General features: G+C 60.8%; 47 protein-coding genes, 1 tRNA gene and 1 pseudogene (1 of these 49 only partly in view). 22 read left to right on the forward strand and 27 right to left on the reverse strand.

Features of this window, described 5'->3' with window-relative positions:
• The 5 genes from BMX96_RS04040 to BMX96_RS04060 form a co-directional block, all read right to left on the reverse strand.
• A protein-coding gene (locus tag BMX96_RS04040) for a GNAT family N-acetyltransferase (protein ID WP_175481646.1) crosses the window boundary here: on the reverse strand, positions 1-886 show its 5' portion. 161 nt of this gene lie to the left of the window's left edge; 886 of the gene's 1,047 nt are visible here — the first part of the coding sequence; the start codon lies at positions 884-886; its stop codon lies beyond the left edge, outside the window.
• Between the two features lie 4 nt (positions 887-890).
• Complete coding sequence (locus BMX96_RS04045; RefSeq protein WP_330220628.1) at positions 891-1,499, reverse strand: GNAT family N-acetyltransferase; 609 nt, start codon at positions 1,497-1,499, stop codon at positions 891-893.
• 91 nt (positions 1,500-1,590) lie between these two features.
• Positions 1,591-1,860, reverse strand: a complete 270-nt coding sequence (gene rpmA / locus BMX96_RS04050) for a 50S ribosomal protein L27 (protein WP_073126142.1) — start codon at positions 1,858-1,860, stop codon at positions 1,591-1,593.
• 13 nt (positions 1,861-1,873) lie between these two features.
• Positions 1,874-2,590 (reverse strand): 50S ribosomal protein L21, encoded by a 717-nt coding sequence (locus BMX96_RS04055; protein ID WP_073126144.1) that lies wholly within the window; start codon positions 2,588-2,590, stop codon positions 1,874-1,876.
• 187 nt (positions 2,591-2,777) lie between these two features.
• Positions 2,778-3,605, reverse strand: a complete 828-nt coding sequence (locus tag BMX96_RS04060) for a DUF2059 domain-containing protein (RefSeq protein WP_236736946.1) — start codon at positions 3,603-3,605, stop codon at positions 2,778-2,780.
• A gap of 151 nt (positions 3,606-3,756) precedes the next feature.
• Between BMX96_RS04060 and BMX96_RS04065 the strand changes: the two genes are divergently transcribed.
• A tRNA-Ser gene (locus BMX96_RS04065) sits at positions 3,757-3,846 on the forward strand.
• Positions 3,847-4,342: 496 nt separating this feature from the next.
• Here the strand turns inward: BMX96_RS04065 and BMX96_RS04070 are convergent.
• The 4 genes and pseudogenes from BMX96_RS04070 to BMX96_RS19575 form a co-directional block, all read right to left on the reverse strand.
• Positions 4,343-5,389, reverse strand: a pseudogene (locus BMX96_RS04070) (recombinase family protein); the annotation flags it as partial.
• On the reverse strand, positions 5,386-5,694 hold the full coding sequence (locus tag BMX96_RS04075; RefSeq protein ID WP_091844331.1) for a hypothetical protein: 309 nt from the start codon (positions 5,692-5,694) through the stop codon (positions 5,386-5,388). The pseudogene BMX96_RS04070 and the gene BMX96_RS04075, both read right to left, overlap by 4 nt.
• 358 nt (positions 5,695-6,052) lie before the next feature.
• Complete coding sequence (locus BMX96_RS19175) at positions 6,053-6,412, reverse strand: hypothetical protein (RefSeq protein ID WP_139209943.1); 360 nt, start codon at positions 6,410-6,412, stop codon at positions 6,053-6,055.
• Positions 6,413-6,887: 475 nt separating this feature from the next.
• A complete protein-coding gene (locus tag BMX96_RS19575) occupies positions 6,888-7,025 on the reverse strand; it encodes a hypothetical protein (RefSeq protein ID WP_175481647.1) in 138 nt (45 codons plus the stop codon).
• Positions 7,026-7,072: 47 nt separating this feature from the next.
• On the opposite strand from BMX96_RS19575, the gene BMX96_RS19180 reads away from it, so the two are divergent.
• The 3 genes from BMX96_RS19180 (at position 7,073) to BMX96_RS04080 (ending at position 8,966) form a co-directional block, all read left to right on the forward strand.
• Positions 7,073-8,119, forward strand: a complete 1,047-nt coding sequence (locus tag BMX96_RS19180) for a hypothetical protein (RefSeq protein WP_139209945.1) — start codon at positions 7,073-7,075, stop codon at positions 8,117-8,119.
• A gap of 18 nt (positions 8,120-8,137) precedes the next feature.
• A complete protein-coding gene (locus BMX96_RS19185; protein ID WP_139209946.1) occupies positions 8,138-8,500 on the forward strand; it encodes a hypothetical protein in 363 nt (120 codons plus the stop codon).
• A 79-nt stretch (positions 8,501-8,579) separates the two neighbouring features.
• Positions 8,580-8,966: a response regulator gene (locus tag BMX96_RS04080; RefSeq protein WP_091844332.1), complete on the forward strand. Its 387-nt coding sequence runs from the start codon at positions 8,580-8,582 to the stop codon at positions 8,964-8,966.
• On the opposite strand, the gene BMX96_RS04085 is transcribed toward BMX96_RS04080, so the two are convergent.
• Positions 8,963-9,589 carry a tyrosine-type recombinase/integrase gene (locus BMX96_RS04085; RefSeq protein ID WP_175481648.1) on the reverse strand — a complete coding sequence of 209 codons (627 nt, stop codon included), beginning with the start codon at positions 9,587-9,589 and terminating at the stop codon, positions 8,963-8,965. The two genes, BMX96_RS04080 and BMX96_RS04085, sit on opposite strands and share 4 nt — an antisense overlap.
• Positions 9,590-9,890: 301 nt before the next feature.
• Between BMX96_RS04085 and BMX96_RS19190 the strand changes: the two genes are divergently transcribed.
• The 3 genes from BMX96_RS19190 (at position 9,891) to BMX96_RS04090 (ending at position 15,649) form a co-directional block, all read left to right on the forward strand.
• Positions 9,891-10,181 carry a hypothetical protein gene (locus BMX96_RS19190; protein ID WP_139209948.1) on the forward strand — a complete coding sequence of 97 codons (291 nt, stop codon included), beginning with the start codon at positions 9,891-9,893 and terminating at the stop codon, positions 10,179-10,181.
• 234 nt (positions 10,182-10,415) lie between these two features.
• The gene (locus BMX96_RS19195; RefSeq protein WP_139209949.1) at positions 10,416-11,417 is read left to right on the forward strand and encodes a hypothetical protein; all 1,002 of its coding nucleotides are present in this window, start codon (positions 10,416-10,418) and stop codon (positions 11,415-11,417) included.
• Positions 11,414-15,649 carry a type I secretion C-terminal target domain-containing protein gene (locus BMX96_RS04090; protein ID WP_091844333.1) on the forward strand — a complete coding sequence of 1,412 codons (4,236 nt, stop codon included), beginning with the start codon at positions 11,414-11,416 and terminating at the stop codon, positions 15,647-15,649. Before BMX96_RS19195 ends, BMX96_RS04090 begins: the two co-directional genes overlap by 4 nt.
• Positions 15,650-15,654: 5 nt before the next feature.
• Here the strand turns inward: BMX96_RS04090 and BMX96_RS04095 are convergent, their stop codons facing one another.
• The 4 genes from BMX96_RS04095 to BMX96_RS04100 all read right to left on the reverse strand — a co-directional run bounded on the left by BMX96_RS04095 (position 15,655) and on the right by BMX96_RS04100 (position 21,910).
• On the reverse strand, positions 15,655-15,984 hold the full coding sequence (locus tag BMX96_RS04095) for an H-NS histone family protein (RefSeq protein WP_091844334.1): 330 nt from the start codon (positions 15,982-15,984) through the stop codon (positions 15,655-15,657).
• A gap of 100 nt (positions 15,985-16,084) precedes the next feature.
• A complete protein-coding gene (locus tag BMX96_RS19200; RefSeq protein ID WP_139209951.1) occupies positions 16,085-16,864 on the reverse strand; it encodes a hypothetical protein in 780 nt (259 codons plus the stop codon).
• A gap of 299 nt (positions 16,865-17,163) precedes the next feature.
• Positions 17,164-17,385: a hypothetical protein gene (locus tag BMX96_RS19205; protein WP_139209953.1), complete on the reverse strand. Its 222-nt coding sequence runs from the start codon at positions 17,383-17,385 to the stop codon at positions 17,164-17,166.
• A gap of 448 nt (positions 17,386-17,833) precedes the next feature.
• Positions 17,834-21,910, reverse strand: coding sequence for a HigA family addiction module antitoxin (locus tag BMX96_RS04100; protein ID WP_091844404.1), 4,077 nt, complete (start codon positions 21,908-21,910; stop codon positions 17,834-17,836).
• A gap of 291 nt (positions 21,911-22,201) precedes the next feature.
• On the opposite strand from BMX96_RS04100, the gene BMX96_RS04105 reads away from it, so the two are divergent.
• The 3 genes from BMX96_RS04105 (at position 22,202) to BMX96_RS19210 (ending at position 23,806) form a co-directional block, all read left to right on the forward strand.
• Positions 22,202-22,720 carry an antirestriction protein ArdA gene (locus tag BMX96_RS04105; protein ID WP_091844335.1) on the forward strand — a complete coding sequence of 173 codons (519 nt, stop codon included), beginning with the start codon at positions 22,202-22,204 and terminating at the stop codon, positions 22,718-22,720.
• Position 22,721: 1 nt separating this feature from the next.
• On the forward strand, positions 22,722-23,015 hold the full coding sequence (locus BMX96_RS04110; protein WP_091844336.1) for a hypothetical protein: 294 nt from the start codon (positions 22,722-22,724) through the stop codon (positions 23,013-23,015).
• Between the two features lie 116 nt (positions 23,016-23,131).
• Entirely contained in the window at positions 23,132-23,806 is a 675-nt protein-coding gene (locus tag BMX96_RS19210; RefSeq protein WP_139209955.1) for a C40 family peptidase, read from the forward strand.
• Positions 23,807-23,850: 44 nt separating this feature from the next.
• Here BMX96_RS19210 and BMX96_RS04115 read toward each other — a convergent pair whose 3' ends face one another.
• Together BMX96_RS04115 and BMX96_RS19215 are read right to left on the reverse strand one after the other, a co-directional pair.
• A complete protein-coding gene (locus BMX96_RS04115) occupies positions 23,851-24,486 on the reverse strand; it encodes a hypothetical protein (protein ID WP_175481649.1) in 636 nt (211 codons plus the stop codon).
• Between the two features lie 196 nt (positions 24,487-24,682).
• Entirely contained in the window at positions 24,683-25,000 is a 318-nt protein-coding gene (locus BMX96_RS19215; RefSeq protein WP_139209957.1) for a hypothetical protein, read from the reverse strand.
• 351 nt (positions 25,001-25,351) lie between these two features.
• Between BMX96_RS19215 and BMX96_RS04120 the strand changes: the two genes are divergently transcribed.
• Positions 25,352-26,041, forward strand: a complete 690-nt coding sequence (locus BMX96_RS04120) for a GntR family transcriptional regulator (protein WP_091844337.1) — start codon at positions 25,352-25,354, stop codon at positions 26,039-26,041.
• A gap of 72 nt (positions 26,042-26,113) precedes the next feature.
• Here BMX96_RS04120 and BMX96_RS04125 read toward each other — a convergent pair whose 3' ends face one another.
• From BMX96_RS04125 to BMX96_RS04135, 3 genes are read right to left on the reverse strand one after another with little or no spacing between them, the layout of a single operon-like run.
• Positions 26,114-27,409, reverse strand: coding sequence for a TRAP transporter large permease (locus BMX96_RS04125; RefSeq protein ID WP_236736947.1), 1,296 nt, complete (start codon positions 27,407-27,409; stop codon positions 26,114-26,116).
• A 36-nt stretch (positions 27,410-27,445) separates the two neighbouring features.
• Positions 27,446-27,976, reverse strand: coding sequence for a TRAP transporter small permease subunit (locus BMX96_RS04130; RefSeq protein ID WP_091844339.1), 531 nt, complete (start codon positions 27,974-27,976; stop codon positions 27,446-27,448).
• Entirely contained in the window at positions 27,973-29,046 is a 1,074-nt protein-coding gene (locus tag BMX96_RS04135) for a TRAP transporter substrate-binding protein (RefSeq protein ID WP_073128618.1), read from the reverse strand. The genes BMX96_RS04130 and BMX96_RS04135 overlap by 4 nt, the downstream gene beginning before the upstream one ends.
• Before the next feature lie 525 nt (positions 29,047-29,571).
• Between BMX96_RS04135 and BMX96_RS04140 the strand changes: the two genes are divergently transcribed.
• From BMX96_RS04140 to cysG, 11 genes are all read left to right on the forward strand, one after another.
• On the forward strand, positions 29,572-30,156 hold the full coding sequence (locus BMX96_RS04140; protein ID WP_091844340.1) for an ANTAR domain-containing response regulator: 585 nt from the start codon (positions 29,572-29,574) through the stop codon (positions 30,154-30,156).
• Complete coding sequence (locus BMX96_RS04145; protein ID WP_091844341.1) at positions 30,153-31,325, forward strand: CmpA/NrtA family ABC transporter substrate-binding protein; 1,173 nt, start codon at positions 30,153-30,155, stop codon at positions 31,323-31,325. Before BMX96_RS04140 ends, BMX96_RS04145 begins: the two co-directional genes overlap by 4 nt.
• Positions 31,326-31,589: 264 nt before the next feature.
• Positions 31,590-32,957, forward strand: a complete 1,368-nt coding sequence (locus tag BMX96_RS04150; protein ID WP_091844405.1) for a CmpA/NrtA family ABC transporter substrate-binding protein — start codon at positions 31,590-31,592, stop codon at positions 32,955-32,957.
• A 76-nt stretch (positions 32,958-33,033) separates the two neighbouring features.
• Positions 33,034-34,116 carry an ABC transporter permease gene (locus BMX96_RS04155; RefSeq protein ID WP_091844342.1) on the forward strand — a complete coding sequence of 361 codons (1,083 nt, stop codon included), beginning with the start codon at positions 33,034-33,036 and terminating at the stop codon, positions 34,114-34,116.
• 80 nt (positions 34,117-34,196) lie between these two features.
• Complete coding sequence (locus BMX96_RS04160) at positions 34,197-35,867, forward strand: nitrate ABC transporter ATP-binding protein (protein ID WP_091844343.1); 1,671 nt, start codon at positions 34,197-34,199, stop codon at positions 35,865-35,867.
• 5 nt (positions 35,868-35,872) lie between these two features.
• Positions 35,873-36,805, forward strand: a complete 933-nt coding sequence (locus BMX96_RS04165; protein WP_091844344.1) for a GAF domain-containing protein — start codon at positions 35,873-35,875, stop codon at positions 36,803-36,805.
• An 11-nt stretch (positions 36,806-36,816) separates the two neighbouring features.
• Complete coding sequence (gene nirB, locus BMX96_RS04170) at positions 36,817-39,246, forward strand: nitrite reductase large subunit NirB (protein WP_091844345.1); 2,430 nt, start codon at positions 36,817-36,819, stop codon at positions 39,244-39,246.
• Entirely contained in the window at positions 39,243-39,575 is a 333-nt protein-coding gene (gene nirD, locus BMX96_RS04175; RefSeq protein ID WP_091844346.1) for a nitrite reductase small subunit NirD, read from the forward strand. Before nirB ends, nirD begins: the two co-directional genes overlap by 4 nt.
• Positions 39,576-39,651: 76 nt before the next feature.
• Positions 39,652-42,255, forward strand: a complete 2,604-nt coding sequence (locus tag BMX96_RS04180) for a nitrate reductase (RefSeq protein ID WP_236736948.1) — start codon at positions 39,652-39,654, stop codon at positions 42,253-42,255.
• A complete protein-coding gene (locus tag BMX96_RS04185) occupies positions 42,252-43,223 on the forward strand; it encodes a glycosyl transferase family protein (protein WP_091844348.1) in 972 nt (323 codons plus the stop codon). The genes BMX96_RS04180 and BMX96_RS04185 overlap by 4 nt, the downstream gene beginning before the upstream one ends.
• 13 nt (positions 43,224-43,236) lie before the next feature.
• Complete coding sequence (gene cysG, locus BMX96_RS04190) at positions 43,237-44,622, forward strand: siroheme synthase CysG (protein WP_091844349.1); 1,386 nt, start codon at positions 43,237-43,239, stop codon at positions 44,620-44,622.
• Positions 44,623-44,865: 243 nt separating this feature from the next.
• On the opposite strand, the gene BMX96_RS04195 is transcribed toward cysG, so the two are convergent.
• The 8 genes from BMX96_RS04195 to BMX96_RS04230 all read right to left on the reverse strand — a co-directional run.
• Positions 44,866-46,602 (reverse strand): SulP family inorganic anion transporter, encoded by a 1,737-nt coding sequence (locus BMX96_RS04195; RefSeq protein ID WP_091844350.1) that lies wholly within the window; start codon positions 46,600-46,602, stop codon positions 44,866-44,868.
• 101 nt (positions 46,603-46,703) lie between these two features.
• On the reverse strand, positions 46,704-48,383 hold the full coding sequence (locus BMX96_RS04200) for a bifunctional protein tyrosine phosphatase family protein/NAD(P)/FAD-dependent oxidoreductase (RefSeq protein ID WP_091844351.1): 1,680 nt from the start codon (positions 48,381-48,383) through the stop codon (positions 46,704-46,706).
• A gap of 79 nt (positions 48,384-48,462) precedes the next feature.
• On the reverse strand, positions 48,463-49,347 hold the full coding sequence (locus BMX96_RS04205; protein WP_091844352.1) for an MBL fold metallo-hydrolase: 885 nt from the start codon (positions 49,345-49,347) through the stop codon (positions 48,463-48,465).
• A 96-nt stretch (positions 49,348-49,443) separates the two neighbouring features.
• Complete coding sequence (locus BMX96_RS04210; protein WP_091844353.1) at positions 49,444-49,875, reverse strand: DUF6691 family protein; 432 nt, start codon at positions 49,873-49,875, stop codon at positions 49,444-49,446.
• Between the two features lie 2 nt (positions 49,876-49,877).
• Positions 49,878-50,312 carry a YeeE/YedE family protein gene (locus BMX96_RS04215; RefSeq protein WP_091844354.1) on the reverse strand — a complete coding sequence of 145 codons (435 nt, stop codon included), beginning with the start codon at positions 50,310-50,312 and terminating at the stop codon, positions 49,878-49,880.
• Positions 50,312-50,521, reverse strand: coding sequence for a YgaP family membrane protein (locus BMX96_RS04220; protein WP_073125612.1), 210 nt, complete (start codon positions 50,519-50,521; stop codon positions 50,312-50,314). Before BMX96_RS04220 ends, BMX96_RS04215 begins: the two co-directional genes overlap by 1 nt.
• 103 nt (positions 50,522-50,624) lie before the next feature.
• Complete coding sequence (locus BMX96_RS04225) at positions 50,625-51,299, reverse strand: Crp/Fnr family transcriptional regulator (protein WP_091844355.1); 675 nt, start codon at positions 51,297-51,299, stop codon at positions 50,625-50,627.
• Between the two features lie 258 nt (positions 51,300-51,557).
• Positions 51,558-51,817 (reverse strand): transposase (locus tag BMX96_RS04230; RefSeq protein ID WP_139209959.1); only part of this gene is annotated, 260 nt, incomplete at its 5' end.

Genomic DNA, 51,817 nt, shown 5'->3' on the forward strand with positions numbered 1-51,817 from the left:
CCACGGTTTGCAGCTCGAAGCGGTCCATGACGTCGGGCAGGAACGCGCCCGCCGCCTCGGTGCACAGCCCCCGCCCCCAGTAGTCGGGGTCGATGAACCACGCTGTCGTGCCCTCGCCCGCGGTGTCGTTGGGCGCGACCATGATCGTGCCGATCAGCCGCCCCAGCCGCGTGCAGATGGCCGCGCGAAAGCCCGGCCGCCCGCGATATTTCCACGCCTGCACCCAGCGATGCGCCGCGTCCTCGGGCCAGGGCGACGTGGCGCCCCAGATCATCGGCGCAACGCGCGCGTCGCCGCCGATCCGGGCCAGCGCGGGCACGTCACCGTCCCGCAGCTCGCGCAGGCGCAGGCGCGGGGTCCGCAGGCGATACCGGCGCGACGCCGCCCAGTCAGTCCGCGACATCACCAGATCGCGGGCCGGCATCATCTGCGACAGCGGCGTCGACCAGATCTCGCGCGGGCCATCGTCGCGGAATCCCATGCGCAGCAGCGCCGCGCGGGACCGGTCGTTGCCCTGCATGTGGCTCGCGCGCAGCGCCTGCGCGCCGCTGCCCGCGAACCAGGCGTCGATCACCGCGTCCCCCGCCTCGGTCGCGTATCCCCGTCCCCAGGCCCGGCGGTCCAGCCAATAGCCCAGGTCCGGGTCCACCCCGATCAGGCCGCACAGCCCGTCGGAATCGTCGATGGCCCAGACCGGCGCGCTGCCCGCGCGCGTTTCGGCGATGAACCGCTCGGCATCCGCGCGGTCGTAAGGATAGGGTGGCGCGGCCAGCCAGCGCACCACGTCGTAATTGCCCATCGAGGCGGCGATGGCGGGCGCGTCTTCCGGCGTGGGCGGGCGCAAGGTCAGCCGCGCGGTGCGAAGGCTGCGCGCGACGCCCGCCACCGCGTCAGACCATCCGGCGGGAATAGGTCCAGGTCGGAACCGTCGCGCCCCGCGCGACCGAGTAGGTCTCGGCGTCGCCCAGCCACTCGAACCCGGCATTGGTCAGCACCCGCGCCGAGGCCGGGTTGTCCTGGAACACCTCGGCGAACAGGGCCGTGGCCTGGTGCGGGTTGCCCTCGAGGATCGCGGCGATGGCCTCGGACGCGATATGGGCGCCCCAGGCCGGCGGGGCGACCCAGTAGAACAGGTTCGACTGCGCCCGGTCCAACCGCTTCAGCCGCACGACGCCCGAGACGTGGGACTGGCCCATGGGGCTCGCGTCGATGATCCAGACATCCTCGGTCCGGTCCGGGTGCTGCGCCTGGCGCACCAGCGCCTCGGTCGCGCCCGGGGGCAGCGGGTGCGGGATGGTCTGGGTGGCCCGCGCGACACGCAGATCGGCGCGGTGCAGTTCCAGCAGGCCGGTATCGCCGATCTCGACCGGGCGCAGGATCAGCCGCTCGGTGCGGTAGGTGGGCTGGTCGATCATCGCGTCGCGCGCCCTGCATTGCGGGGCGGACAGGCCGCCCGGATCCGGCACGGCCCGGGTGATGACGTTGGCTTTGCGGTCCATGGCATCGGGCTCCTCCCAAAGCGCCGCCCGGAAAAACGAAAAGGACCGGCCGAACCGGCCGGTCCCTTGTTCGATCGGGCGCGGTGCCGGTTTACTCGGCCGCTTCGGCCTCGGGCAGGACCGAAATGAAGGTGCGACCCTTCAGGCCCTTGTGGAAGGTCACGCGGCCATCGACGGTCGCGAAGATCGTGTGATCGCGCCCCAGGCCCACGCCTTCGCCCGGCCACCACTTGGTGCCGCGCTGACGCACGATGATGTTGCCGGCGACGGCTTCCTGGCCGCCGAACAGCTTCACGCCAAGGCGGCGTCCGGCAGAGTCGCGACCGTTACGGCTGGAACCGCCTGCTTTCTTGTGTGCCATCTGTCGTTACTCCTTACTGGTTCTTCGCTTCGGCGACCCAATCGGCCAGCTTGGCGCCGGCACCGATCTGGTCGGCCACGTAGCCGATTTCGGCCTCGGACCACGCGGTCATCTGGTCGAAGTGATAGACGCCGGCGGCGTTCATCTTCTTCTCCATGGCCGGGCCCACGCCGTTCAGCGTCTTCAGGTCATCCGCCTTGCCGTCCCGCGGTTCGGTCAGCAGGTTGCCCGGCTTCGCGGTGGCGTCGGTGTCACCCGCGTCGGTCTTGGCGGCAACCTTCTCGGCCGCCTGGCCGGTGGCCGCGCGCTTCTTCATCTCGGACTGGCCGGTGCGGTTCTGGACGTAGTCGCCCTTGTCCGCCGCGACGCCGGTGAAGCCCGCGATGCCCGCGCCGATGGCTTCCTTCACGCCGGTCTTGTCGGCGCCCGATTCAAGGATGTCGCCGATGCGCAGCAGGGTCAGCTGCTGGCGGTGGCCCTTCGTGCGCTTGCTGCCGTGCTTACGGCGGCGCTTGACGAAGTGGATGACCTTGTCGCCCTTGATCTGTTCGATGACCTCGGCCTGGACGCCCGCACCTTCCACCAGGGGGGTGCCGACCGTGCCGCCGACCATCAGGATGTCGTTGAACTGGACTTTTTCGCCAGCATTCGCCGCAAGCTTTTCCACGCGCAGGACGTCGCCCGACTGGACCTTGTATTGCTTGCCGCCGGTTTTCAGAACCGCGAACATGTCGTCTTCCTTTGTCTTCCGCGTCCTGTGGCCCCGCGCCTGCGGTGTTTTCGGGGACGGCCCCGCCTCGGACAGCGCGCCCCGCGATCGGAGCGTCATAAATATGTAAAGCCCGACACCGACTCGCGCCGGGATCAGGTCGGCGGTGTATCCAAGGGATCGGCCCGTGTGTCAAGCGCCGCGGCGCTCAAATATCCTGCGCCTGCATGAATTGCGCGGCCGCGCGGCCCAGGTCGGTCGAGATGTCGACGAAGACCCGGTCGAACGCCCCGAACAGTGCCGAATTCAGCGCCTGGCCGGTGTCGGTTTCCGAAAGCGAGATGTAGGCGTCGAGATCCGCGTCGCTCAGCGGCTCGTAGGCCAGCGTGAGAAAGCCATAGAGCCACTGCTCGGTATCGCCGCGGATCTCGGGCTCCTGCGCCCAGACATCCGCGATCATCTGCGACTCGCCCATGGCCTCGGGGAAGGCATCGCCGTCATCCAGCCCGCGGTAGAAGGCGAAGTTCGAATTCAGCGCCCCCGCCACGTTCATCTCCAGCAGATCGTTCGCCTCGATCAGCGTCTCGATCATGGCGATGCGCGGTGCCTCTTCGGCACGCATCCGCGCTGCGCGTTCCTCGGCCGCATCCTCGACCGTTTCGTCACGCAGCGCCTGGCGCGCCGCGACTTCCAGGTCGGTGATCGTGCGCCCCAGGTCCGAGGTGAAGAACGTGACCAGCCGCGCGGTATCGGCGTCCGACAGGCCCCGCTCCAGCCCCGAGACCAGCTGGCTCTCCATCCGCTCGGTGTCATAGATCCCTTCGACCACGCGGCGCCACGCGGCACCGCCCTGGCCGGGAAACATCTCGTCTTCCAGGTCGGCGCCGTATTCCACGCCCTCGTCCTGCATCACCGCGATGATGTCGCCCAGGCGCATGGCGTCGAACAGGATCTGCGCCCCCTCCTCGTCCTGCGCGAGCGCCGGGATCGGGGCGGCACAAAGTGTCATCAGCGGCAGCGCGAGGCGGAGAGTCATGGCAAGGTCCAGTCGAGGAAGAGGAACGGCGGGGCTCTCAAGAAGATATGCGCCCCGCCCCGCCCCGCAAGGTCAAACCGATTTCACAGCGCCCCGCGAAAACCGCTTGCACCCCGTGCGCTGCCGTCCTAAATGCCGCGCAGACCCCCGCGGAGAGGTGCCGGAGTGGTCGAACGGGGCGGTCTCGAAAACCGTTGACCCTTCACGGGGTCCCAGGGTTCGAATCCCTGTCTCTCCGCCATACTACAATCACCCCCGATTTTACCCCCTAACGCTTTGAACGGTAATGATAATTCCGGGGTTCGAAACCCCTGATTCCGCGAGTACGCCAACCTGTCCGAAAACGTCAGTCTGAGGGCGAGTCGCTGTAACTCAAACCGCCCGCTTTCCCATACTTTACAGGGGCTTAAGAGAAACGCGCTGGCGAGTTCGAACATTTGTCCGAAGGGGCGTGCAGGACGGCCTGACAAGTCCGCTTTTTCCGCCAGAACAAGCTTTTCCTGCTCCAGAGAACCGATCTTCTTCTCATAAGCCTGAATGACGGTCTTTGTCTCGGCGTCAATCAGACGTGTGAGCAGCGCTTCCACCTGCTTGTCGAGGTCCTGGATTTTGGCAGCGTAGAGCGCCGCATGTTCCTTGGCGCGGACGAGACGTGCGTCCCAGATGTCGGCAAACATTGCCCTGGCTGCGGAGACCTTCGCGGCTGAGGGGAGGACATCACTGAGGAGGTCTGTAAACTCGCCCTCAATCTCATCGCGGCGGATCGACTTGCGGTAGGAGCAGCAGCCCTTGTGGAAACACATATAATATGGATGCTTCTTGCCTGTCTTGCTCTTTGACCAGCAGGAGGTCAGCGGACGCTCGCAGTCCCCGCACAACACAAAGCCGCGCAGCGGGAAGTCTTCGTTGATGTCAGCGCGAGCGGCAATGCGCGCGCCTTCTTTGATACGCTCCTGAATGCGGGTGTAGGTCTCGAAGGTGATCAGCTCTTCGTGCTTCGCCTTCATCATGCGGATGCCCCAGGCAGGCACTTCTATATACCCAGCGTAGTGCGGACGGGTAAGCAGACGGATGACCTCTTCATAGCGGACGAAGCCATTTGGAAAGCGGCTGGCAAAGGCAGGCTCCGATTCGAGATAGGTTTTTACCTCAGACTGCGAGGCAAAGCGCCCGTGTGCAAAACCGTCCAGCGCTTCGGCAATGATCGTGGCAAGAGGCTCGTCGCGGACCAGCAACTTGCCGTGTCCGGCCACACGCTCATAACGAAAGCCCGGAGGCGCAGGAAAACACCAGTACCCGTTCATGGTGCGGGCGCGCATGCGGTTGGTCGTCTGCTCACGGTTTTTCTGGCGCTGATGCTGCGAGACGGAGGCGAGCAGGTTTTCGATCAGGACGGAGTCGGAATCTTCGCCGAAGGTGATCGATGGGCTTTCGAGCTTGCCGCCGATATCTTTTAGGGTGCGGCGCAACGTCCAGTGACTTTCAATATCACGGGCAAAGCGGCTGATGTCATCGATAATCACGACAATGCCTTCGGATCGCTGCGCTTTGATAAAGGCAATCAGCTCATTGAAGGATGGACGGTCCATGAGACCGCCGGAAACGCCTTTTTCATGAAAGGTGCGAATGACGGAATAGCCTTTGCGCTCCGCATATTCACGGCAACGCGTGGCCTGCGAGTCGAGGCCGTGCCCTTCTTCTACCTGTCTGGCAGAAGATACACGGCAGTAAATAACGGCCTGCTTGGTATCGGAATCGAGTAGTGAAGATAATTCTGCGCTCATCGTGGCTCCTTCTTGTTCTGGTTTTTGGAGGATGCCACTGTTTCAGGCGCTGTATCTTCAAGGCAGATGTAGTTTAGCACATCGTCCATACCGATGTCGCTGCCCGCATGGAACTTATCCCCATCTCGGACGCTGAAGCCCAGATCAGCGAAGGCAACCATGATCTGCCACAGCGCGCCAAGGAACTGCTTCGCCTGTTCGTCGCTCATCTCCTCATTCTCAAGATACTCGCCGTAGCGTTCCAAGAGCGTATCGCCGTCCACTGTGCTTGTGTTCAGGCCATTTGATTTTCCTCTATCTTCCATATTGCGCTCCTTTCTTTTTGTGCTGCTTTGTTATATATTCAAATAACTCCTAGGTAGAAATGTGCGGGCGCTGGCTTTCCCGAATAAATGCAACAGTGCCCGCACTTTCTAATTTCTGTCTTTAATTGTGCCTCTGTTCATTTAATGAATCCTCTTTTGGTGTTTCCGTGCTATATTGTCTCTTAGTAGTCATATCAGACTCGGTTTTTATCGACTTGCGCGGGCGCTGACTTCCTTAACAAAAAAAGCGTTCGCGCATTTTATTTTCCCTTGATGACACTTCCATTTTTTTCGCATTCCTTTCTTGCATCAGCACGGGGGCGGCTCCACAAAAGCCAGGCACCCGTGCCTTTCTGAATTACCTATCCGGTGAGGGACCTTCGCGTCCGGCAAAGCGGTCAGCCGACGCCTTTCTTGGGCGATGCGGACGTTCACTCCTCTCAGGCGTGTCGCGCTCGCTATTGCGCTCAAGTGCGTGTTCACGGCGCAGATCACGGATCAGGCCGTGAGACTCACGGGCAAGTTCAGCCACGCGCAGAAGTTCTGAGGCCGAGAATGAACTCGTTTCCTGAAGGTGCCCATCCTTGTCTTCATAAACCTTGGCGAGCGTGACCGTGTGATAGGGGCCGTTATCGCTTTGGTTCTCCCAGAGGGTCGCTTTGAGGCGACCGTCGCGCAGGGTCTCCAGTGGTTGATTAGGCGTGTTTGATCGTTCCATGAAGTTGCTCCTTTCTCATGGTTGGGGGTTCAGTTTTCTGGGATGTCGTTTGCTCTGTTGCGTCTCTGGGCAACGCGCGTGCCATCGCAAGAGAACAAAGAGTGAACATATCATATTGACGACCTCCGTTTCAACGTAAAAATGTTGCAGAACAGCATATTAGCGCCGCCTGATATGCGCTCTGGCAGGGTGTGATTGCTTTCGCTCAACTTTTCGCCGCACGAACCAGTCCTCTTCGAACAGCTTGCGATTAGGTGCGGCGAAATCCGGCCTCGGATCAGGCAGGACATGAGCCAGCACTTTCGGCTTTCGCCCTGTTTCGCCGCTCTGCCTGTCCTGAAACCGCTCCGGTAGGACCGCAGAGCTTTGCGGCTGCGCACACGGCGACGATCAGCCCCGAGATGCAGGCGACAGGTGCAGCGCCCGCGCTTGTCCGGCAGGCACAGCGGACACAGGATGCGACGGTAGGCCGACATCACTTGCCGCACGCGCCGAACTTGTAGCCGCTCGTGAAGTCCTGGCGGCTCTGGTAGCTCAGGCCGCTGGTGCCGGGCATCGGCTTGCCGCTCTGCGCCATCTTCATTCCGGCATTGAAGGTCGAGGTCTTGGACATGGTGTTCTCCTCTTGGTTGCTCCGCCCCGCGAGGTTAGAAACGAGGCATGTCTGAGAAAAACACGCTCGATTTCGGGAAGCATGTCAGGACTTCTAACTTGTCGCGCGGACGCATGATGCCTAAAGCGCCGAGGCTTGAATTTCCTAGAACCTTTTCCCCCGAATGGAAAAGTGTCTGCCTTGAGATTCTGGAAGACTACAGGGCGTCGAAAGCGACATCACTCGGCAAGAGTGTCTATGGCTGGCAGGCGGTGCGGGACGACATTATGCGCGCTTATGATGATCACGGCGCGCGTACCAAGTCCATCGGCAGGCGTGATGATCTCTTGAGTGTCGGCGACATGAACTCCTATGCAAGGTCAGGCAGTCTGGGGCCGGAAAAGTTTGGCTACGTTGAAAGCTTTATCAAGGAGATGGCACCAAGCCGCGATTTGTCGGCATCAATCATCAAGATAAAGCAGCGTGCTGATGCACAAAAACTGGCATCGTTTCAGGACATATATCAACGCCAGCATATTGACCCTCAATTCGTTAACGGATTTGCAGGCCTCTTGGGTCAATATATTTACAGTGAGCCCTTGCCGCACCCCTTTGCTTATCGGCAAATCTTTGCCCGGATAGACTTCATTTATCTGAACTGTCTGAAGCTCACATGGGCTTATTCAAAGAAGCTGTGCGATGAAGGAGATTTCCGCTCTACTGATCTGGTATTTCTAGACGGCTTCCTGATACCTCTGCCTGATCCGAAGGGACGCTATAATAGCGGGGTTCCGGGAATAAACGTTGACGGGTTTGATTGCCTGCTGAAGCTCTTCCGACCGCAATTAGGAGACGCACGAGAAGAGGGACACATTGATGCGAAGCTACGCTGCTTTATCTCAAGGCCAAACAAAAATAGCAATACCAGACTTGATATTCATGTCGCAGCGTCTCATCAGCCAATGACGCCCTCTGGAGTAAATCTCGGTTTGCCTCATCGGATGATACATATCACTAACAGCAACACAGGAACTTTTGAACTGAACTGCGATCAAAATCGTAATGATAAAATTGCGAATATTTTTGATAATTGGTATAAGGGATATGTATTTTAATAAGTAATGGATTAAGCAATGAGCACAGAAGACGCGAAGCCCGATATTTTCTCAGCCGCGCATAATAACGATGTCGAGCATTTGCGCCGCGCCCTTGCGGATGGACAGTTGCTTTCGGAGCAAAGGGTAAATATGGATTTGTCAACGCCTGTGCATATTGCAGCAGCGAGACATAGTAACGATTTCCTGCGCGAAGCCTCGCAACATGAAAGCTTTGATCCTTTAATTCGCAACGCCAGTGGTCATGCTCCAATAGATCATGCAGTGGCCAGCGGCAATACTGAGGGGCAAGAGCTTTTAGAAGGATATGATAAAGAATTGCCCGCAGGTTGTGAGCGTTCCGGCAGCCCCATCCTTCCGCTACAAGAATTCGATATCTAAGGCGATTTAAAGGTCAATCTGTACGAGGCACTGAAAGTACGTGCACTCCATCCCAACAAAACAATAGAAAGACAATCGCTTGGAAATCAACAAACGCATTTTACTAATTGAAGACGACAACAACGAAGCCACGTTGCTGACCTCTTATATTATGAACAGGCAGCAGAAGATCGATGTCAAACGGGTCAGCGATCTTGCGGGTGCCCACGAAGCCTCCAAACGCACAAGCTTTGATCTTGTTCTGCTTGATCTTAATCTTCCCGACGGCTTTGGCCCTAACTCGATTGATGAACTGAAAAGGCTCGGCGTGAAGTCTCCGGTGATTGTGATAACGAGCATGCTGGCACAACTCACAGCACAGGTCAGTCTTGATAAGGGAGCGATTTCCGCCTTTTCCAAACGCCAGCTTTATGACGGCGCTGCCGATCACATTATCTTTGACGACTTTGCCGTGGATATTTCTTAAAGCTCCACCTGCATGAACAGACTGGCGACCTCATCGGACTGGATGCAAAGATATTCCAGCGTCTGCTGCTGCCGCGCATGTCCGTAGGCTTCCATGAGCAGCGGCAGAACGAGATGCGGCGGCGTCTTCGTGTTCCCGCGTAGCTGATGATAGCCCCATGTCTTGCGCAATGTGTGGGAGCCGTAGTTGCCTTTCAGACCCGCTTCGGCACACCAGCCTTTGACCATGTTGATGAAGGGTGAGACGCTGAGGCTCTTGCGGGTTCGCTGCGACCAGAAGAGGGGTGCGCCTTCTTCCGTCTTCGGATGATGTCCCAGCCAGGTCTGGATGGCTTGGACAGCAACGCCGTTCAGCGTAATCGTGCGGTAGCGCCCGTTCTTGCTCTGCTTGAGAGACAGCACGTCTCCGGCGCGCAGATGGGCGACCTGACCGACGCGGATCGAAAGCAGTTCATTGGCGCGGTAGGCCGTGTTGATGCCAAGCGTGAACAGGCACAGGTCACGCGGACGGCATGATAATTTTTTCTTGATCTCCGCAATCGCCGCGAGGTCGCGGATCGGCTCCACCTTCGTGGTCGAGCCTGATTTCGGGTGGTTGGAATTGCGGAGTCTTTCCAGTGACATAGACCAGCACAAACACCCCCGTGCCCGACATGTCAACTTATATCCAGAAGTTGACATACGGGAGTATTCAATGCCGCGTCAACCTCTTAGAGGTATTGGCGAGCTACAAAACTAGGCAACAAGTCGCTGTGGCTCGGGCCTTCAGCGATCACCTCAACTTCTGGATAAAAGTTGAGGAGTGGTGCCGTGGCCCGCACGTCCCTGATCATCGGTATCACCGTCGCGCTCCTGTACATGGGGGCGTACTTCGCCCTGTACCAAGGGTATTGGACGCTCTTGGTACAGGCTAAGTGCCCGCGCCATGGACGAGGATGAAGCCACTGAGATCAGGCAAGGCTTCCTGAACCTGCGCAATGACTGGCTGCGCCGCCGCATCTTTAGTGCGGCCTCCACCTATCTCGTTCTCGAAGCCATCCAACAGCGTGGTGAATACAGGGATACCGCACTCGCTGCGCATGAACAGCGTATGGCGGAGTATGATGACGCAACCTCGCACGCAGAACGCATTAAACAATTCGTATCGACCTCAAAATTGCTGGAGACAGCGGTGTTCAGAAACGGAATCCAAAAATCTCTTTTAAGATATAAATAGATATAGCTTGAAAAACGGGGAGGAGAAATTCCTTTACAGATTAGAATAAAATGAGCAAGATGCAATTATTAGTTAAAAATTTTTATTGAGCATTTCATGCCGTGATACGCGGTCACCTATCAAGTGCTTGCGACAATGTCGTGATGGAAGAGTTTTTAGACAATATCGCACGTGAAAGGATCCAATTAATTGGCCCGACTTTTAAATATATGTTTGATTTCGTTAGCCTTAACGATGGCGAGCTTGGTCGACGGTCATGCTCAAACCGCAAGTGATAATGAAATTGAAGAGTTCGCAATCTCAAACGAACGAGAATTTTTATCGAACTTTATTGCGGCTGCAGTGTCGAACCAGTCAAACCAATACAGAATCCCCCCATTCAACCAAAGAACAGAAGAATTTGAGGGAATATTTAATATAACTCTATTGCGCTCATTCTATCCTTGGCTAACTAAACATTTGCATGAGGTAGATGGCAGACCAAAGCTTCAAGCCATAAACAAATGGAGTAAGCCAATAAGGATATCCTTTGCGCCCCCAGCGGACGAGAATCTATGTTCAGAAGTAAATCAAAATCGGACAACAGATTGTATTCTTTGGCCCGTTACGAGTCAAAAAGACCACGAAGACATAAAGGCCGAAGTCAGCGAACTAATTGGCAGCCTAGCCAGTCTTACTGGTTTAGATATTTCATTGGCATCGAATGTATCTGATCCAGCCAATTTGCACATACTTAGAATTCCTTCGGAGGGTCAGGTATTTAAAAAAAATAAGAGTATAATAACAACAATATCAAGTAGCACATTTCCAAAACCAATTCTTTTCGCTGGCTATCTGGATCGTTTTCTTCCAAACGCTGTATGGTTTACTGCGGGTGCGAAACGTCACGTCGAGGGCTTCTACCTACCTGATTCCCGGAATAGAATTGACCGCGCCTTTTGCTATATTCGCGGACATCATAGCGTCGAAATCATACGCGCAATGACGCGCGAGTGCTTATTAAGATCGTTGGGCCTTCCTGGAGCTCTCAGCAATTCTCCACCTATGGGCCAAATTCTGAGCCTTTGGAATGAGAATGCCGACATTACTGACGTTGATTTGCCTGTCGAGCTAGGAGTTCTTGATCGTGAAATTATCAAGCATTTGTATAGTGAAAAAATTTATGCGGGAATGACCCCATGGGAATTACAAGTGCGTATACGAAAAATTAAACTAGATATATTGGAGAATGAATGACACAGGAAGTAACGATCGGTGAAATTACCTATCGCATTGATCAGACGGTCGGGTCTCAATCCGAAAGAGATTCAATGTTTCAAGAACTGCAAAATCTATCCCAGTTAAGCGAGATGGAGAAATCTCATACTGGATTGGATGGAAATCGAAATGGCCTTTCTACGGTCACAGTGTCAGTAAGCTCTGATAGCAGCGAACTGGAAATGCATTCTTCTGACGGAACATCTCAGGGCCCGATGACATCTCCTGGAAATATATTGACCGAAATAGATAGCTCTACTGGAGAAATGCAACATGCCCATATTTATATTGACTTAGATAGAATAGGTAAAACTGAGTATCAGCCAGCTGATGGGAGTCTCTCGCCTGTAGATATGACGGCTGGTGCGATCTTTGTAAACGAGGCGGGGTCAATTATTGGATATCTTAACGAGAACTATATCCCACCTGGAATGAAATCAAACCCCGTTTTCGATCAAGGTCTAGTCGGGGGCGCAGAAGATATTTACTCTGGACACTTTGAAGACATATATCACTTAGCTATGGGCGAGCCGGTTCGCGGCGCCGAGACACCTGGACAACTGCTGTTGAATTTAATGGAGCATGACCCATTTGCGACAGTCCAAGAGTGGATAGAGGCAATTCTAAATGATGAACAGCACGAATATATTGGATTACCAGTAAACGTAAATACTTCTGAGAGAGGTATTGACATCACTGACAGTTCTGGTGGAGCGGATACACTCAAAATAATACAAGCCATGGATGATGGTAACGGAACCGTAAACCTTTATGAAAGTAGTGAAGCGTCCGAACTCGTGAATGCTGTAGATGCTTCCGCTGATCAATCCAGCCCTCTCGTGCTGGACATTGATATGGATGGTATTATTGAGCTATCCGCCTTTTCCGATACAAACACGACATTCTTTGATCTAGACGAAGATGGTTTCGCGGAGCGGACGGGGTGGGTATCCGCAGACGATGGCCTTCTGGCATTGGATATAAATAATAACGGGCGAATAGATGATAACGCTGAATTGTTCGGCAGCGCTGACGAAAGCGGCTTCTATCAACTTTCTGCTTTAGACAGCAACTCCGACGGCGTTATAAATGCAAGTGATGATGATTTTGGCAAGCTTCTTATCTGGAGAGATATCAATCAGAATGGTGGAAGTGAGTTCGAAGAACTTGACTCTCTGAATGCCTATAATATCACGGAGATTTCCCTTTCATCGACAAGGATTGCCGGAACAAACCAAGGCCACTTTGTTTCAGACGAAGCCACGTTTACTGTCGATAACGGCATCACGATATCAACGCATATTGTGCAGGATATTTGGTTCGAGCATGACAACTTAGTCACGAAATATATTCGAGACTACACTTTTGACATTAGCTCAGCTGATTTGGTTACTGTGCGAGGTTATGGTGAGATTGCGGATCTCCACATCGCGATGAGCCTGGACAACGGTGTTGGTGGGCTCATGGAGATGAATCAGACTCTAGTCGATACCTCTTTTGATGACCTTATTTCGGGAGTTACATTGCAATCAGATATTCGAGATATCATGCATCGCTGGGCTGGCGTAGATGGAGTTTCTTCGACCAGCAGAGGCAACTATGTCGATGCAAAAGACTTAGAATATTTGGAGAAATTTACAGGGCAGCCGTTCCTCCAGCACGGTTATGAGCCAAATCCTATGGTTCAGGCCGGCGCAATGCTTACAGAGACGTTTCTGGAGGCCCAAATGGCCGTCGGCGCACGACTTCTATTGCAATCAAATGGTGCAGAACTTTTCTCCAACAGTGTTGAGTATACTCTTGCCACCGACACCTTCACAGACCCGGGAGCTTTGGATTCCGCGGCTCTCTCAGATATCGAAACTCTAGCAAGCGCCCCGGGAGCGGATGCGATGGCAATCTGGGAAAACGTTGTCTTTCTCGTTGTAGGCGCACGCGGCGGCGTGAACAATGTTACCGGAGCTGATATCACGGCTTTGGACACAGCAATCAGCAACACCATCTCCGGTACATACTACTCCGATGTTCTGAATAGCCTTTATGGCATTGATGACAACGGTCTGGATATTACCGGAACAAGCAGCGCAGATACAATTGATGGCGCGGGCTTTGAAGACCTCCTACAGGGTCAGGACGGCGATGATACTATAAACGGATATAACGGCAATGACTACATAGCGACAGGTGGCGGAAACGATACGGCCTATGGCGGCAACGGTCATGATGAGATTTATAACTATAGCGGCAATGACACATTCTATGGGGGCTCAGGTGCTGACCTGATCACAAGCGGCACAGGCAGCGACACCTATGTCTTCAACGTAGGTGACGGGGATGATACGATTGTCGAGAGTTATTCCACATCAGCAACTGACCGCATACAGTTTGGCAGCGGTATTACGCTCTCCGATCTGACCTTCACACGGGTTAGTAACGAAGACCTTCTGATCACTATCGATCCGTCCGCAGGCGGGGGCTCGATCCTTGTAGATGGTCACTTCAAAAGCTATGCCGAGAACATCAACGAGATTGTCTTTAGCGACACTTCGACCTTTGATCCGGAAAGTATCAACTACACGCTCCATGCGACTGACAATGCCGAGACGCAGCTTAACGGCGTTCACACAGGCTCGGACGATGATACGATCTATGGTCATGGCGGTAATGATCGTATCTTTGGCTACCAAGGCGCTGATAACCTCTATGGCGGAGACGGTGATGATACGATCTATGCTTATAATACAAGCGGTGAGTATGCCGACACGCACGCCCATATTCTGGACGGCGGTGCAGGAAATGACCTGATCCGCGCAGCAGACGGTGCTGATGATATTACAGGCGGGACAGGCAACGACAGCCTGTTCGGCTATAGCGGTAATGATACCTACACCTTCAATTACGGCGATGGCAATGACACGCTAGAGGATGATGCAGGCACAGCCGATGTCATAGAGCTGGGTGCTGGCATTACGCAAGCGGACTTGAGCTACGATCTGTCCGAACAGTATGATCTGAAGATCATTATCGACGGCGGGGCTGGGGGCAGCATTTTTATCAACCGTATGTATTACAGCGCGACCTATCAGGTTGAGAGCCTTGTCCTGGCAGATAGTACTGTCATTGATCTGATCTATCAGGATTATGAATGGTCCGGCTCTAACGGCAATGATTATCTCTATGGCCGTGACTTTAATGATAGCGTTGATACGATCCATGGCCTGGACGGCGATGATTATATTATCGGTGAGAGAGGGGATGACGTTCTCTACGGTGATGCCGGAGACGATGAGATTTACGGTGATTACGGAGACGACATAATTTATGGGGGGACAGGTGCCGATACCCTGCGTGGTAGCTACGGCGCAGATGAGCTTTATGGTGGTGATGGCAATGACGATATCCGCAGCGGCGCAGATGATGATATCCTGAGTGGCGGTCTGGGGGATGACTATCTCAACGGCGAAGGCGGCTATGGTGATATCGTAGATTACGGAACAGCCTCTAACGGAGTGGTGGTCAATTTTCAGACGGGCACAGCTACAGGCGAAGGCACGGATACGCTTTCAAGTATCGAGTATGCTCATGGTTCCTCTTATAATGATACATTCTCTCCAAGCTATTATACGAAAGGCTTTGATGGAAAAGGCGGTGTAGATACCCTTGATCTGGCAGCCGGGTACGGTGCGTCCTACTACGCTAACGTCAACTTGGCTTCGGGTACAATGAGCGGCTATTACATCAACCTGACACTTGCCAATATCGAGAATGTCATTGGGCGCAGCGGCAATGACACCCTGACAGGTGATGCGCAAGCCAATCAGCTTGAAGGCCGGAATGGTAACGATACGATCAGCGGTGCAGACGGTGATGACCTTCTTTACGGCGGTAGTGGTAATGACACGGTCACAGGCGGCAATGGCGCAGATACATACTTCTTCTTAGACGGCGAGACAGGATCAGACACGATCACAGATTTTAGCATAGCAGACGGGGACGCACTCAATCTCGCTGATATGCTGAGCTTGTTTGATCCTTTGACAGACATACTCACAGATTTTGTAGAGATCACCGATAGCGGCTCGAACTCTATCGTGAAGATCGACCAGGACGGTGGTGCAGACAGCTTCGTGCAGATCGCCACACTAACAGGTGTGACAGGTCTGACAGACGAAGACGCTCTCGAAGCATCAGGCAACCTGATCGCGGCCTGACACCACTATTTGGAAATCAGGTAGTCATCCAGCGACTTGCCGCTTTCCAGACCTTCCTTGATCCAGGCTGGCTGACGACCGCGCCCGCTCCATGTGAGAGATGGGTTTTCAGGATGCGCATACTTCGGCGGCAAAGGCTGCTTACCTTTCTTCGCCGCAGCGCCGCCCGTCAATTCAGCAACAGAAAATCCGTGCTCTTTGGCCGTGGCTTCGATTGCGGCGAGGGCTTCATTCCTGCGCTTGGCCTCATACTGGTCGATGGCCTTGGCAACGTCTTTTTGAAGCTGCTTGAGCTCATCCAGATCGAGCTTGTCGAGATTGATCTTGGCGGGCATGGGTCCGTCCTCGTTTTGTCGTCAGGTTTTCCCTACGCCTTTAGTAAGAAGATATTCAAGCCCCAAACTCATGAGCGCCGTGTCAGAGAGCGTTGTGGAGCTAATCTGTAAGTCCAGCACTATAAAGCCACTCATCAAAGATTTCAGGCGTAAGTGTATACCCTCGAACCATGATGTCCTCAGGTTGCAGAAACGAATCGCCCGACGACGCTATAGGCCTTCCGCTTGGCGCGCCTTCAAATGTAATACCAATAGGCATTAGTCGATCATTCTCAACACAGAATATAGGACCGCCGCTTATCCCACTAAAGCCATACCGTGATGGCTGTGGTAGTTTCGATTGTAGTGCAAACATTGGATTCTTTGGATTGATCGGCGAAACTAACTCGGCAGTGACTTCGATCATGCTTGACGCAACATTCGTCTCAATCTCAGACTTCTCTTTGTCTGGGAACCCAACCGCACAGCATAGGTTAATGTCTTTCCAGTTGGGTTCTAGGTACTTATCTAGATTGATCGGCTTTTTCGGCTTTGATCCAGAAACAAGTTCAAGATGGTACTCTGAGAAGTAAGAGATGCATATGTCTGTCCCGCCAAGATCATCAATGTCCTGCAATGTGCTTACCGCTCCTGCTTCAGACCATGTGTTGAGAGGAATCAACACTCTATTTCCATGAATATTTGCAGACCAGCTTTCGTTTTTTGCCATGTGCTCTTTAACATGCCGACACGTAACGATATATAGATGACCTTTTCTTCGGACAAAGGTTGCTGTTGCATTGACCGATTCCGCATTGTGTCCTTCTGCCAAAAAGGCATTCTGTAAAAATAGCGGAGCGCAGTACATATTCATCATTTTACTAATAGATTTTTCGCTCATTTTCATCCTTATAATTTTAGTTTATTATATGTATTTAGGAGAACGAAAATCTGCCATGTAAGATTGATATTTTTTAGGTTTTAGGTTTTAGGTTTTTGTTTTTTGCCCACGCTCTTGTCATTCCTGTCGCTACCGACCTAGTTGCCTCTCAAGGAATTCTTGGTTGAACGGATCAAGTAAGGGCTGTTCTCCTTCCAGCATACAAAGCACCCGGTAGCAGTTTGCTGCTTCCCGCGCCATCATCTCAAGCTGGCAGACCGTCTTCCCAATACTCATCGCTTCGTACTCCCCTTCGTGAATCAGGACGTAACACGCCTCCAGAATGCCTCCACATCACGGTCGATCTCTTCAGCTTCTTCGAGAGACGGCAGTTCTCGCTGCAAGACCTTGCGTACGGCAGGAGACTGAAGATGCCCGATCTCTTGGAAGCGCTTCACGGTTTCAGCCAACGGCTGTGGAAGACGATCCCGCCACCAGGCAGGAGAATACTTTTCGGGCTTGTGCTTCGGGGAAAGTGGCATGTCTCAGCTTAGATCAGTGAACCAGTCTGCACCAAGCCCACAGCGATCACTTATTGCGGAGTCAGAGCTAGGTTTCCGACTTAGCGACGAACGCAAGATGTGTGTTGTAGTACAACGCCAACTTGGCAAGGGGACCCGCTGCGCGCCCCCGTTGCATCCCCCCGGCTTGTGGCGGGTCTCAGGGTATTGAACCCGTCATCCAGCCATCAGAGCGTTTCGCCGCTTGGGCCACGAGCAAGGAGACTTCGCTCTCCCTGCACCCATCGATCAAGGGGCTATCGCGCCCCCTTGAAACCCGCTCGCAGGACTTGGAGACGTCCCTCTCCACCTGCACCGAACCACGGACAACCTGCCGTCAGGTTGATCAACGATCAGGGAGCGTTCCTGCTGCCCCCGATACCCCCCTTAACAATTCATAGAGACCAGCCCTTAGGCGGCTTGGATGTCGTCAATATCTCATGCGCTTGCGAATTGCTGCTTCATTGTCCTCGTACTCAGCCTCACTAGTATAGCTTTCTGCAATGGTGCGAAGCGTTGTTGCTGTGTTAGGAAACTCATATTCCATCGAGGAAGCCCAGCCTGCATATTTATTTGCCAGCTCTCTCTCTTGAGCGCCTCCTTCGCCACGAAAATGAACACCACGGGCATTTTTCGTACCGATGTAGAATCCTCTTGAAACACTGTCGGTCATCAAGCGATCCATAACTGACCGGACACCCTCACAAGGCCAAACACCATCTGCACCAAGTTTTGCGTTGCTAAGAAGCTCACCAATTCTGTAGTCTGCTATATCACGTCGCCCCTTGTTTTCGCATAGCCGACGAGCCTCGGTTATCCATTCCTCAAGATGGTGAGCATCAACAGTTCCATCATCTTTGGTGCCTGGAATCCTATTGAGTGCATCAAGCAAGCGATAAGCATTCGTTGCAACTGCATCCAAATCCTCTATATCTTCCTTATCGGAGGTACCGTCGTCACGTTTGAATGCCATCTCGACAGCGTCACAAAAAATGCTAGGGTTCTGTGACACCTCTTTTTCGAGATTTAAGGCTTCTTCTTTCTCGTCACGATAGATCGCCAGATATCGAAACTCCAGCAAAGCAAGTTCACTTTGGGTGTGAGCCCCTCGCTCTGTAAGAATCTTAATTGCTTCTTTAATTGAATACGCTTCCATTGTTTGGATGGCGCCGCGATCTTCGCTAGTGGTCGTCATGTCCATAAGAACTTGATAGAGCTGAGGTGAGGAAACAGATTTTAAATCCAAATGTATGAAGTTGAACGCAGCCGTCGGGCGCCCCTGCTCAAGAAGCTTGCTAGTTGCAAATTGTAGATCTTGTTCGGAGTGATGCATCCAATTTGGGAGAACCATTTTCCAATACATATTCTGGAACTCAACATCAAAACGTGCAACATCTGCCCAAGTCTCAGTCACAAATGGTGCCAAACAGTACAACTCAAGCAAAACTTCGTTGTCCACGCCGACTCGTAGGGCATGCAAAACGCCGCACGTTTCACTAGGACCGATTTCTGCGAACATGCCACCTATTAACTGTCGCATCGCAAAATTATTGGCTAGTGGGCGATGCGAAATTGCAAAATCAACAAAATCTCGCCGGTCATTGCTATCGATCAGCACACGACCAGCACATCTGCCTACGACCCAAGCGGCTTCTCCCAAAAAGGCAAGGTCAATAAACCCCTGAAAACCCCTTTCTTGGTATACCTGTTGAGCTGCGTCATCTCTTAGTGATTGGATGCGTTCGTCCCTTTTCCTGTAGTCTATATCATCTTCAATTTCGTCCCAAGCTTCCGGCACCCAGTGTTTCTTGAACAGCCAAGAAAACTTCTGGATCAAATCACGTGGTTCGAGCGTATCATAAGTATCTTTTGCCAACTTGCTCCTGCGAGCGTCGCTGTCAGCATCTCTTCCTTCGCGTTTCTTACGACGCATAGTTCTACGTATCGTTGTTCGGATTTTTTCTCGTAAAATCGCGCGATCTTCGTCGCTAGCAGTCACGGCCCACGCGTTTACGACACCCCACATTTGTTCATTGTGCTCGTCGGTCACAAAATCTTCCAGACCAATCAGATCACACATTATGTCCACATCGTAGCTCGGCCATTTAAGCGCACTTTCGATGCAAAATATGACAAACTCATTCCGTTCTCTGCGTGTAGCGCCTTCACCATGGCCAAAGGCATCGTCTCGCCATCGAGGCTTGTGGTTGGGGCTAGCAAAACCTGGAGAGGGATCAAGCTCCGCTTTGCAAATTGTCCACGCGACATCTGGATTCTCTGCAATCATCCTATTCATAAGGGCTATTCGCTGTTCTATGGAGGCAGCTGTCTGCGGTAACCAGCTTCTGAAAATCGAGCGAAGAGTTTCAACTGGCTTATTTACCCAGTTGTCGTCCAGTTTGATTTCGCTGAGGCGCACCAGAATATTGACTACACGTGGCAGATAGTTTGCAGACCATGCGAGATTTTCAAGCGCCCACAGTAAGCCGGTACGCGGATTACGCCCAAACATACCAGTACCTGCTGGGCGAATGAGGGAAAATACGACGGGCTCATCTGAATCGAGGTCGTCTTCCAGTATCTTGAGAAACGTATCGGGCGCAGCTTCAGCGTAGATGGGTAGATCGGAAGCTTGCGACTCAAGCAGGTCATCATTGAGTGGTACTAACAAATCCCTGACAAGATTTGAGCAAAGATGCTCTGTGTTGACACCTGTACGCGAAAAGAACAACTCTTTGCCATGCATAGACATGAGCGCAAGACTGTCGGAGATGCCGTCTCTGAGCGAGCCACTTATCTCTCTTCTTTTATCGTATATATGCGCAGCCCACCGATCTTCCTCTGGAAGGTCGAGGGAAGGATCACGCTCGGACAACACTAAGTCAGCGACGGAAAAGAAACGTCGAAGTTCATCCTCATTTATCCAATTACAGATGGCATAGAGCGCATCAATCTTTGAAACTACACCTCTGAACGCTCCCACAGCCCAGACAGGAGGACTGTTCAAACTCAATAGCTTTGAAAAATGGTCTTCAAGATCGCGATAGTCGTCTATCCCAGCCAACTCACACAATACAATACAGTCCGTTTTATTACGAGAATTCCAAGCACCAGCAAGTAGGATAGGAAACAAGAACTTTGCTAAATCACTCTGGTTGCTCCATTCCGGTTTTCGTATAGCATCCGATGTTGAAAGCCGCCTCCTCAACACAGTGAGTGAACGGCCTGACTCATTACTTAGTTTTGAGATTGCATCACGACTCAGTTCCATTTTCTCAAGGCCGACACGGAATGCCTCTCCGCTAAGAGGCTCAAGTACGACATCCTTTTCGACACCCTCTGTTGTGCGCGGAGTGATGACTATTCCACCAAGTTTCTGCCCTGTCTCGGATAGCTCCTTTTCAACTTCTCTGTTTGTTATGATTGGAATGAAGCGGCTGGTCTTTGCTGCAAGCCTACTGAGAGGTCCCGGCTTGGTGAACGCAATAATGCGGTCTCGTTGCTGCGCTAACCCGCCTGCACTGTGATTGAAGAGTGCGTGTAAGAACGCAAGACCCTCCTCAACTGAATCCGCAGCAAGACGCACCACTCGTCCATCATCGCCTCGAATACGTTCTGCGAGTTTTTTTCCAGTCGTAGAGATTGCTTCTTCAAACACTTCTTCAACAAAGGAGGGTTCACAATCAGCGTTCCACTTCACCCAACAACGGTCTAGCGAGAGCGTACCTTCATGTTCAACGCCAGTTTCGTTCGCGAACCATGTTTGCGCAGGTAACGATTGTTCAAGCCATTGTTCTAGATCGCTGGCATCATAAACACGGACATCTTTCCAATTGCCCTCTGCACGCTTTTCGGCTTCCCACTTTGACTTGCTTTTCCAACGATGAGGTGTAACGAAGACAAAAACCATCCCTTTGCGTATCTCTGCATCAACGCCCTTCACGCTCTTCTTGTAATCCTTATTGGCCTTCGAATAATAGTCTGCGTTTGTTCCAAATTCCCAACCGGATTTTCCTGCTGGTACCCAAGGGTTACCGGTTTCACACTCGATCTCCCCATCCCATCCGGGACGTTCGCCGTCATCATTGCCTGGAAAATCCACTAAAGATGTTGAGGAACAAGTGCTGTGAACCAGCATTCGGAGAAATATTGCAAAGCGGGTTCGCGAGGCGATACGCTGCGACCAATTCGATATGTCGTTTGCGGTGGCCTTTAGAAATGGCGGTATGTAGGGAAGGGATGCTGTAGCCAAAACGTCAGGGATATTTGACTTGGCCTCGAAGGCGTTTTGAAGCGCAAGCAGCTCTTGAGCATTGTGACCAAAAGCCTTCTCAATTTTTGCAGCCATCTCGGGAGATAGCGCTGACTTACCGTTTAAGAGGTTCGAAAGCGCAGGCCTGCCCACACCTAGTGCCCTGGCAGCGGCAGTGACGCTAACGCCTTTAGGAATAACTTCTTTCTTAATGAAGTGGCCGGGGTGAGTTATATTCGTTGTAGAGTTCGACATAATTGCCTCTCTATGTTGTTTTGTACACTGTATCGTTACACGATACACCCTGTCAACTTCGTTAGTGTTTTTACTTAGAAACAGCGTTTAAACAATCGCTTAGGGCTTCGCCCTCGGCGCGCTTCAGGCAAAACAGATCGAACAGATTATGATCGTTGTCGGCTCCCCCTGAAGGTTGCCCCCAACAACGACAGAATCTTTCGCCGATTTTCCCTTCCGCTTGCACACCCACTGTTCGCCACGAGGCAGGGGTTGCAGGAGCAACCTCATACCTTACGGAAGGAGAAGAAAATGGAAAAATTACAAGGAGATATCCAAATCTATGTTGCCTGTCTGGCAGCGTATAACAACGGCATTCTGCACGGGTGCTGGATCGATGCCGAGCAAGACGCCTACCACATCTATGCAGACATCCGCGAGATGCTGGCATCCTCACCCGTCGAAGACGCCGAAGAGTGGGCAATCCATGACCATGAAGGCTTCGAGGGGGCGGACGTGTCCGAGTATATGGGTATCGAAGAGGTCGCAGAGTTGGCTGCCTTCATCGGAGAGTACGGCGAAATCGGCGGCAAGCTGGTCGGGCATTTCGGTGATCTGGGCGAGGCACGCAAGGCCATAGAGGACGCTTATGCGGGGGAGTACCGCTCTTTAGCCGACTTCGCCGAGGAACTGACCGAGGAAACAGGTCAAGTTCCTGAAAGCTTACGCTTCTATATCGACTATGAGCGCATGGCGCGGGACATGGAAATCTGTGACGTGTTCATCATCCAGACGGGCTTCGAACAAGTCCACGTATTCTGGAGTAACTAGCATGAGCACCGAGACACACAGATTCACATGGGAAGGCATCGAGATCGAACTGACCTATATGCCAGAGGCTTATGGCGGCGCTATCGCCCATCTGGAGGTACGCAGTATCAACCCCGAGCGCGCACCGCTACCTATCACTGAAACAGGATACCGTTCCCACTATCACCCTGTGGGAACGGTCGAAGCTGGCGAAGGCACTGTGGTCGAGCAGGTCACGGCATGGCTGGACGAAGAAGGCAAATCAAAGGCGTGGAAGAAGTACGTCGAAGACAGCCGCCAGTATTCCTTGTTCTGAACAGTCGCCGCCGCCTACTTCATCGCAATTCAACAGCAATCTTAAACTTGACGTACAGGCATAATAATTGATATCGAAGTACTTCAATAATTTGATTGTAAAGCACTCCAAATGTCATGCAGAGAATTGATCTCAAGGATTTAATGATTGGTGATATTCTTATCCACCAACCAACAAAACCGAAAATGCATCAGAAAAAGATATCTGAAGCTTCAAATAGTGCATATACACATGCCTCTGTATATCTTGGTGATGATATGGTCTTAGAGGCTAATCCTCCCCAAGTGCGCACTAGAAATATCAAGGACACCTTGGGCTCAGAAGGCATTATTGGTGTCCTTCGTTCTCAAGCAGTTTTTACACCAGACCGTAAGAAAGCTCTCCAGGAGTTTGCTGGTGAATTGTTGGGCAATAACGCAAAATACGATATCTTGGGCGCGCTCAAATATACAAGGTTACGCTCTAGGCACATCAATAGTCTTTTAGATATCTTGTCAGAACGGGCCGATAGGGAGAATAATGATTTCAATTTTGATAAGCGGAAGTATTTTTGTTCGGCTTTAGTAGTTGCTTGTTACTGCGTGGTAGGCATCATAGATAAAACAGCGTACCCTCTTTACCCTCCAGAAATCCATGCCCCAGGTGACTTACTGCACGACCCAACTTTCGGCTGGGTGTTGGGATACATTGATGTTCATGGAATTGGTCTGAGCAAAGACGATCCGTTAAGGTATGGTACACTCTGGTCAGAACAAGACAGTAAATGGTGGGATGCAACGGGCCATGTCTAGAATAACTGTCACAGGCCAAATAAGTAGAGAAGGCTGTAGGTAAGTCATCGTTCTAAGGACGGGCCGTCGCGCGCCATGCCGGACGGCCTGCCGCGCGCTTCCCTGAATCTCTCAAGGTCTTTGGCAAGGTCGTGTGCCTGATCCTTGATGGAGGACATTTCTCTGACTTGCTCACGCTTAAGGGATTTTCGCTCATCCATCTGACGAAAGATCATGTCGTCGGAGTGTTGCTGGTCGCGCAGATGGGCTTCCCAAGCGCTGGCTTCGTTCTCGCGTCTGATTTTGGAATGCTCTCCACGCATACGATCCCAAAGCCCCTGGAGCCCTGTGCGGAAGCGTGCTTGTCTTTGACGGGCTTCGCGAGTCTGTCGTTCTTCCAGCTTTTTCTTGAGGCGTTGCCGCTCCGCGCGCTGTTTCTCGATCAGCTTTTGCCGCTGCTGTTCCTGTGCCTCTCTTAGCTTTTGCTCTCTGGCTTTCAGTTCTTCCTGCCAGCGCGACACGGCAGGCTGCATGGTTGCGGAGATATGCCCCTTGGCTTCATCGACCGAGCGCAGGTCGTTTGGATCGCCGAGCTTCTCGCGCACTTGGTTGGTCTTCAGGCCTGTCCATTTCGGGATGGCATAGACCTCACCGTCAACATCGAGCGCGACGAAGCCTCGCCGATCACCACGGGCAAGCACGTAACCTTTCTCTTCAAGGGCATGGGCAAGGGCTTCTTTGGTATCTGAGACTGACCAGGCCTCCTGGAAAGTGCGTTTGATTTCTCTCGCATCTTTCTTTGCCCGTTTGGCCTGTTGCCATTCTTCAAGCGTGAAGTTGCGTGGATCGCGGTTGTTCCTGTCCCTGTAGATTCAGTGAACTTTCGGGAGAGGTGGCTCATGGTTCCATCTCCGGCAATATGGCTTTATGCGGCTTGAGCTGGGCTTCCCAATCCTCCAGGGTCTCGAAGAGAGTGTTCGAACTCTCTCCCGTCAGGCCCGCCATCACCCGATCTTTCTGGGTTTTGTAAGGCCGCCATCGAAGGTCATTCTCGCCAATATCTAGCGCTTTGAGCGCCCCTCTTCTGGATGACCTTGTGGCTCTTTCGTGTCCGGCTGCTGCGCCTTCTGGAGAGGTCCGGCATGTGGTCTCGAGGCGGCGCAGCCAAGTGAGCTTTCGAAACGGCTCGTCGGGGGTCTCGGCGTCGGGCGGCATGGCGATGGCATCGGCCCCCAATCTTCTCGTCGACCCGTCGGGAGCACGGCGCGGGATCCTCCGCGGCGTGGTTCAAGGCTGAAATGACCTGACGGAGCCCCGTTGCGGACTGACTTCGGATTGGGCAGCGCCGATCTCTCGAAGCTCACTCAGGCGCGGGATCGGGCGCTTGAGATCCGACGTTAGGCCCGGCACTGAACCCTTGCCTCAGCGCAGGTCGGAAAGTTCCGGCGCTTGAGGGGGCAGCCGAGCGGGTTTGGGCTGTCCGACGCGAACGCCTCGCCTATCCGGTACGAGGCATTCAGTTTATTACTGGGAAGAACGCTCAAGGGCAGAAGGACTGTGACTGACATGGCGACCGCGTCTCGAACCGTCCACAGCACGGCAATTGCTGCGCAGCTCGAAGAAGAGATCGTGACCGGACGTCTGAATGCCGGTTCCCGATTGGACGAAGCCTCCCTCACCAAGCGGTTCGGCGTGTCCCGCACCCCGGTGAGAGAGGCGCTCCACACCCTGGTTTCGCGGTCGCTGGCGGAGCGTATCCCGTTTCGTGGGGTCATCGTCGTCGACACGACACCCGAAAGGGTCGAGCAGATGTTCGAGGCGATGGGAGAGATGGAGGCCCTCTGCGGTCGCCTGGCCAGCGAGAGGATGAAGATGCGCGAGCGCACGCAGCTGGAGGAATATGTCTCCCGGCTGGGAGCGATTTCCGCGCAAGGGGACGCGGAAGGATACGAGATCGCCAACGCGCAATTTCACGAGCTGATCTACGCGGGTGCCCACAACAAGGACCTGGAGGAGGTCAGCACGGCGCTGCGGTTGAAGCTTGCGCCTTTCCGAAAGTCCCAGCTTCGTTCGACCGAGCGGATGCATCGCTCGAACGAAGAGCACGCGGTGATCGTCGCCGCGATCCTGGATCGCGATCCCGAGGGGGCGGCGCGCGCGCTGCGGCGACACCTGGTCAGCGCAGCGCGCGAGGTGCTGCGCGGCCTGCGGGAAGGCACGGGCCAGACCGCCGAGAAGGGGCTAAAGGGCGACTAGACCCAGCGGCAAGCGCGGACGGTTGGTAGCGCGCCTCGGCCGCCGCGCCGTCCCTTCAATGCCTTCGGTGATCTACCACCCGATCGCCTCGGGCAGCCAAAGGGCCAGCCCGGGAAAGAAGAAGACGAGGAACAGGCCGAACAACTGTATCGCGATGAAGGGCAGGACCCCGCGATAGATCTGCGTCGTCTTTACCTCGGGCGGTGCGACGCCCTTCAGGAAAAACAGCGCCCATCCGAACGGCGGCGTGAGGAACGAGGTTTGCAGGTTCATCCCCACGAGGATCGCGATCCACGCCATGTCCGCCCCCGACGCGAGAAAAACCGGCAGGAACAGCGGAAGCGCGATGTAGGAGATCTCGATCCATTCCAGGAAGAACCCGAGCACGAAGAGAAGGATCATCAGGAACAGCAATTGTCCGTTGAGCCCGCCCGGAAGGCTGTCGAAGGCATCCTGCACCAGCCGTTCGCCACCCAGCCCGCGGAAGGCAAGGCCGAAGGGCTGCGCGAAGATCAGGATGAGGAAGACCATGGCCGATGTCACGAACGCCGATTGCACGGTTTCGCGCAGGATCGACCAGTTCAGCCGTCGCGCCAGTGCCGCGAGAAGAAGCGATCCGAAGGCGCCCATGGACGCGGCCTCGGTCGGCGCGGCGATGCCCCCGATGATCGAGCCGAGCACCAGCGCGATCAGCGCGATGGGCGGCAGCACGACCTTCACCAGCCGAAGCGCCAGGTCGCGCCCGGACACCTGCGCGCGCTCCTCGGCCGGGATGGCCGGGACGCTTGCGGGCGATACGATGCCCAGGATCAGGATATAGGCGACGAACAGTCCGGCCAGCAGCAGGCTAGGAAACAGCGCGGCGGCGAACAGCGTGCCGACGCTTTCCCCCATGATGTCGGCCAGCAGGATCAGGACGAGGCTGGGCGGAATGATCTGACCCAGCGTGCCCGAGGCGCAGATGATACCCGTCGCAACCCCGGTATCGTAGCCCCGCCGCAGTAGCGGCGAAAGCGCGATCAGCCCTACGGTGACGACGGTCGCGCCTACCACGCCCGATGCCGCCCCCATGAGCACGCCGACGAGGATAATGGCCAGCGCCATGCCGCCGCGTAGCCCGCCCATGGCAAGGCCGATGACCTCCAGCAGGTCCCCGGCTATTCGACTTTTCTCCAGCATGATCCCCATGAAGATGAACAGGGGGAGCGCAAGCAGCGTGTAGTTTGTCACCACGCCGAAGATCCGCGACGGCATGAGCGTGAAAAGCATCCCGCCGAAACCGGCATAGCCGAAGGCAAGCCCGGTCACGCCCAGGCAGATGGCGACCGGGACGCCCGCCAGCAGCAGCACGAAGAAGGCACCGATCATGCACAGTGCAAGGATTTCCGCGAAAGGCATGGGCGTCTACGACCTGTTTTCGGGGGACAGCAGCCGCGCGGCCGCTTCGCATGTCATGGCGAGCGCCTGGATAGCGAGCAGCGCGAAGGCCGCCGGGATGCAGGCCTTCAGAATGTATCGATGGGTCAGGCCGCCGGGATCGGCGGAGCCTTCACCGATCGAGTAGCTCTGTTCGACGAAACCGATCGAGAGCCACGCGATGATAAGCGACACGACGAGAAGCGCGATGCTGGAGAACAGGTCCACGGCGCCTTGGGCCCGCGCGCTCATGCGTCCGTAGTAGATGTCGACACGGACCTCGCCGCCCTGGTTGAGACAGTAGGACATGCCGAACAGGGCGGCGACGGCGAGGACGTGCCACTCCAGTTCCTGGAGGGCGACCGTCCCGAAGTTGAACAGGTATCGGCCCAGGACGTTGAACGCCACGAGCAGGACCAGGACCAGGCCGCTCCACGCGGTGATCTGGCCGATGATGCGGACGATGCCCGACGCGATATCCGCGACCGAGGCCAGACGGGCCGATACCTTGTCGCTCATAGTTCGAAGAGCACCTTCTCCGACAGGGTGGCCCAGGTGCCGTGCTCGGCCATGAAGCCCATGTAGCTGTCATGGACGCGCTTCAGGTCCGCGTCCTGGGCGGCCGCGTCGGCAAGGACCGTCTCGGTGACCGACTTGAGCTCGCTGACGACCTCGGGCGGCAGCACGTTGGCGATCACCCCCTGGTTCTCCACCAGGTCGGTCATGGCCTCGCCGTTGACCGCCTCGCTCCAGGTGTGGCTTTCGAGGTTGCAGGCCATGGCGGCCGTCTGGACGATGGCTTGCAGATCCGCGGGCAGGCTGTCCCACGCCGCGCGGTTGATCAGCAGCTCGGTGGTGTTCGACGGCTCGGCCCAGCCGGTCGTGTAGTAATACGACGCGGCGTTCTGCAGGCCGAGGCGGCGGTCCTGGTAGGGTCCGACGAACTCGGCCGCGTCGATCACCCCGCGCTCCAGGGCGGGAAAGATCTCGCCGCCCGGCAGCAGGCGAACATCGACGCCAAGCTCGGCATAGACCTTTCCGGCAAGGCCCGGGATGCGCATCTTGAGATCCTGGAAATCCGCGGTGCTCTCGATGGGCTCGCGGAACCATCCGGTCATCTGCACCCCGGTATTGCCCATGGGCAGCGCCTTGAGGCCAAGCGGCTGGTAAAGTTCATCCCACAGCTCCATCCCGCCCCCGTGGTAGAGCCAGGCGTTCATGCCCTGGAAGTTCATGCCGAACGGGACCGTGGTGAAATACTGCGCGGCGGGAATCCGGCCGGCCCAGAAATAGGCGTTGGCCGCGTTCATCTCGACCGCGCCACCGCGGACGGCGTCGAACCCTTCAAGCGCCGGGATCAGCTCGCCGGCCGCGAAATGCTGGATCTGCAACCGGCCGCCGGACATGGCCGCGACCTTCTCGCAGAAATCCGTCGGGCTGCCCGGACCCTCGACGTAGAAGGGCGATCCCGGACCGTAGGCGTTCGTCATACGCCAGTTGAAACTGTCCTGGGCGCGCGCGATCGACGGCGCGGCAAGAGGCGCGGCGCCGACGGCCGTCGCTGTCGTGAGAAACTTTCTTCTATGCATAGCAAAACCCTCGCTGGAGATCGTTTCGATCAGTGCGAAGCTTTGTGCGGCATTGTTCGAAGGCCAGTTCGCCAGGCGCGGAGAAGTGACCGCTGGGCGAAGTTTGTATACAATTTGATCTAAAATTAGCAATATTGTCTACGATCGTAGCGGTTCCGGAAGCCGAATTGGGACGTCGGAGCCTTGACCAGGGGACCACATGTCTGCCTCACCGGCGCTTACGGCATGCATGGTCCGTCGCAACGCAGCCGGTCCGGCCCAAGCGTGAGTGGTCCCCCTCGAGCAGGCTTCCGGGCCAGATGGCGGATGCGGGCCAGCCCACGAGGCTGCTTCGCGAGGCCGGCCGCAATCGACACGATCAAACCCGGCGCGTGATAGCCCGGGGCGTCCGGAGTGATCCCAGGCTGACCAAGCGTTGTGCAGACTGCTGTTAAAGCGGTCAAAATTCTCGCGCTTCCGGGCGTGCCGCTTCCCGCACCGGGTATCATCTGACGGTGATCAGGCTGTTCTATATCGAATTCCATCATGCCCGAACTGCTTACCATCGTCGTTGTCGAGCCCGATCCCGACCGCGCGCGCCTGATCGTCGAAGCGCTCGACGATAGCGGGGACTACCAGGTTCACGTCATCGCAGAACGGGCGGCGCTGGCGCGGCAGATTGCCAAGGTCAACCCGGATGTCGTGCTGATCGATCTGGCGGACCCGTCGCGTGATACGATCGAGGAACTGACCCTTGCGACCGGCCCGCTGGACCGGCCGGTCGCCCTCTTCGTCGACCGCAGTGCCGAGGGTCTTTCGACGGCAGCCATCGAGGCGGGGCTGTCCGCCTACGTGGTCGATGGCCTGACACCGACGCGGGTGAGGCCCGTTCTCGATGCGGCGATCGCGCGCTTCCGGATCATGGCGCGGATGCGCGCGGAACTGGCCGAGACCAAGCGCGCGCTGGAAGAACGCAAGGTCATCGACCGGGCCAAGGGGCTGCTCATGCGGGCCCGCGGCATCCCCGAGGACGAGGCCTACGCGCTGCTGCGGCGCACGGCGATGGACCAGGGCCGTCGCGTCGCCGACGTGGCCGAGGCGCTGGTCACGGCGGCAGGGCTCCTGGGATGAAGAAGACCCGTCTCGATGTCGGCTTCGTGCCGCTGCTCGACGCGGCCCCGCTCATCGTCGCGCAGGAAATGGGCTTCGCCGCCGAAGAGGGGCTGACGCTCGACTTCCACAGCGCGCCGTCGTGGTCCTCGGCGCGCGATGCGCTGTCCTTCGGGAAGGTCGCGGCGGCCCACATGCTGGCCCCGGTCCCGGTCGCGATGGCCCTGGGTCTGGGCAGCGGCCCCGCGCCGCTGGATGCCCTGTCGGTGCTGTCGGTGAACGGCACGGTGGTCGGGGTCAGCCGCGATCTTGCGCGGCGGATGCGCGACGCGGGGCACGCATTCGACTTCGTCGACGCGCGCGCCGCGGGACAGGCCCTGATCGCGGCGGCACCCGAGCCCCTGCGGATCGGCGTGCCCTTTCCCTTCTCCATGCACGCGGAACTGGTCTTCTACTGGCTGTCCGCGCTGGGGCGGCCCAGCCCGCAAAGCCTGTCGATCCGCACGGTGCCGCCGCCCCTCATGGCCGACGCCATCCGCGAGGGCGAGATCGACGCCTTCTGCGTGGGCGAGCCGTGGGGATCGAAAGCGGTGGAAAGCGGCATGGGCGAGCTGCTCTTGCCGGGCTGCGCGATCTGGGCCTTCGCGCCCGAGAAGGTGCTGGCCGTCCGCCGCGACTGGGCCGAGGCCCGGCCGGACCTTTCGGGCCGCCTGATCCGCGCGGTTTGGCGGGCGGGCCGCTGGCTTGACACCGCCGATGGCCGATCGCTCGCGGCCGAGCTGCTGTCGCGCCCGGCTTATCTGGGCCTCGCGCCCGACCTGGTCGAGCGGGGGCTTTCGGGACGCCTGACCATCGCCGCGTCCGGTGAGACGCGCACCGCGTCCCGTTTCGTGAGATTCCACGAGGGGCTGGCAAATTTCCCATGGCGCAGCCAGGCGGCTTGGATCGGCAGCCAACTGGCCGCGCGCACCGGGCTGGACCGGTCGCAGGCCATGTCGGCCGCCGGCACCGTGTTTCGCAGCGACATCTACCGCGCGGCGCTCGAGACGACGACGGCCGAGCTTCCGGCCGGCTCTTCCCGGGTCGAGGGTTCGCTGAGCTCCGATTCGCGTGGCGCCACCGCCCGGGGCGAGGCGATCTGGCTGCGCGACGACTTCTTCGACGGGCGAACCTTCGAGCCGCCGTTCTAAGACCGCCCGCTTTGCGGGCACTGCGCCGCGCGTTGCCGCAATGCAGCGCAGCGGGGCCCCCGCGAACCGGATTCTTCTTTCCCCACGGCAACCAATTGCCCTTTGATGGTGGTGCGACAGGCAACGGGGCCGGTCGCGACCGAATTTCCCGAATGACCGGGATCTGAGCAAAGCCGCTCGACCCCTCGCCAGACCGGCGGGGTGTGTCAGCGGCTTTTTTCGTGTTTGGCCGGCCCCGACGCCGGCGAGAAATGGGACTACGACATGAAACGTATTCTGATCGGCCTCGTCGCCACCACCTGCCTGACCAGCCCCGCCTTCGCGCAGATGCTGGAGCTCGAGAAGGACGAGCTGACGCTGGGCTTCATCAAGCTGACCGACATGGCGCCGCTCGCGGTGGCCTACGAGCAGGGCTATTTCCTCGACGAGGGCCTGTTCGTGACGCTCGAGGCGCAGGCGAACTGGAAGGTGCTGCTCGACGGCGTCATCGACGGCACGCTGGACGGCGCGCATATGCTGGCTGGCCAGCCCCTGGCCGCGACCATCGGCTACGGCACCGAGGCGCATATCATCACGCCCTTCTCGATGGACCTGAACGGCAACGGCATCACCGTGTCGAACGAGGTCTGGGAGATGATGAAGCCCAACATCCCCGAGAACGCCGACGGCCTGCCGCAGCACCCGATCAGTGCCGAGGCCCTGGTGCCGGTGGTCGAAGAGTTCAACGCCAATGGCGAAGCCTTCAAGATGGGCATGGTCTTCCCTGTCTCTACCCACAATTACGAGCTGCGCTACTGGCTGGCCGCGGGCGGGCTGAACCCCGGCTTCTACGGCGACGGCGATGCGACGGGCCAGATCGGCGCAGACGTGCTGCTGTCGGTCACGCCACCGCCGCAGATGCCCGCCACGCTCGAGGCCGGGACGATCCACGGCTACTGCGTGGGCGAGCCCTGGAACCAGCAGGCGGTGTTCAAGGGCATCGGTGTGCCGGTCATCACCGATTACGAGATCTGGAAGAACAACCCCGAGAAGGTCTTCGGCATCACCGCCGAATTCGCCGAGGAAAATCCGAACACCACGCTGGCGCTGACCAAGGCGCTGATCCGTGCCGCCATCTGGCTGGACGAGAACGACAACGCCAACCGCGAGGAAGCGGTCGAGATCCTGGCCCGTCCCGAATACGTGGGCGCGGATGCCGAGGTGATCGCCAACTCGATGACCGGCACCTTCGAATACGAGAAGGGCGACGTGCGCGAGGTTCCCGACTTCAACGTCTTCTTCCGCTACAACGCGACCTATCCATACTACTCGGACGCGATCTGGTACCTCACCCAGATGCGCCGCTGGGGTCAGATCGCCGAGGCGAAAGACGACCAGTGGTATTTCGACACGGCCGAGCAGGTCTATCGCCCCGATATCTACCTGGAAGCCGCGCGGATGCTGGTGGACGAGGGGCTCGCCCCCGAGGACGGATTCCCGTGGGACACCGACGGCTACAAGGCGCCGACGCCGGCCGAGGATATCATCGACGGGCTGGCCTATGACGGGCGCAATCCGACCGGCTACCTCGAAAGCCTGGAAATCGGCCTGAAGGCCGGACAGACCGTCAGCGGCAGCGGCGTCGAGGGCTGATCGCCTTCCAACGCGAACGGGCGCGCCACGCGGGCGCGCCCTCCCCTCCAAATCATTCGATCCCCGGGAGCCTTCCATGACCGCCGTCGATCCCAACGCCATCGAAGCCCAAAACCGCGAGGCGCGCCGCGCCATCTGGTTCACCCGCATCAACAAGGCCGATGCCTGGTTCAACGTGCTGGGCCTGTCGTTCCTGACACCGCTTCTGCGCGCCATCGCGGGTGACAATCCCAAGGCGCAGGTGTCCGAGATCTGGCGGCTGCTCGGCGTGCCGCTGGTCGCCATCGCGGGCTTCCTCGCGCTGTGGGCCCTGCTGGCGCCGCAGGTGCAGACGTCGCTGGGTGCGGTGCCCGGCCCCGCACAGGTCTGGCAGGAAGCGGTCGGCCTGCACGAAGACGCGGTCCGCACCGGCGAGCAGCGCGAGAAATTCGAAGCCATGGTCGAGCAGCGCAACCAGCGCCTGATCGACGCGGGCCGCGCCGACGAGGTGAAGACGGTCGCCTATACCGGCGCGCCGTCTTTCTACCAGCAGATCCGCACCTCGATCGGCACTGTCTTCTTCGGCTTCCTCATCGCGACGGCGGTGGCAGTGCCACTGGGCATCGCGGCGGGGCTCAGCCCCACGGCCAACGCCGCGCTGAACCCGATCATCCAGATCTTCAAACCGGTGAGCCCGCTTGCCTGGCTGCCCATCGTCACGATGATCGTCTCGGCCGTCTACGTGACCAACGACGGCCTTTTCGCCAAGTCCTTCCTGGTGTCGGCCATCACGGTCACGCTGTGTTCGCTCTGGCCCACGCTCATCAACACCGCGCTGGGCGTGGCGTCCATCGACAAGGACCTGGTGAACGTCTCGAAGGTGCTGAAGATGGGCACCTGGACGAAGATCACCAAGCTGGTCCTGCCCTCGGCCCTGCCGCTGATCTTCACCGGGCTGCGGCTGTCGCTGGGCGTCGGCTGGATGGTCCTGATCGCCGCCGAGATGCTGGCGCAGAACCCGGGCCTCGGCAAGTTCGTCTGGGACGAGTTCCAGAACGGCAGTTCCTCGTCGCTCGCCCGGATCATGGTCGCGGTCTTCACCATCGGCATCATCGGCTTCCTGCTCGACCGGCTGATGTTCGCGATCCAGGCCGCCTTCACCTTCACCAACCAGCGGTAGACGGCGCGCGTGCAGCGAAGCGATAGCGCAATCAATACGGCGCTCACGCAGCGAAGCGATAGCGCAATCAAGGAGTTACCATGGCCATCCTGACATTCGAGAACGTGTCGAAAAACTACGGCGACAGCGCGGTCCTGAAGGACATCGACCTGGACGTGGCGGAAGGCGAGTTCCTTGTCCTGCTGGGCTTCTCCGGCACCGGCAAGACGACCCTGATCAACCTTATGGCCGGGCTCGAGATGCCGACCGCCGGGCGGGTCACCTTCAAGGATCAGCCGATCACCGGACCGGGCCCCGAGCGCGGCGTGATCTTCCAGAACTACTCGCTGATGCCGTGGCTCACGGTGACCGGAAATGTCCGCCTCGCCGTCGACACCGTGTTCCCGGGCCTGCCCGCGAAGGAGAAGGACGAGAAGGTCGCGCTTTACGTGAAGATGGTGGGCCTCGGCCACGCCGCGACGCGCCGCCCCGCCGAGCTTTCGGGCGGCATGCGGCAGCGGGTCAACGTGGCGCGGGCATTGGCGATGAAGCCCGAGCTTCTGCTCCTGGACGAGCCGCTGTCGGCGCTGGACGCGCTGACCCGCGCCAACCTGGCCGACGAGATCGAGGCGATCTGGCAGCAGGCACGCCAGACCTGCGTGCTGATCACCAACGACGTGGACGAGGCCATCGTGTTGGCCGACCGGATCATCGCGCTGAACCCCGACGGCACCTTGGGGCAGTCCTTCACGGTGGAGATCCCCCGCCCGCGCGAACGGGGCGCCATGAACCACCACGACGGCTTCAAACGCCTGCGCGCGGATATCACCGGCTATCTCATGGATGCGGGCATCAAGACCGAGGCCGGCGGCAGGAAGACCCTGCCGAACGTGACCCCCATCCACGGGATGCCCAAGGCGCAGAAGGACGCGCAGGACGGCCTGATCGAAGAGCGGTTCCTGGATTTCAGCCAGCTGCACAAGGTCTATCCCACCCCCAAGGGACCGCTGACGGTGGTCGAGGATTTCGACCTCAAGATGAACCGGGGCGAATTCATCTCGCTCATCGGCCATTCGGGCTGCGGCAAGTCCACGGTCCTGACCATGGCCGCCGGCCTGAACGAGATATCGAAGGGGGCGATCAAGCTCGACGGGCGCCACGTGATGGGCGCCGATCCCGAACGCGCGGTGGTGTTCCAGTCGCCGTCGCTGTTTCCGTGGCTGACGGCGAAGGAAAACGTCGCGGTGGGCGTGGACAAGGTCTATCCCAACGCCTCGCGCGCCGAGCGGCAGGAGGTGGTAGAATACTACCTCGAACGGGTGGGCCTTGGCGATGCCATGGACAAGCCCGCGGTGGACCTGTCGAACGGCATGAAGCAACGGGTCGGCATCGCCCGCGCCTTCGCCCTGTCGCCGAAGCTCCTGCTGCTGGACGAACCGTTCGGCATGCTCGACAGCCTGACCCGGTGGGAGCTGCAGGAAGTCCTGATGGAGGTCTGGGACCGTACCAAGGTGACCGCCATCTGCGTAACCCACGACGTGGACGAGGCGATCCTGCTGGCCGACCGCGTGGTGATGATGACCAACGGTCCGCAGGCGACCATCGGGCGCATCGTCGACGTGGACCTGCCGCGCCCGCGCACGCGCAAGGCGCTGCTGGAACACCCCGATTACTATCTCTACCGCGAACAGGTGCTGAACTTCCTCGAGGAATACGAGCACGGCGCGCGTCCCAAATCCAAACCGGCCGATCCGGCCATCGCGGCGGAGTGAGGCCGATGGATACTGTCCTGGAAACAACGAAGACCTTCGTGGAAGTCGCCGAGATCTGGGTGCCCGAGAATGACCGGCTGGTCCTGTCGGGCGGCGTCTACGGCCGCCACGACGCCTTCGCCGAAGCCTCACATTTCGAAAGCTTCACCAAGGGCGAGGGCCTGCCCGGCAAGGCCTGGGCCGAGGCCCGCCCGGTGGTGCTGAAGCAATTCGACGGCTCGTATTTCAAGCGCACCGAGGCCGCGAAGGCGGTGGGCCTGACCAGCGCCGTGGCGGTCCCGGTCTTCGCGGGCTCGACCCTGAAAGCGGTGCTTGTCGTCCTGTGCGCCGACGACGCCACCCGCACCGGCGCCATCGAGGTCTGGGCCGAACTGGACGGTATCCTGAAACTGGAGGACGGCTACTACGGGGCCGCCACGCATTTCGAATGGGTGAGCCAGCACACGCAGTTTCCCCGCGGACAGGGTCTGCCGGGCGGCGTCTGGGCCTCGAACACCCCGATCCTGATGCGCGACCTCGGCTCGGGCTACCGGTTCATCCGGTCGGAAAGCGCGGGCAAGGCCGGGCTGACCACCGGGCTGGGTGTCCCGGTTCCGGTGCCGGGCGGCGCGACCTACGTGCTGACGCTTCTGTCGGCCAAGGGCACGCCCATCGCGCGCCGGTTCGAGATCTGGGACGCCCGGCTGGCAAAGACCGGCCCGCGCGAGACCGCGAAACTGATCGACGGCATCTGCGAACGCGAGGGGCCGCTCTGGGACCCCGAGAACGCGGGCAACGAACGCGTCGCGCACGCCTGGGAAGGCCCGGTCGGACGGGTCCTGGGCACGGGGCTGCCCGTGGTCGAAACCGGCGCCGCCGCCGGCGGCTACGCGATGATGGTCGGCCTGCCGATCCACCGGGGCGGCGAGCTGGCCCACGTGGTCGCCTGGTATTGCTGAGGAGCGGGAACATGGAAAAACTGGTCGTCATCGGCGCCGGCATGGCCTCCGGTCGCCTGCTGGAACACCTGATCAACGCGGCGCCCGACCGCTTCGAGGTCACGCTGTTCAACGCCGAGCCGCGCGGCAACTACAACCGCATCATGCTCTCGCCCGTGCTCTCGGGCGAGAAAAGCTACGCCGAGATCGTCACCCATGACGACGACTGGTACCAAGCCCATGGCGTGACCTGCCGCTTCGGCGAACGGGTCGCGCATATCGATCGTGACCGCAAGGTCGTCGTCGGCGCACGGGGTGAGGTGCCCTATGACAAGCTGGTCATCGCCACCGGATCCGATCCGTTCATCGTCCCCTGCCCCGGCCACGACCTGGACGGCGTGATCGCCTATCGCGACCTCGACGACACCAACCGCATGATCGACCAGGCGCCCGGCAGCCGCGCGGTGGTGATCGGCGGCGGATTGCTGGGGCTCGAAGCGGCCGCCGGGCTGCGCCTGCGCGGGATGGAGGTGACCGTGCTGCACCTGGCCGGCCACCTGATGGAACGGCAGCTGGACCCCGCCGCCGGTTACCTGCTGCGCGCCGACCTGGAGCGGCGCGGCATCACCGTGATGACGCAGGCCTCGACCAAGTGCATCCGCGGGGATGGGTCGGTCGAGGCGGTGGAGCTCGAGGATGGCACCCTCCTGCCCGCCGACCTGGTGGTCATGGCCGTGGGCATCCGTCCGGCGGTGGCGCTGGCGAAGGACGCCGGGCTGTCCGTCGGGCGCGCCATCGAGGTTGACGCGCAGATGCAGACCTCCGATCCGCATGTCTTCGCGGTGGGCGAATGCGTCGAGTTCGCGGGCCAGCTCTTCGGTCTCGTGGCGCCGCTCTACGACCAGGCCAAGGTGCTGGCCGCCACGCTGCTGGGAGAAGACGCCGCCTTCGCGCCCAAGCAGCTGTCGACCAAGCTCAAGGTCACGGGCTGCGACCTGTTCAGCGCGGGCGACTTCACCGACGCCCCGGGGCGCGAGGACATCGTTTACCGCGACCCGGCGCGCGGCATCTACAAGCGGCTGGTGGTCGAGGATGACCGGCTGGTGGGCGCGGTCATGTATGGCGACACCGCCGACGGGAACTGGTTCTTCGGACTGATCAAGGACGGCACCGACGTCTCGGACATGCGCGAGACGCTGATTTTCGGGCCAGCGTACCAGGGGGGGGCCGCAGCGGACCCTATGGCCGCCGTTGCAGCCTTGCCGGCTGACGCAGAGATCTGCGGCTGCAACGGCGTGTGCAAGGGCCGGATCGTCGAGGCGATCGAGGGCGGCGCCACCGACCTCGGCGCCGTGCGCGCCACCACCAAGGCCAGCGCGTCCTGCGGGACCTGCACCGGCCTGGTCGAGCAGGTGCTGGCCGCGACGCTGGGCGATGCGTTCGCCGTGCCCGCCGCCCAGCCCGTCTGCGGCTGCACCGACCTGTCGCACGAGGACGTGCGCCGCCTGATCAAGTCGCAGGAGCTGAAATCGCAGCCCGCCGTCTGGCAGGAACTCGGCTGGCGCACGCCCAACGGGTGCCACGTCTGCCGCCCGGCGTTGAATTTCTACCTGCTGGCGGACTGGCCGCTGGAGTACCGGGACGACCCGCAAAGCCGCTTCGTGAACGAACGCAAGCACGCCAACATCCAGAAGGACGGCACCTTCTCGGTCGTGCCGCGCATGTGGGGCGGGGTCACGACGGCGGCCGAGCTGCGCGCCATCGCCGACGCGGCCGAGAAATACGACGTGCCCACGGTCAAGGTCACCGGGGGCCAGCGCATCGATCTCCTGGGCGTGAAGGGCGAGGATCTGCCGCATATCTGGGCCGACCTGAACGCCGCCGGTCTGGTCTCGGGCCACGCCTATTCCAAGGGCCTGCGCACCGTGAAGACCTGCGTCGGCACCGATCACTGCCGCTTCGGCACGCAGGACAGCACCGGGCTCGGCATCCGGCTCGAGAAACGGCTCTGGGGATCGTGGACGCCGCACAAGGTCAAGCTGGCCGTGTCGGGCTGCCCGCGCAACTGCGCCGAGGCGACCTGCAAGGACGTGGGCATCGTGTGCGTGGATTCGGGTTTCGAGATCGGCGTCGGCGGCGCGGCCGGCATGGACGTGAAAGAGGTCGAGCGCCTTGCCAAGGTCGCGACCGAGGACGAGGCGGTGGAATGGACCGTCGCCTTCGTCCAGCTCTACCGCGAACACGCCAGGTATCTCGACCGGCCCTACAAGTGGCTGGGCAAGGTCGGGCTGGACTGGGTGAAGGACACCCTGTCCGACGCCGCGGCCCGGACCGCGCTGGTCGCGCGGTTCGACCTCAGCCAGACGGTCTACCAGTCCGACCCCTGGGCCGAGCTCAGCACGCGCGACCGCGCGCGCGGCTTCGCCCCCCTTGCAGACCTGACACTGGAGGCCGCGGAATGAGCTGGATCGACATTGGCGCACTCGACGACATCCCCGAGCGTGGGGCCCGGATGGTCAGGACCCGCGCGGGCTGCGTCGCGCTGTTCCGCACCGGCGCGACCGAGGTCTTCGCCACCTCCAACACCTGCGCGCACAAGGGCGGGCCGCTGGCCGAGGGCATCGTGCACGGGCGCAAGGTGACCTGCCCGCTGCACAACTGGGTCTACTCGCTGGAAACCGGCGAGGCGCAGGGCGCGGACGAGGGCCGCATCGCCACCTATCCCGTGCGGATCGAGGACGGGCGCATCCTCATCGACGGCGACGCCATCGGCAAGCGGAGCGCGGCATGACCCGCTTCATCTTTCCCGAAATACCTCGGGGGGCGGCGCAGCCGCGGGGGCAGCGCCCCCTCGTCGCCTGGGCCCCGTGAGTACCGTTCGCTCCACCTGCCCCTATTGCGGCGTGGGCTGCGGTGTCCTGCTCGCCCCGGGCGATAGCGGCCGTCTGACGGTGACGGGCGATCCGGATCATCCAGCGAACACGGGGCGGCTCTGTTCCAAGGGCTCGGCGCTGGCCGACACCCTGGGGACCGAGGGACGGCTGCTCGCGCCGCGGGTCGACGGGCACGAGACGGGCTGGGACAGCGCCCTCGATCTCGTGGCCGCGCGGTTCGCCGAGACCGTCGCGACCCACGGCCCCGACAGCGTTGCCTTCTACGCCTCCGGCCAGATGCTGACCGAGGATTACTACGTCGCCAACAAGCTGATGAAGGGCTTCCTCGGCACGGCCAATATCGACACCAACTCGCGGCTCTGCATGGCTTCGACGGTCGCGGGTCACCGCCGGGCCTTCGGGACCGACACCGTGCCCGGCACCTACGAGGACCTGGACGCGGCCGATCTGGTCGTGCTGGTCGGCTCGAACCTCGCCTGGTGCCACCCGATCCTGCACCAGCGGGTCCTGGCCGCGAAGGCCGCGCGCGGCACGAAGGTCGTCGTGGTGGACCCGCGCCGCACCGCCACCTGCGACGGCGCGGACCTGCACCTGCAGCTGGCCATCGGCTCGGACGTGGCGCTGTTCAACGGCCTGCTGGCCGCGATCTACGAGGGCGGCGCGGTCGACAAGGCCTTCGTCGCCAACGTGGACGGCTTCGACGACACCCTCACGGCGGCGCGCTGCGCCAGGCTCGATCCGACCGGGCTCGACCGGGACCTGGTCGACCGCTTTTACCGGATCTGGATCGGCACCGAGCGCGTGGTCACGGTCTTCAGCCAGGGCGTGAACCAGTCGGGCAGCGGCACCGACAAGGTGAACGCGATCCTGAACTGTCACATCGCCACGGGCCGCATCGGTCGCGCCGGCATGGGCCCCTTCAGCGTCACCGGCCAGCCCAACGCCATGGGCGGGCGCGAAGTCGGTGGGCTGGCGAACATGCTGGCCTGCCACCTGGAGATCGAGAACCCGGCCCATCGCGCGGCGGTGGCCGACTTCTGGAACGCCCCGCGCCTCGCGACGACGCCGGGCCTGAAGGCGGTCGAGATGTTTCGCGCCGTGGCTGAGGGACGGATCAAGGCGCTCTGGATCATGCACACCAATCCCGCCGCCACCCTGCCCGAGGCGGACGCGGTGCGCGACGCCATCGCCGCCTGCGACTTCACCGTCGTCTCGGACATCACGGCGGCGACCGACACCGCGCGGCTGGCGGATGTGCTGCTGCCCGCCGCCGCCTGGGCCGAGAAGGACGGCACGGTCACCAATTCCGACCGGACGATCTCGCGCCAGCGCGCGGCGCTCCAGCCCCCGGGACAGGCGCGCCCCGATTGGTGGCACGTCACCGAGGTCGCCCGCCGCATGGGGTATGGCCGGTCCTTCGACTTCGCCGGACCCGCCGAGATCTTTCGGGAACACGCGGCCCTGTCGGGGATCGCGGGCGGCTTCGGCCGCGATTTCGACATCTCCGGCCTCGCGGACCTTTCGGACGGCGACTACGAACGGCTCGCGCCCACGCGCTGGCCGGTGGCCCGGCGGCGGGGCGGCCGCTTTTTCGCGGACGGCCAGTCGTTTCACCCCGGCGGCAGGATCCGGATGGTGCCGGTTCACTGGCGCGCGCCCGAGGCGAAACACGGGCCGCGCTTCCCTTTCCGGCTGAACACGGGTCGCGTGCGGGACCATTGGCATACGATGACGCGCACCGGGCGCTCCGCCCGCCTGTCGGCGCATCTGGCCGAGCCCTTCGTCGAAATCCATCCCGAGGACGCGAAAGAGCTCGGCGTCGCCGCCGACACGCTCGTCGAACTGACGACCCCCACGGGCCGGGCCATCCTGCGCGCCACGATCACCGACGCGGTGCAGCAAGGCACCCTTTTCGCCCCGATGCACTGGACCGGCGAGACGGCGCCATCGGGGCGCGTGGACGCGCTGGTCGCGGGGGTTACCGACCCGGTCTCGGGCCAGCCGGAAAGCAAGGCCAGTGTCTGCGCCGCGCGGCCCTTCGCCGCCGCGTGGTACGGCTTCGCGGTGTCCGCCGGCCCCATTCGGCCATCGAGCGAATACTGGGCCTTGGCCCGCAGCCCGAGCGGCTGGCGGGCCGAGCTGGCGGGCGCGCAAACTCCGGACGACTGGGAGCAGGCCGCCCGCACCCTGTTCGGCCTGCCTCAGGCCGAGGCACAGGTGCTGAGCGATCCGGCCCGCGGGCTCGCTCGGCTGGCCTTCCGGGACCAGGGCCGGCTTGCCGCGGCGCTGTTCGTCGGCCCGCGGCCCCTGGCGCTGATGCGGGATTATCTGACCACCCTGCCCGATACCGACACCCTGACCGGTCGGGCGCCCGCCGATCGCCCCGATCCCGGACCGACGCTATGCTCGTGCTTCGGGGTCGGCGTGAACACGATCCTCACGGCGATCGAGACCGACGGCCTGATGTCGGTCGAGGCCGTGGGCGCGGCCCTGTCGGCGGGCACGAATTGCGGCTCGTGCCGGCCCGAGATCGCGGCGCTGCTGGCGACGGCGCACGGACGGGAGGCAGCGGAATGACACTGGCGCCGTTCGTGCAGATCCTCGGGCGGGGCCAAGGTCGGGCACGCTCCATGACCCGGGCCGAGGCCGAGGCGGCGATGACCGCGATGCTGGCCGACGACGCCGCGCCCGAGGCCGTGGGCGCGATCCTGATGCTCATGCGCATGAAGGGCGAAACGGCAGCGGAGATCGCGGGCTTCGCCACGGCCGCCCGCGCCGCCCTGGGCGACTGGCCCGGCCCACGCCCCGCGCTGGACTGGCCCAGCTACGCCGCCGGGCGGACGCGCGGGCTGCCCTGGTTCCTACTGTCGGCAAAACTGGTGGCCCGGGCGGGCGTGCCGGTGCTGCTGCACGGGTGGAACAGCCACCAGTCCGATGCGGCCTCGCTGCGCGCCGCGCTTCCCGTCATCGGATTGCGCCCGGCCGGTGGGCCGGCCCAGGCCGCGGCGCAGCTGGCCGGCGACGCGATCGCCTACCTGCCGCTGGAGCGACTGTCGCCCGGCATCATGCGGCTTCTGCGGTTGCGCGACACGCTGGGGTTGCGGTCCTGCGTCAACACCGTCTGCCGCATGCTCAACCCCGCAGGCGCCCCCGCGGCGGTGCAGGGTGTCTTCCACCCGCCCTACCGCGAGCTTCAGGCCGATGCCGGTGCGCTCCTCGGACTCGACCGGCTCAGCGTCCTGAAGGGCGGCGGTGGCGAGTTCGAGCACCATCCGGCAAAGGATATCGCGCTGTTCGGCCTGCGCGACGGTCGCCCCTGGACCGGCGCGGCGCCACAGCAGCTCGAAGGCCACCGCCGCCTTGCCGACGCACCATGCGACCCGCGCGCGCTGGGCGCGATCTGGCGCGGTGAGCTGCAAGACCCCTTCGCCGAAGCCATCGTGATCTCGACCGCCGCGCTGGCGCTGAACGCTGCCGGATGCGCCGCGCCGGACGAAACCGCCCGCGCGCTCTGGTCCGAGCGCACCAGATATGCCGCCGCCTGACCGGAGATCCGCCATGCAAAGCTTTCCCATGTTCATCCGCACCACCGGTCGCCGCGTCGTCATCGCGGGCGGCGGCGAACAGGCGGCACAGAAGGCCAGGCTGGTCACCAGGACGGACGCCTCGCTGGTCTTGCTAGCCCCCGATCTCGACCCCGAGCTGGCCGCGCTGGTCGATGCCGGGCACGCGTCATGGCACCAGGGACCGGTCACCGCGGCCCTGTTCGAGGGCGCCGCGATGGGCTTCGTCGCCACCGGCTGCCCGGGCATCGACGCCAGCCTGCACGCGCTGGCCGTCGCGGCGCGCTGCCCGGTCAACGTGGTCGATCAGCCCGCGCTGTGCGACCTGACCACGCCGTCGATCGTGGATCGCGATCCGGTGGTCGTCGCCATCGGGACCGAGGGGACCGCGCCCGTGCTCGCGCGGCAAATCAAGACCGAGGTCGAGCGCCTGCTGCCGCCGAATATCGGGCAACTCGCCGCCTTCGCCGGGCGCATGCGCGCGGCCGTGGCGGCGCGTATCCCGCGCGAAGATCGCCGCGCCTTCTGGCGCTGGGTCTTCGGCGGCGATCCGGCCGCCGCCTGGACGCGCGGGGCCGAGCGTGCGGCCGCCCGACAGGTCAAGGACGCCATCGCGCGGGGCGGCGCGCCGGATGCCCCCGGTGCCGGCGCCATCGCCTATGTCGGCGCGGGCCCCGGGGCGCGCGACCTCATGACCATGCGCGGCGTCGCGCGGCTGCAGGAGGCGGACGTGATCTTCTACGACCGTCTTGTCGATCCGGACGTCCTGGAGCTTGCCCGCCGCGATGCCGAGCGGGTCTATGTCGGCAAGGTCGTGGGGGCCCACGCCTGGCCGCAGGATCGCATCAACGCGGCCGTTGTGGGCGAGGCACGCAAGGGGCGGCGCGTGGTGCGTTTGAAATCCGGCGATCCGGGCATCTTCGGACGACTGGACGAGGAACTGGCCGCCGCGCGGGCTGTCGGTATCGCCACCGAGATCGTTCCGGGCGTCACCGCGGCGTGCGCGGCCGCCGCAACGCTGGGACGGTCGCTGACCTCCCGTGGCCGGTCTGATACCCTCATGCTCACGACCGCGCGCCGCCAAACGGATGGAGCTGTCGCCGACGTGTCGCGCCTCGCCAAGCGGGGAACGGAGCTTGCGATATATATGGGCGTATCGGCCGCCTCCGATCTTGCCGCCCAACTTGCCGAGAATGGCCTGCCGGTCGACGCGCGTGTCGAGATTGTTTCAGAGGCGTCGACACGGCGGCAGACCCAGCTCCGAACGACACTCGGCGCGATGGCACGCGACATCGAGGCCGCCGGGATCACCGGATGCGCCCTCATTCTGGTCTCGAATCCAGGCGCGCCAGAAACGTTAGTCCTTGAAAAGGTCTCGTAGCTCCGACACCGCTGAAAATCTGTTTTGTGATAGCTGCGAATTTACCGGCCATGGCGACACATGTGAACTCGTCTGGGCCAGGTCAGAGGTGCTGTCGTTTATCCCGCACAAAGACCGTTGCGGTCATCGGCCTGGCCATGGTGCGTCATCCCGGCCGCGTGGCCATGCGCACGCATTTCGGCGGCAAGAGGCTGGTGGACGCACTGGTCCAGGAACAGCTTCCGCAAAAGTGACGCGCTGCGCTCACTCGACGGCGCCGGTGGCGCTTGGGCCATTCCTGAGCGCGCGCCATGCGTCGTGCTGGGACAGGAAGACCCGGCCGTTCAGCTGGTCGAGAAAGTGCGAGCGACGCAGGCGGTCCATGACCGGGCCCTTCACCTCGGACAGGTGCAGGCCCACCTCCATGTCCTTCAGGCGCTGGTTGATCGCCTCGAGGCTTTCCAGCGCCGAATAGTCCACCTCGTTCACCGCCGAGAACTGCAGCACCACGTTGCGGATCGTGGTGCCCGTCGTCACCCGCCTTTGCACCAGGTCCTCGAGGAAGCGCGCATTGACGAAATACAGGCTCTCGTCGACCCGCAGCGTGACCAGCGATGGATCGGTCTCGACGGTGTGGCGGTGGATGTTGCGGAAATGCTCGGTGCCGGGCACGCGCCCGACCTCGGCCACGTGGGGGCGCGATGTCTTGTAGAGATGCAGCAGCACCGAGATCGCCACGCCGGAAGCCACGCCGATCTCGACTCCAAGGCCCAGGGTCAGCAGGATCGTGACGGCCACCGCGCTGAAATCGGCGCGGCTGTAGCCCCAGGTCTTTTTCAGGATCGACAGGTCCACGAGGCTCAGCACCGCGACGATGATCGTCGCGGCCAGCGTGGCGTTGGGCAGGAAATAGACCAGCGGCGTCAGGAACAGCGCGGCGAAGGCAAGGCCGATGGCGGTGAAGGCCCCCGCCGCCGGCGTCTCGGCGCCTGCGTCGAAATTCACGACCGAGCGCGAGAAGCCGCCGGTCACGGGAAAGCCACCGGTGAACGCCGCGCCCAGGTTCGCGGCGCCCAGGCCGATCAACTCCTGGTCGGGATCGATGCGCTGACGCTTCTTGGCCGCGAGTGTCTGGGCGACCGAAACGGATTCGACGAAGCCGATGACCGAGATCAGGATCGCCGGGACCAGCAGCGCGCCCAGAAGGTCGGGATCGAGTCCCGGCAAGGTCAGCGGCGGCAGGCTTTGCGGCACCTCGCCCACGATGCGGACGCCCCGGTCGGCCAGCCCCAGGGCCCAGACCGCGACGGTGGTCGCCACGACGGCCGCGACCGGGCCGGCCTTGGTCAGGATATCGGCCGGCAAGGACGGCACGCCCAGCCCGCGCAGGGTGGGCTTGAGGTTCTTGCGCGTCCAGAACAGGAACGCGGTGGCCGCTACGCCGATCAGGACGGTGATCCAGTTCACCTCGGACAGGTTCGACAGCATCGAGCCAAGCATTTCGGGCAGCGTATGGCCGTGCGCGGTGACCCCCAGGATGTGCTTGAGCTGGCTGGTGGCGATCAGAAGGCCCGACGCGGTGATGAACCCCGCGATGACGGGATGGCTGAGGAAATTGGCGAGAAACCCCAGCCGGAACAGCCCCATCAGCAGCAAAAACCCGCCCGACAGGAAGGCCAGCGTCAGCGCGGCGACGGCATAGCCCGCGGTTCCCTGCTCGGCCACCTGCCCCACGGCGGACGCGGTCAGCAGCGACACCACCGCGACCGGCCCCACCGCCAGGGCGCGGCTCGTGCCGAAAATGGCGTAGAGCACGATCGGCGCGATCGAGGCGTAGATCCCGGCCTGCGGCGGCAGCCCCGCGAGCAGCGCGTAGGCCAGCGATTGCGGGATCAGCATGATCGTCACGATCAGCGCGGCGATCAGGTCGTTCGACAGGGCGCGCCGGTCATAGCTCCGGCCCCAGTCGAGTATTGGAAGGTACTGTCGGAAACTCGGCATCGTGCACTCACAGTCTGTAAAGGGCGGTCAGGGGCGTGCAGGGCCCCCGACCGCCACGGTCGGGCCGCAAAGGGAGAGTCCGGCCCGAATGAAGGGGCCGGTCACTCGGCCGCGACGTTCAGAGGCTCGGGCCTGGCCATCCATTCCTTGCCCTTCAGCATCGCCTGCCAATAGATCGGCGGAAGCAGGCGTTCCTTCAGGAACCAGGCCGCGCGCGAGGGCTTCGTTCCGTCCAGCAGCGCCTTGGGGAAGGATGGCTTCAGCGCGCCGCCATACCCGAACTCGGCCAGCACGATCTTGCCCCGCTCGACGGTCAGCGGGCATGAGCCGTAGCCGTCATATTGCGCCACCGCCGAACGGCCGGCGATGTCGGCCACGATATTCGCGGCCACGGTCGGGGCCTGCTTGCGCGCGGCCGCGGCGGTTTTGGCGTTGGGCGCGTTCATCACGTCGCCCAGCGACCAGATGTTGTCGAACGCCTTGTGCCGGAGCGTCGACTGGTCGACATCGACCCAGCCCGCCGCATCGGCCAGGGGCGAGACGCGGATGAAATCGGGCGCCACCTGCGGCGGGCACACGTGGATCATGTCGAAATCGACCGTGATCTCGGCCGGCGCGGTTTCGGGCTTCGCCACGCGGAAGGTCGCTCGCTTGGCCGGGCCGTCGACCGCCACCAGGTCGTGGAAGAAATTCAGGGTCGCGTCGTATTTCTCGACGTAGCGCATGAGCGCGGGCACGTAATCCTTGACCCCGAACAGGACGCCGCCCGCGTTCATGAACTGGATGTCGATATCCTTCAGCACGCCCCGCCGGAACCAAGCGTCTCCCGACAGGTACATGGCCTTCTGCGGCGCGCCGGCGCATTTGATCGGCATGGGCGGCTGGGTGAAGATCGCCCGGCCCTGTCTCATGCTTTTGACCAGCTCCCACGTGTAGGGCGCGAGGTCGTAGCGGTAGTTCGACGTCACGCCGTTCCGGCCCAGCGTGTCTTCCAGCCCTTCGACCTTTTCCCAGTCGAGCTTGAGCCCCGGGCAGACGACCAGCCGGTCGTATTTCACCACGCGGCATCCGTCGAGGATCACGGCATCGTTTCCGGGCTCGAAGGCGGCGACGGCGGCCTTGATCCAGTGCACGCCCTTCGGGATCAGGCTGCCCATGGTCTTCGCCGTGCTTTGCGCGTCGAAGATGCCGCCGCCGACCATGGTCCAGCCGGGCTGGTAGTAATGCACATCGGCGGGGTCGATCACCGCGATCTCCAGCCCCGGCTTCCGGGCCTTCAGGCTGGCGGCGACCGAGATGCCCCCGGCCCCTGCCCCGACGATGACCACGTCGAAATGCGCGTCGCCTGTGTCGGTGGGCGTCCTGCCGCCATTGGCGATCCGGCGGGCGACGCCGTTCATGTCGTAGCCCGCGGCCTTGGTCGCCGACAGGATCTCGGGCATGGGCCGCTTTCCGGCTTCGCGGAAGGACCAGAGCGTGGCCGACCGGGTGCCGCTGCGGCAATAGGCCAGCACGGGGCGCTGCAGCTCGGCCATGGCGGTGCCGAACGCGGCCACGTCCGCGTCGGTGACCATGCCCGACTGGACCGGTACATAACGGGCCTCGATCCCCGCCTCCCTGGCGGCCGCCGCGATCTCTTCGAACGACGGCTGATCCGCGCCCTCGCCGTCAGGGCGGTTGCAGATGATCGCGCGGATGCCCGCCGCCTTGAGGGCCGGCATGTCGCCGGGCGCGATCTGCGGGCTGACCGAGAACGTGTCGGTAATCTTCTTCATGTCCATCTGGGGCTCCTCCGTGACTGCCCGTGGCGAGGGTAAAAGGCCGCTCATCCGCCGGGACGGGTGAGCGGCTGGCGGTCGCTTACAGGCCGTTGACCGGCACCTTCAGCATCGGGTTGCCGTCCTTGTCGCGCGGCACTTCGCCGGCGCGCATGTTCACCTGCAGCGACGGGATGATCAGCCTGGGCATGGCCAGCGTCGCGTCACGCTCGGTCCGGAACTTGACGAATTCTTCCTTCGTCTTGCCGCCACCCACGTGGATGTTGTGGGCCTTTTCGGCGCCCACCGTGGTCTCCCACTGGATGTCGCGGCCATTGGGGCCGTAATCGTGGCACATGAACAGCCGCATGGCGTCGGGCAGCGCCAGGACCTTCTGGATGCTGTCGTAGAGCTCGCCCGCGTCCCCGCCGGGGAAGTCGGCCCGGGCCGATCCGCCGTCGGGCATGAACAGCGTGTCGCCCACGAAAGCCGCATCCCCCATGACATGCACCATGCAGGCCGGCGTATGGCCGGGCGTGTACATGGCGAAGGCGGTCATGTTGCCCACCTGGTAGGTGTCGCCATCCTCGAACAGCGCATCGAACTGCGATCCGTCGCGCTGGAACTCGGTGCCCTCGTTGAACACCTTGCCGAAGGTATTCTGCACCACCATGATCTTCGAGCCGATGCCGATCTTGCCGCCCAGCCTGGCCTGGATATAGGGCGCGGCGCTCAGGTGGTCGGCGTGGACATGGGTCTCGATGATCCACTCCAGGCTCAGCCCCTGGCGCTCGACCTGGCGGATCAGTTCGTCGGCGTGATCGTAGGTGATGCGCCCGGCGGCGTAGTCGATGTCCATGACGCTGTCGACGATGGCGCACGCGTTCGAGGACGGATCCTTCACGATGTAGCTGATCGTGTTCGTGGCCTCGTCGAAGAAGGCCTGGACGTCCGGCTTGATGTCCATGTTCACGGGATAGGTGGTCATTTCATCTGCTCCTTCTAAGACGGGCGGGCCGTCCATGGCCCCTGCCCCTTTGCATCATTATGTCGGAAAGCGCGGCCCCGCCGCCTGTCGCCATCTTCATGCCGAGACCCTGCGGACGAATGTCGCCGTCGTGCCCCGCGCGATCAGGATCCCCGCCACCACTGCGGCGACGAACAGGACGACCTCGACCCGACCGGTGCCAAGCGCGGGCAGCGCGCCGCCCGGACAGAAACCGGCGATGCCCCAGCCGATGCCGAAGACGGCCGCGCCGCCGACGAGTTTCGCATCGATGGCGCGCGCGGTGGGCAGGCTGAAGGCGCTGTCGAAGACCGGCGCCGCTCGGCCGAAGACCAGCTTGTAGCCCAGGAAGGTCGTCACCAGCGCACCGCCCATCACGAAGATCAGCGACGGGTCCCACGCCCCGGCGATATCGAAGAAATTCAGGACCTTCGCCGGGTTGGCCATGCCCGAGATCGAGATGCCGACCCCGAAGACCAGTCCGACCAGGTATGTTGCGAGAAGTTTCATTCTCAGCCTCCGATCACGTGCCGCAGGACGAAGACCGTCGCGAAGGTGAACGCCATGAAGGTCACGGTTGCGACGATCGAGCGCGGGCTGAGCCGCGCCATGCCGCATACGCCGTGCCCCGAAGTGCAGCCCGACCCCCAGGTCACGCCCATCCCGACGATGATGCCACCGATGACCAGCGCCCCCGTCGAGACGGGGACCTCGACCGCCGGCATCTCGCCCATCACCTGCCAGATGGCGGCCGGGGCGGAAACCATGCCGGCGAGCAGGGCCGCGCGCCATGCGAACTCCGCGCCCGAGGCCGGGAAGATGACACCCGACAGCACGCCGGTCGCGCCCATGACACGGCCGAGCGTCAGCATCAGCAGCGTGGCGGCCAGGCCGATCAGGACGCCGCCGGCCAGCGACGCCCACGGGGTGAAAACGGTTTCGATCATCAGCAGTCCCGGCAGGTCTTGAGCCCGACGACGCTGTAGAGCGGGCAGTTTCCGACAAGCGCCGTCAGCGTGAAGATGCCCGCGACGACGATGGCGCCCCAGAACAGGATCCCGTGGCCCAGCATCGGTGTGGCGAGGGCGAGAATCAGAAGGACGGCGGCAACGATCAGGCGTGCGCCGCGGTCGAGTTTTCCCATATTCGTGGACATGTCTCTCTCCATCCAGAATCGATGGAACAGACATCGCACGGGTCGGTCGTGATCCTTGGTGACTTGGTCACAGACTCCGGGAAAAAACCGGCCCGGTCGCGCGTCAGACGTGCGCGCCCGCCGATTTCACCAGCCGCGCCAGCCCCTCCTTGCCGGTCAGATGGACCTCGCCGCGCGATTGCTCGACCCAGCCGCGGCGGTGGAATTCCGACAGCGTGCGCGAGATGACCTCGCGCGCCGTTCCCAGTTCCGTGCCGAGCGCGGCGTGGGTGGCGTGGACCACGTCCCTGTCATCCGCGAGCTCCAGCAGACGCGCCGCAAGGCGCACATCCATGCGCTGGAACACGATGTCGTCGATCAGGGTGAACAGGTCCGTGATGCGGCGCGAATAGGCGGTGAAGACGAACTCGCGGAACACGGGCGATTTGCCCACCAGGCTGTCGAAGGTCTTGCGCGGGATGGCGACAGCCCGGACATCGGTCTCGCTGATCCCCTCGGCCGCGTAATCCTCGAAGGCCAGCATGCAGGCCGTGGTCAGCACGCAGCTTTCGCCCGCGTGCACGCGGTACAGGAACACGTCGCGCCCCGTGTCGGATTTCTGCTGGACCTTCACCGTCCCGTCGAGCAGCAGCAGCAGGTTGTCGGCCGTCTGCCCCGGCGCGAAGATCTGCGCGCCGGCGGGCGCCGTGACGATCTGGCTTCCGGCCTCGAGCTCGGCCCGGATATCGGCGGGAAGCCGGGTCAGGCCGGGGAACGTGTCGATCCAGGTGTCGGGCATGGGCGGCTTGTCCTCGGGCGGTGTGGGGGGCGGCGCGTCGGGCCGCCGGGATCGGTCTCCATGCTGCACGCCGCGGGGCCGACTTCAAGCATCGGGATCATTCGGGCGGCGGTCCCGGCACCAGCCGCCGGCCTTCTCCGCGAAGCCTGTCGCCGTCACCCCCAAGGTTGATTGGCCGGCCACCCTTTCGACGGTCGTGTCTCGAATGCTGTGGAAATTCCCTGGCAGCGTGTTCCGGGCATGTGAAGGTTCGGCCTCTCAGGCGGCGAGGTCAAGGGACATGGGTCCGAGGGGCTGAGAGAGGGTCTCCCATCCGTCGACCTTGCGCATCTGGATCTGGCCGGAGGCGAGCAGCGCCCACAGCAGCATGGGCACGGTCTCTGCGCATGGCAGCACGGTCTGCGTCTTGATGCGGCGCCGAAATTCGCCGTTCAGCCGTTCGATGGCGTTGGTCGTGCGCGCGGATTTCCATTGCGTCGGATCGAGCCGTGTGAAGGTGAATAGCCGGTCGCCTGCTT

Origin of the sequence: Palleronia pelagia (genome assembly GCF_900110115.1) — a bacterium.
GTDB classification, from domain to species: Bacteria; Pseudomonadota; Alphaproteobacteria; order Rhodobacterales; family Rhodobacteraceae; genus Palleronia; species Palleronia pelagia.

Excerpts from the sequence above, each read along its gene's own strand:
- BMX96_RS19575 (WP_175481647.1), bottom strand. The coding sequence starts at position 7,025 with ATGTCCAAGACCTCGACCTTCAATGCCGGAATGAAGATGGCGCAGAGC.
- BMX96_RS04225 (WP_091844355.1), bottom strand. The coding sequence starts at position 51,299 with ATGCCCGACACCTGGATCGACACGTTCCCCGGCCTGACCCGGCTTCCC.
- BMX96_RS04105 (WP_091844335.1), top strand. The coding sequence starts at position 22,202 with ATGGAAAAATTACAAGGAGATATCCAAATCTATGTTGCCTGTCTGGCA.
- BMX96_RS04205 (WP_091844352.1), bottom strand. The coding sequence starts at position 49,347 with ATGACCACCTATCCCGTGAACATGGACATCAAGCCGGACGTCCAGGCC.
- BMX96_RS19190 (WP_139209948.1), top strand. The coding sequence starts at position 9,891 with ATGGACGAGGATGAAGCCACTGAGATCAGGCAAGGCTTCCTGAACCTG.
- BMX96_RS19180 (WP_139209945.1), top strand. The coding sequence starts at position 7,073 with ATGTCTGAGAAAAACACGCTCGATTTCGGGAAGCATGTCAGGACTTCT.
- BMX96_RS19210 (WP_139209955.1), top strand. The coding sequence starts at position 23,132 with ATGCAGAGAATTGATCTCAAGGATTTAATGATTGGTGATATTCTTATC.
- BMX96_RS19200 (WP_139209951.1), bottom strand. The coding sequence starts at position 16,864 with ATGAGCGAAAAATCTATTAGTAAAATGATGAATATGTACTGCGCTCCG.
- BMX96_RS04060 (WP_236736946.1), bottom strand. The coding sequence starts at position 3,605 with ATGACTCTCCGCCTCGCGCTGCCGCTGATGACACTTTGTGCCGCCCCG.
- BMX96_RS04185 (WP_091844348.1), top strand. The coding sequence starts at position 42,252 with ATGACACTGGCGCCGTTCGTGCAGATCCTCGGGCGGGGCCAAGGTCGG.
- BMX96_RS04135 (WP_073128618.1), bottom strand. The coding sequence starts at position 29,046 with ATGCATAGAAGAAAGTTTCTCACGACAGCGACGGCCGTCGGCGCCGCG.
- BMX96_RS04045 (WP_330220628.1), bottom strand. The coding sequence starts at position 1,499 with ATGGACCGCAAAGCCAACGTCATCACCCGGGCCGTGCCGGATCCGGGC.
- rpmA (WP_073126142.1), bottom strand. The coding sequence starts at position 1,860 with ATGGCACACAAGAAAGCAGGCGGTTCCAGCCGTAACGGTCGCGACTCT.
- BMX96_RS19195 (WP_139209949.1), top strand. The coding sequence starts at position 10,416 with ATGGCGAGCTTGGTCGACGGTCATGCTCAAACCGCAAGTGATAATGAA.
- BMX96_RS04110 (WP_091844336.1), top strand. The coding sequence starts at position 22,722 with ATGAGCACCGAGACACACAGATTCACATGGGAAGGCATCGAGATCGAA.
- BMX96_RS19205 (WP_139209953.1), bottom strand. The coding sequence starts at position 17,385 with ATGCCACTTTCCCCGAAGCACAAGCCCGAAAAGTATTCTCCTGCCTGG.
- nirD (WP_091844346.1), top strand. The coding sequence starts at position 39,243 with ATGAGCTGGATCGACATTGGCGCACTCGACGACATCCCCGAGCGTGGG.
- BMX96_RS04075 (WP_091844331.1), bottom strand. The coding sequence starts at position 5,694 with ATGGAAGATAGAGGAAAATCAAATGGCCTGAACACAAGCACAGTGGAC.
- BMX96_RS04215 (WP_091844354.1), bottom strand. The coding sequence starts at position 50,312 with ATGATCGAAACCGTTTTCACCCCGTGGGCGTCGCTGGCCGGCGGCGTC.
- BMX96_RS04155 (WP_091844342.1), top strand. The coding sequence starts at position 33,034 with ATGACCGCCGTCGATCCCAACGCCATCGAAGCCCAAAACCGCGAGGCG.
- BMX96_RS04210 (WP_091844353.1), bottom strand. The coding sequence starts at position 49,875 with ATGAAACTTCTCGCAACATACCTGGTCGGACTGGTCTTCGGGGTCGGC.
- cysG (WP_091844349.1), top strand. The coding sequence starts at position 43,237 with ATGCAAAGCTTTCCCATGTTCATCCGCACCACCGGTCGCCGCGTCGTC.
- BMX96_RS04165 (WP_091844344.1), top strand. The coding sequence starts at position 35,873 with ATGGATACTGTCCTGGAAACAACGAAGACCTTCGTGGAAGTCGCCGAG.
- BMX96_RS04055 (WP_073126144.1), bottom strand. The coding sequence starts at position 2,590 with ATGTTCGCGGTTCTGAAAACCGGCGGCAAGCAATACAAGGTCCAGTCG.
- BMX96_RS04145 (WP_091844341.1), top strand. The coding sequence starts at position 30,153 with ATGAAGAAGACCCGTCTCGATGTCGGCTTCGTGCCGCTGCTCGACGCG.
- BMX96_RS19185 (WP_139209946.1), top strand. The coding sequence starts at position 8,138 with ATGAGCACAGAAGACGCGAAGCCCGATATTTTCTCAGCCGCGCATAAT.
- BMX96_RS04095 (WP_091844334.1), bottom strand. The coding sequence starts at position 15,984 with ATGCCCGCCAAGATCAATCTCGACAAGCTCGATCTGGATGAGCTCAAG.
- BMX96_RS04085 (WP_175481648.1), bottom strand. The coding sequence starts at position 9,589 with ATGTCACTGGAAAGACTCCGCAATTCCAACCACCCGAAATCAGGCTCG.
- BMX96_RS19175 (WP_139209943.1), bottom strand. The coding sequence starts at position 6,412 with ATGGAACGATCAAACACGCCTAATCAACCACTGGAGACCCTGCGCGAC.
- BMX96_RS04195 (WP_091844350.1), bottom strand. The coding sequence starts at position 46,602 with ATGCCGAGTTTCCGACAGTACCTTCCAATACTCGACTGGGGCCGGAGC.
- BMX96_RS04125 (WP_236736947.1), bottom strand. The coding sequence starts at position 27,409 with ATGATCGGTGCCTTCTTCGTGCTGCTGCTGGCGGGCGTCCCGGTCGCC.
- BMX96_RS04160 (WP_091844343.1), top strand. The coding sequence starts at position 34,197 with ATGGCCATCCTGACATTCGAGAACGTGTCGAAAAACTACGGCGACAGC.
- BMX96_RS04150 (WP_091844405.1), top strand. The coding sequence starts at position 31,590 with ATGAAACGTATTCTGATCGGCCTCGTCGCCACCACCTGCCTGACCAGC.
- BMX96_RS04200 (WP_091844351.1), bottom strand. The coding sequence starts at position 48,383 with ATGGACATGAAGAAGATTACCGACACGTTCTCGGTCAGCCCGCAGATC.
- BMX96_RS04120 (WP_091844337.1), top strand. The coding sequence starts at position 25,352 with ATGGCGACCGCGTCTCGAACCGTCCACAGCACGGCAATTGCTGCGCAG.
- BMX96_RS19215 (WP_139209957.1), bottom strand. The coding sequence starts at position 25,000 with ATGCCGCCCGACGCCGAGACCCCCGACGAGCCGTTTCGAAAGCTCACT.
- nirB (WP_091844345.1), top strand. The coding sequence starts at position 36,817 with ATGGAAAAACTGGTCGTCATCGGCGCCGGCATGGCCTCCGGTCGCCTG.
- BMX96_RS04220 (WP_073125612.1), bottom strand. The coding sequence starts at position 50,521 with ATGTCCACGAATATGGGAAAACTCGACCGCGGCGCACGCCTGATCGTT.
- BMX96_RS04140 (WP_091844340.1), top strand. The coding sequence starts at position 29,572 with ATGCCCGAACTGCTTACCATCGTCGTTGTCGAGCCCGATCCCGACCGC.
- BMX96_RS04100 (WP_091844404.1), bottom strand. The coding sequence starts at position 21,910 with ATGTCGAACTCTACAACGAATATAACTCACCCCGGCCACTTCATTAAG.
- BMX96_RS04130 (WP_091844339.1), bottom strand. The coding sequence starts at position 27,976 with ATGAGCGACAAGGTATCGGCCCGTCTGGCCTCGGTCGCGGATATCGCG.
- BMX96_RS04090 (WP_091844333.1), top strand. The coding sequence starts at position 11,414 with ATGACACAGGAAGTAACGATCGGTGAAATTACCTATCGCATTGATCAG.